We start from the raw sequence: 57,671 nt of genomic DNA on the forward strand, positions 1-57,671 counted from the left end.
GTTCGGGGGTGTGTCGTCGTCGCGCCATGTCGTGATCTCATCCTCCTGCACCCATTCTGGTGCATCAGAACCCTCACAACCGCTGGACCTGCTCAAAGGGCTCCAGTCACGCGGGCCCTGCTTCACGCAGAAGCCCTCATCGGGTCTCAGTTCTCCTGAGCCGCAACCTGTTCCCCGACACCTGCCAGGAACAGACAGCGGCCTGGCGAAGCGCACCCTGAACCGAGACCCCGGCCGGGTTTTCCGTTCCACTCACCGTTCGGTATGCTCGGACTGATGGGCCCCGCTATCGACGCTTTTCGAGCTCAGTCATGATCAGATGACGTGCTGGCTCACCGTAGGCGGCTTGGTCGGCTAGTTGGGCGAACAGCCTGCCGTAGAGCGCGATCTCGCGCGGCTGGTTGATCGTCAGCTCCGCGCTCACGGTTTCTACCAGCACCAGCCGGTTGTCATACATCACGAAGCCGTTGATAGCCGGACCGTCGAAAGCGAACCGTTCTGGCACGATCCCAAGTACCAGGCGCGGCAGGGACATCGCGCCGAGGAGGTGTTCCAACTGTTCCACCATGACCGAGTCGTCTCCGACTGTGGTCTGTAGGGCCTGTTCGGCGATCACGAACGAGAACCTGCGGTTGCCTTGGTGCAATATCTGCTGACGTTCGATCCGGGCCGAGACTCCCTCGTCGAGGTCGTTGGGGATTGCATAGAACTTGATCATGCGGCGGAGAACCGCCTCGACATATCGGGGAGTCTGCAGCAGCCCTGGTATGAGTACTGGCTCATACCAGCGCAATTGGTTAGCCGCCTGGGCGATCCGATCCAACCTGCGCTGGTGCCGACGCATGCCGATGCCGAGTGCCCGCCGCCATTCCATGTACGCGGCTTCGATGTTCCGCAGCGTTGCGATCAAGTCGGGTAGTTGGTCGCCGCTGTCGGTGCGTTCACACCAGGTTCGGAGGTCCTCCTCCGTGGGTGTCTGCCTGCCGTACTCGATCTTGCTGATCTTCGACTCGGGCCAGTTCGCCAGTTTGGCGAGTGCCCTGCCTGTCATACCGGCATCACGACGAAGCTCTCGGAGCCGTAGCCCGAGAGCTTGTCGTTGTTCGTGTACAGCGGTGGTCACTGTGTCTGGAGAGCTACGTAGTCGGCGTACGGCACAGCCGCCGACCACACGTAGTCTCGAACCCCCTTGCAGTAGGCGATGATCCACGGGTCATGGGTGACCGCAGCGCCGGCGAATCGTCCATCTTCTTCGAACGTTGTGAAAACCACAGTCTCATCGTCCAACAACCACCAGTCGTCCGTGGTCAACCGGCTGGAATCGACCAAGTGCCGAGGCGCATACCGGATCTCTTCGCCCGCATCGGCGTTCTGAAGCGACACCTCCACCAGCCACCGCGTGTACGTGGTGTGTGGAACCGTGACCACCCGAGCACGGCGCACAGCGACGCCGCGCATGGTCATGTCGCGAACCAGGTCCAGCCAGCCCCGTAACCACTCGTAGTCGTCATCGGTCCGGCCCTGTTGCCAGTTGCGGAACGGCTCTATCCCGTCTTCGGTGTTGTAGTCGTCCTGCACTTCCAGGTGGAACGCCTCGCGCCGACTGCTTCGGATCAGGTTGTCGAACGCCTCACCCTGTAACAGCTTCACCGTAGAACGTCCTCTCCATCTTCGGCACTTCCACAGCCGTCTCGTTGGGCGCAATCTCCATCTGCGCCAACATGCCCGGATCTGTGACAGGCTCACCGCTCACCAGGAAGGTACCCCTTCCACTGTCAACGAGTGGCGCACCGATGTAAGTGCCAGGGTCGGCGTAACCCAGTAGCACGTGAGGGATTTCGACCGTGCCGGGTGTGTCGGTGCGCCACCCCTGCGTCACGAAGCCGTCCTCGGTCTCGTACAGCGACGGGCAGGTGTTGCCGGGTGAGCCGTTCTTGCCCAGAAGCCGTAACCGCTTGCTCATGATCAGTCCTCCCGCTTGGGGGCGTGGCGGATGTCGTCACGCCGCATCGATCGTCCCGCTCAGTACCGGATTCTGTGGCAGAACCCGGTTCATCTAGAAAACTCGAGAAAACTCCTGGAGTGGCTGCCGACCGCGCACCTAGCGTCAGATCAGGTGTTCGGGACCGGTGCAGTCGTCTCGGTCCCGGACCGCTTCGCCAGCGACCAGAGGGGCAGCCGTGACCAATGAACCAGACGAGGTAGAGGCCACGCCACGTACGCGGCTGTTCCAGTTTCCTGGTGGCGTGCTGGAACTCCAGAGCACCGGAGACGACTGCGAGGACTGCTCGGGGTTCTACCTCGAGATTCACGGACACATCGCACTCGACGGACACGAGGACAGAGTGACTGTAATGCGTTATAAGCCAACGTGTTTGGGCTATCTCCGGACCGATGTGTCCGGAGCCTCGCAGCTGTGGGACCAAAGCCAAATCCGCAAGCTCGCAACACGTCTCGGCTACGACTTCGCCGACATGGTGATCTATGACCCCAGTTTCGGGCGGCCTCCGTTGGCCCGCCTGAAGGCGCAAGCGACCCGGTTGGACGCGGAAGCGGTCATTGTCCCCGGCCCTGAGCACTTCGAGGGAGGGGAGATACCCGCGACGCTGGTGCAGCAACTCGACGTGATCACCGTAAACCCTGAAGAGACCTACGCCCGGCGCACGATGCCACCCCTTCGAGACCTGCCGCCGGCGCGTGCGGACCGGGCATGAGGGAGAAGGCTGGTCGATGCGCTGGACCGAGTTGCTCGCCGCGATCGTCGCCGCCGCTGTGACATCCATCGTGGTCATCGCTGGATCGGTGCTCACGGTCGCACGATTCGTCTTCAACTTCACGCCCACCGAACTCCGGGTATACCTCCGCAACGACACCAAGGACCATTCCGATGCTCGGGGACCACTGAAAGGGGGTGGTTGATCGGAACGGTAATCCACGACAACTCGATGACGTTGTTCCACAACGTATTTCGCGATGATCCCTCGGCCAACCGCAACCGCGCCGAGGGTTTCCGCAACCCAAGGGGAAGGGTCCCAATCCGCCGGGGACGGACTGGGGCCACTCCCGCATGCTCACGATGAGGAACCTTGTGGCCCGATTCGGGTGCCCGCCACTGCTGGCACCCTTCACGCCGTGGTGTGCCTGCCGGGGATACGTCGGGTGAGGTGCGGGGCTCCCGATACGACTCGCGAATTCTGGTGTGCCACAGTCTCGACACCCTCTGCAGCGGGAAGAAAAGAGCGGGAACCCCCGAAAAGGAAGAGAAAAGAAGAAGGCCCCGAAGAGAGCTTGCCGAATTTTCCTCGACAGAATCGAGAGGCCGAGGAGGGCAGATCCGGGTGTAGGCGACGAGATGAGCACCGTGAATAGCGCGATGGAGCCAGAGTGTCAGGGCAGTGAAGCCCGCGGTATCGACCTCGCTGTGGTTTGTCTGAGGCCGCGGGCGCAGGATCGAGGTCGGGTCATAGGCCGCCTGCGAGCCGCGTCAGATCCAGGGTGGCTGCCAACACGTCCAGAACTGTCTGTTCGTGTTCGGCCGTGCCACGTACTTTCCGTAGCCGCAGGACCTGCATCCCGCGCAAGGTGACGCCGTACCCAGGGGGCTCGGATTCGTCGGCGCGGTGGTGCACGATCTGGTAGTCGCGTGCGTCGATCAACGCGGAGTACCAGGGGTCGGCAGGCTTGCCCGCCCGCTGGGACTCTTCGGACTCCGAGCCGGGCGGGGTCCATTGCCGGCAATCGCATTGCGGGTCATCGCAGGGCGTGATGCGCGCGGCGACCGCGTTGGATCGGTAGGTCGGCATGCGGCCGGCCAGCATCGGGCAGGCGCAGGTGGAGTAGGTGGCGCAGTCGGGATGTAATCCGGCCTCGGGAGCGATTCCCCGAATCCAGTCTTGCGGCCGAATGAAGACCACGACCTGGTTGCCGGGTCCCTCGCCGGTGCCGAGGGGTTCCCCGCACACCTGACACAGCCGCAGTGCCAGCACCAGTGCGTAGCGTTCAGGGTCGATCGCACCCCACACCGGTGAGACTCGCCCGCGGTGGCACAGGGTCAGGAACGGGATGGTCAGCCCTTGTGCGGTCGGTGCGTCGTGCAGGCGCGCCGGGATCGGTGGGCGGGACGAATTCGATGACGTGGCTTCGGAGTTCACAGTTCTCCTCAGATGTGCATTACGGGGGAGCGGGATGTCGTCAGGGAGCGGTGTGGTTGTCGGTGAGCGGGTGAGCCGACAAGGTCACGCAGGCGGATCGCGGTGGCTGGTGTGCAGATTCGATGCGGATGTGCACGATGGCGGCGAGCGCACCGGGGCCGGGCGGCTCAGCGAGCCACGGGCCGAAGGCCGCGGGGTCGGCCTCGGGCAGGGCTGCTTCGATCCAGGCCACCAGGGCCGCGGCGCTGGTGATCACCACCTGTTCCGGCTGGTGCTCGGGTGGGTGTTGTGCACGGCGACGACGGTCGGTGCGGTGGGTGCGTTGGCGATCACCGATCGTGTGAGCACGGCCTGGTAGCCGCCGGCAGCCCACCATCCCTCGGCGATGACGAACCTGCTGTCGACCGTGGGGTCGACCGGGATGAGGCACCAGTGGACGCCGGAGACGCCGAAATTGCCTTCTTCCCAATGTATTTCACGGTCTCGAATGATCTGGGCGGCGCGTTCGATCGACACCAATGCCATCGGTGGTGCGGCGACGGTGGTGGTGGTCGACGCCGATGTGATTGCGGGGAAGGCCGCCACCGGCGTGCCTGGCTTCGGGGCGGTCGCGAAGCAGGCGCGATAGCCGACGACCAGTACGCTGCTCGCCGGTGGCGCGGAGACGACCTCGACGTAGCGGGGACTGACGCGCAGCCGGGCGCAATAGCTGTTCAACTCACCATTCACGAGTCACCACCGCATAGCCTGGTAGGCCGACAGCTGTCGACGGGGCGCGGGGTCGATGTAGCGAAACCGGTGAATCACGCTCAGAACTCCTTCTTCTCGGGCAGGCGGATGCCGGACACGGAAGGTGGCGGTGGGGCGGGCCGACCGGGTCAGGCGACGTCGGAGAAGCTCAGGTCGGCGTATCGTTCGGTGCCGGTGAGGAATTCGCATTCGCAGTGCGGGAATTCCTGCCAGCATTGATCGCAGAACCCGCAGCTGGTGCAGTGCGGTCCGGGGCGTTCGAGGTCGAACTGGCCGCAGTAGTCGCAGTAGTCGTAGAGGTAGCAGCCGGGCTCGTGTGGGGTTTCCAGTGCGCGCCACAGGTAGGAGTGGTTGGAGTACCAGATCCCGTCGCGGCTCCAATGTCCGCGGTGCTCGTTGAGCAGGTAGGCGGTGTGTTTGTAGCGGGGATCGACGGTCAGGATGATCATTTTGTCCCCGGCCAGCCAGTCCTCGAGCCCGGTGCGCCCGATCCAGGAATCCAGCGGCCCGAACGGTTCGTGGGGTAGGAAATCCTCGGCTGCCACCCGGGTGTCGGAGCGGGGATCCCCGAATCGGGGATGCACGATCTCGGGCAGAACCCCGTTGTGCGCCAGGACTGTTCGCTCGTCGCCGCCAACGGCGAAGGGGTGACAGTTCTGCTCGTCGATATAGCCGTGGGTAGCCAGCCGCGAGTGGAACAAGGCTGGTGTGTCGGGGAATTGCGCTCGCACGGCGGCGAACTCGTCGATCACCGTGTCGGCGTCGAGTCCGCGGCCGACGCGGATTCGCCCGTCAGCGATGAGGGCGTATCCGTGCCCATGGGGATTGGCGGCCGCGCCATCGCGCAGAGCGTCGAGATCCGGGGTGATACCGGGCTTGTAGAAGCTCAGGATGCACACGAGAGGGCCTCCATTTCCGCCAGCAAGGGCAGATAGATCGGGTGGCTTCGCAGCCAGTCGACGAATGCGGTCCATTCCCAGCCACGCCGACGCGCGACGTCACCGGAGGTGAGGACGCGGGTGTATTCCACGGAGGCGGCGACGAATGCGAGTGCGGCTTGGACCTGTTGGGGTTGGAGGGAGCTTGCGAAGATGCGGACTTCGAAGGTGTCTTGCGGGCAGACGTTGATGGCTTGGTAGCGGCCGTAGCCGAAGCGGTCGCCTTTGGCGAAGTTGACGATCTCGGCGCGGGCGTCGGGGTCGAAGCTGGCCCAGTCGTCGCTGCGCCGCCGGGCCAGGCGGGTGGCGTGGGTTTCGTTGCGGTACACGAATTTCATCCACCGGTACACGTGTGCGGGGGAGTCGAATCCGTCGCGGGAGACGTGGACGTGGATGCCGAGGTGGTTGTCGATGTAGGCGCCGCGAATGCGTAGCTCCCGCAGCACATTCCACGGGAACTCTTCGATGGCCCAGGCGTAACTCATGGGGTGGGTGACGATTTCGAATCCGCCGCCGTAGCCGATGGAGCCGTCCTCTTTGAGATAGGCGACCGTGTCGAGGTGGCTCGTGGCGATGTCGACGCAGTCCTCGAGCGCGGTTCCGGGGGTTTTGACTTCGAGTTCCAGTCCGAGAAACACCGGGCCCTGGCCGTGGAAGACCGGCTCGGGTTTGTAGGAGTAGTCATAGACGCGGTCAGTGCGCTGGCTGGATTCGCAGTGTGAGCAGTAGGTGCCGTTGCTGGTCAGGCGGTCGCAGTCACCGCATTCGCGGTATTGGTATTCACAGTCGCCGCAGACCTCGTCGCCGTTGTCGAGCGCACGTAGTGAGCGTGCGAGCAGCCCGCAGTCCGAGCATCGCCAATAGTGATCCTCGCGGCACGTGTCGCAGACGACGCCGTCGTTGATCGTGGACGCACCATCAGTGGTGTAGCGCTCACAGCATTCGCATTCGCGCCACCGACCAGCACAGCGCGTGCACAACGTGCCATCGTCGACCGTGCGGCGAATCTCGGTGGCACGCTCGCCACAGTCGTCACAGAACGGAAGATCCACGCAGGCAGGGCACAGCGGGCTGCGTTTGCCTGTCGGGGGATCGTGGGGGATCTGCGCGGCACACAGATCACACACAGCGTGTGCTGTCGGCACAAGGGGCATGGCTACGGGACCTCTCTGAACGACGAAGGATCGGCAGGACGCGGGAGCCGGAGTGGTGCGTCCGCCTCGTATGGCGAGCCCTTCTCGCGCACGAGATCGCAAGGCGGGCAGAGCGAAGAGGGCCGAATCAGTGCCTGAGGCAATGACGGATTCGGCCGGATGGGCGCGACAGCGCCGGACTGAAGGCGGTGTCAGGAGTCGTGATGAACGCCCTAGGCTCTTGGCCTAGGATCATGTCGCGGCGCATCGAACTAGCAGGTGTTGAGCGTCGGAGGCAGTCGCAGTGTGGAAAGGTGTTGGCGCAGTGGAAACACCAGCCGCACCGGCCGCAGTAGCGGCCCCGTCGACTGAAGTCGACATCGCCGCAGCTTTCGCACACATACAGCCACGCCCGCGACCGGCGGAGCCCAGACCCGGTATCAGGCCGATATCCGCGGTTCGAGTACCAGATCCCGCCGTCCCAGATCCCCGCCGATTCGTTGAGCACGTAGGCGTTCTCGTGGAAGGCGGGATCGACGGTCAGCACGACCAGCTTGCTCGCCCCGAGCCACGACTCCAGACCGCGGCGGCCGGCCGCGGTATCGAACGACCCGAAAGGCATTCGCGACAGATACGTCTCGGCGGCGATGCGCGTGTCCGATCGAGGGTCATACGGTGCCGGGCGCACCCGCCGGGGCAGCACTCCGTTGTGCGCCAACATGGTTCGCCGATCGCGGCCGAGACGAAAGGGATGGCAGTTGTCGATGCTCACCGCGCCGTGCGTGGCGTAGCGGCTGTGGAACAGCGCCGGCCGGTCCGGATACTGTCTTCGGGTAGCGGCGAAGTCGTCGATGACTTCCTCGGCGTCCATGCCGCGGCCGACCAGAATCCCGCCGTCGGTGACCACCGCGAAACCATGACCGTCTCGATTGACGCGCGCACCGTTTCGTAGTGCGCCGACATCGGGGTCTGTTCCCGCCGGGAGAAAAGTCAGCAGGCACACGCGAGTGCCTCCATCTCCGCCCGAAGCGGTGCGTATTCCTCCCGCTGGTTCACCCAGGCGCTGAACTGATCCCACCGCCAGCCGCCGCGCTGGATCACCTCGGTCGCGGTGAGGCCGCGGGTGTACTCGACGGTGGCTGCGGCGAATGCCAGGGCTGCCTGAACCTGCTGGCGGTCCAGAGATCCAGCGAACACCCGCAGCTCGAGGCTTTTGCGCGGATGCGGATTGATGGCCTGATACCGGTTCAACCCGAAACGGCGCACATCGTCCTTGGCGGTATGCTTCACACGTTCGCGCGCAGTACTCGAGAACTGTGCGAAATCCGATCGCCGCCGCGCCAAGGCTACGGTTTGAGGTTCGTTGCGGTAGATGAGCTTCGCCCACCGGTAAATATGCGCGGGTGAATCGAAGCCATCACGCGACACATGCACATGGATGCCGACACTGGCGTCCGAGCGGCACCCCAGTTCGTTCAGGCGCTCGAGCAACTGCCAGGGGAACTGCTCGATGGCGAACCGATAGTCCATCGGATGGGTGACCAGTTCGAAGCCCAGCGGCTGGATCGACGAGTCGTGCTTCAGATAGGCCAGATCACGCACATAGTCGCCCGCCGTCGACGCACACAACTGATAATTATCGTGAGGGACAACGACTTCCAGCTCCAGACCGAGGAACAGTGGGCCGCGGCCGAAGAACCTGGGGTCGGGCTTGTAGTTGTAACTCCAGATCCGCCCGCCGGACTCGCAGCCGTCGCAGTCGGTGTGCTCAGGCAGGAGCGTGCCGCATTCGTCGCAGACGCCATAGCTTTCCGCGCACCGCGAACACACGCGGATACCGCCGGAGACATACCGGCTCTCGGCGGTGTAGAGACTGCAGACACCGCAATGATCGAAGAACCGATCGACACAGTGCGGGCAGACTCGGTCGCCGGTATCAGTGCGCCAGGTAGTTGGTACGTGGTAGCGGCAGCGTGCACATTCGGCCCATCCGTCAGCGCATGTGCTGCATACCCTCCCGAGTTCGATCGTCGGTACCAGCCGTCGGCTGGGTGCGCGGCATCGGTTGCATCGCGGCAAGCCGGTCGTGCAATGTATGCAGGCCGCCTCGGAATTCGGAATTCGTAGCCGCCGCCCGGAAATGGCAGATTGACAGATCGCGCACGAAGGAGGATTTGGCATGGCTGATCGCCTTCCAACGGAGTTGAGAAACGAAAAACGCCGTGACGGAGAGTCCGTCACGGCGCGTGATTTGAAGTGCTCATCATCTGCGGTTTGGCATTTGTCTGCTGACCCGTCGTAGAGCTGGATAGTCGGAGTAGCGTCATGAGTGCGCTAACACGATTGGATGGAAGGGATCAGAGGCAACCGACTCGCTGTCGGCGGCCCAAGCGGTTACGTGCCACTCATTCAACTGAGCGGACTCTGACCTGTCAGCCTGGAGATCCCCGGCGAGGCGCCAGATTCCTAGATCTCACGGCGTCAGAAGTCTTGTGCCCTAATCGAATCGATCCATATTGCGTGTTGCGGCTGAGTTCGGCCGCGGACAGCCGAAGACCTGTCGTGTTCCGTTGGAAGAGGCGATAGCGCTGAATCCGAGAGCCACCGAGGATTGGCGGCTGGGATCTGGATGCGAGAACAGGCATCTTGTACGAGCGGAGCCGGGTGGGCTTCCTGAGTCGCTACAAGTTGGCGTAGCCCCCAGCGCTCCAGACGGCCAAGCGAAACTGGTTGGGGGACACCGCATACCGCACCGGCACTCCCGCGGCCGGTTGGTAGGGCCAATAGCAGAATCCGCAGCGGTGGCAGTAGTAGCCGGCCCGCCAGACGTGGCGAGCGATTGGAAGCCCGCGACTGATCCGGTTGTTGCGCCGGGTTCTCCTCAGCGCGGTCCAGAATAGGAGGATCGATGGGGTGGCCAGCGCTAGGATGAATGCGAAGGACGCGGCGACAATCCAAGGCCAGGATACTTCAGCATCAGGATCGTTCAGCGCAACGATGGTGAAGAGAAGGTAGAAGCACGCGGGAATCGCAAAGAACAGCCCGAGGAAAACCAGCTTGCCGGAGCGGCGGCGCATCGGTGCAAGGGTGAGTGCCTGAGCGAGATGAGTCGAGTGGACTCGGTCGACGGTGGCGTAGCCGACCACCGGGACCACACCGACGGAGCTGATCCCAAGCCCTGAGTGCGAGTCGACTCCGCGGACCACGGACGTTCCTGTCGCATGCACCGCAGGAACGTTCTGAACCTGATCGTCGTGTCCACAAGTCGGACACGTGATGTCGATTCCCACGGTGACGCCCTGTCCCGGTGCAGTCGCGCCGCGGTCGTGACGGTCGCCGCGCAACAGCGCCTGTGCTGGTTCCCGGTGAAGCAATGGTTTGCTCCATCGAACACCGCGCTGGGGAGCTTGTCGAGTTGGATTGGTGGCTGAGGTATCCGGAGTCATCCAAAGGTCCTCTCTGGTCGTAACGCGAGGTGCCAGGACGCGGGATCTGAGTTGAGAGCGTGTGAGGCCGCTCTATGCGACAACTGACCATCCGCCTGAGACAGGCGGATCCGTCGCTGGGATCACCGGATCGTACAGGGGAGAACCGATTGGTCCCGACGATCAATGAACAACCCGAGCGTAGCCTGCATGCACCATACGGTGCGCCGACCAGGTGGCCGTATTGACAACGCGTCGGTCATCGTTTGGGACTGCTGGATGGATTAGGTGACAACCGAGTTGGCCTGCCCGATGGCCGCGCTGGAAGGATGTCAGGATCCCAGACTAACGACGAAAGGAGACTGTCGGTTGCCGACATCACCCAACGAGGTCCTCGACCAGCTGGTTACCGACAGTGCCAAGACGGGATGGGCGACAATGACGATCCCGCTGGCACTCTTCAAAGCCTTTGCGCGCGAAAGCGGATGGGAAGCAGTCGCGACCAGGCGGGGTGATTCCTCCGTGTCGAAGCTTAAACCAACGGTATCTGCGGAAGCCCCGGTCCGGTCGGTCAGCGCAGCAACCGGATTGGAGGCTCAGTTGTTGCACGTCGACGGCGCGCATCTCCCTTTCGTGCCGGACATCGTTGTAATGCACTCCGACACAGTAAATTCCACGGCAACGCGAATCTGGAAGCCGAGCTTCGGGGTAGTCCATTCATCAGCCGTGCAGCATGGAGTGTTCATCGTAGGTACTGGACGTGACGCCTTCCTAGCGTGCGCAGCCGACGACACCGGGCTGCGGTTCGATCCGTACTGCATGTCGCCAGCCGACAGCCGATCAAGGGACGCGTCAAGCTTGCTTACGTCGTACGACGACGTCTATGAGCATGCATGGGACGAGCCGAACAAGCTTTTGCTGATTCGGAATCGCGTTGTTCTCCATGGTCGGGCACGGGCCGAGAAAGGCGAAGAGCGCGAGTTGACCAGGATTGCCTACAGGACGGGGCCTTTGAAGTGATGACTCCCTACGGCTACGAGCAGTTCTGGGTTAAAGCCAAGCTGTTTCTGAACCGAGCTATGGACCCGTCGACTGATAGAACCGAGGATGAGAAGCAGCTGTGGGCAGCGCTGGCGCTGGAGCTTCTTGCCAAGGCCGCGCTATGCAAGGTCTCGCCTATTCTCGTGGCCGAACCGACGGACGACGGATCTCACGCCCTGAAGGCGGCCGGGCTGATCGAAGGCGAGCCACACTTCACGACGGCCAGGGCATCGACGATCTTCAAGCGGTGCCAGAGAGTCTTCCGGCCCTTCAGCGAAGAGGAGGCCACCAAGATCGCCTCGGGGCGAAACGAGTACCTCCACGGTGCGGCGCTCGGCATCACGGGCATCCCTCCGCACGCCTGGTGGCCAAGGTTCTGGGCCCAAGCAAACATCCTATTGACCGCTCAGGGAGCAGATATCTCGCTCCTCGTGGGACCTGAACGCGTCGACCAAGTCGAGACCTATCTGGCGCAGAACAAGAAGAACATTGAACATCAGCTCACCTCGCGAATCGAGGCAGCGAAGCTGTCCTTGGCCCGGTTCAGGGAAGGCCGGATGAGCGGCAGTGAACTGGCGAAGTGGCAAGCTCCGCAACGCTGGACACCGGTCATGGACTACAGCGCCTCAGCAACATGTCCGGCATGCTCTGGCATCGGGATGTTGGAAGGCAGCGATATCGCTGACCGCCGAGTGACCGAATACGGCGGTAACGAGGGCGATCACTTCATCGGAATAATTGCTGAAATCGATGTCAGCCCTGAGTACTTCAGCTGCCCGACTTGCCGTCTCGTGCTCGACAGGTTCGAGCTGATCGCCGAGACGGAGCTTGGGGACGAGTGTTTCACCATTGAAGTCGATCCGGAGGATCTAGCGGACTGGCTTGAGCCCGAGTACGGCAACGACTGATAGGTCGATCGGCCGGTTCATGAAGTAACTGGTAGCTATCTGTGCGGTTCCGATTGTGGCCTCCACCGGGCGACAGGCTGTGGGCGCGCGCCGGCCTGGACAGTGTGTATCAGTCATGAGCAGACTCGATGGACCTTCAGATCGTGGCGAGGTAGCCTGCCGCAGGGGCTGTGTGTCGGGGCGGCTCGTCGTTATTGGCGTGAGTCGGCATAGTGAGGGGTTGTCGTGCATTTGCGGAAGGTCCGCGTGGAGGGGTTCCGGGCGGCTGCGATGTCGCCTGTGTCCGTGGAGTTCCCGGGTCGGTTCAGTCTGTTGGTGGGGTCGAACGGGGTCGGGAAGACCACGATCAACGACGCGATCTATTGGGCGCACGTCGAGCGGTTCCCGCAGCTTCAGCAGCCGGACGCGGCGGTGCTCGGCCCGGCGCCTCGACGGATCGACGTGGAGTATGCGATGGAGACCGACCCGGCCGAGGAAGGTGCGCTGGGTCAGGCGCGGCAGGCGTCCGGGCTGGGTGCGCCGATGTGGCGGCGGACGTTGGAGCGGTCGCTGGGCCGGGCGCGTGCGGTCGGTATCGACTCCACCGTCGATGGTTACGAGCCAATGCCATTAACTTACGGCGTTTGCGCTGGTGGGCGTGGTGACGGCAGCCCGTCGGACCGCGGCGCGAGAGTTGCTGTGTAGCAAATTGTTTCGGGGTAGGGTGCTGGTTCGTGGTGGAGGTGGCGGGCCGGTTGACCGACTGGATCGGGCTGGGTGTGCTGACCCGGGTAGTGCATCCGGATCTGGTCGACGAGGTGCTGGTTACGACCGGTCGGGTCGAGAAGCGGCGGCGGCTGTTGCCGGCGCGGGTGGTGGTCTACTTCGTGCTGGCGATGACGTTGTTCTTCGACGACGCCTACGAAGAGGTGCTGCGCAAACTCGTTGACGGGCTTCGGTTTCTGCGGTCGTGGGATGCTGACTGGCAGGTGCCGACGTCGCCGGCGTTGTGCAAGGCCCGGGCCCGCCTCGGTGAGGAACCGGTCCGGGAGTTGTATCGGCGGGTCGCGGTCCCGCTGGCCGGCGCGGGCACCGCGGGCGCATGGTTGGCGGGGCGGCGGGTGATGGCCGTCGACGGTGTTCAGATGGACATTCCCGACACACCGGACAACGAGGAGGTGTTCGGGCGCGGGAAGACCCATCAGAGCTTGGAGGATCCGTATCCGAAGGTGAAGGTCGTCGGGTTGGCCGAGTGCGCCACCCACGCGATCGTCGATGCCGAGATCGGTGCGGTCACCACCGACGAGCGGGAGATCACCCGTCCGCTGCTGGCCGCGTTCGAGCCGGGAATGCTGGTCCTCGCCGATCGCGGGTTCTTCAGTCACGAGTTCTGGCGTGAGGCCGCCGACACTGGCGCGGATCTGTTGTGGCGGGTGCAGTCCGGACTGAAATTGCATGTCGTGCAAGACCTTCCGGACGGATCGTATTTGTCGCGGTTGATGACCGATGTCGAGCGCCAGCGAATCCGCCGCCACCGCGCCCGCGGCCTGGACACCGTCCCCGAGGGCGTGCAGGTCCGGGTGGTCGAGTACGAGATCGCCAACCGCGACAGCGACGCCCCCGGCCCGATCCGGCTGATCACCACTCTGCTCGATCCCGACGAGGCGACCGCAGCCGAGCTGGCGGCCACCTACCACCGCCGGTGGGAGTTCGAGACCAGCCTCGCCGAGATCGAAACCCGCCAGCGGGGCAGCTACCGACTGCTGCGCTCGCAGAGCCCCGCCATGGTGCGCCAGGAGATCTGGGGTCTTCTGACGACCCACTACGCCGTCCGTGAACTCATGCATCACGCCGCCGATCTCGGTGAAAACGATCCCTTACGGCTGTCGTTCGTCCGCGCTCTCCGCGTTGTCCGGCGACACGTCACCGGGCAAGCGGGTTTTTCCCCCTGACCGGCTCGCCACCGGCATCGCAAGGGCTGTCGCCGAGATCCTCGAACGACCCAACCCGCCACGGCGCCAACGCAGCTATCCCCGGGTCCTCAAACGCGCCGGACGCCACAAGTTCAAACGAAAAACACTGGCGCACAAGAACATCAACCATCACCAGCCGCCCGAGATCCGGCTACACCAGCGCGTAAGTTAACGGCATTGGGTTACGAGCAGGTCCGGCTCGTATATCTGCCCGCGTTGAGGAACCCGGTCGATCAGTTGTCGCGGCGTGAGACCAGGGTGCTGCTGGAGCTGATGCGTGCCGAGCAGAAGCGCAACCCCGCGGGCGGATCCCTCGCTGAAGTCCGTGCGCAGGCGGAGCGTCTATTGGCGAGGCTGACGACGCAGCAGTTGCTGCTGGATGTGCAGGGGCGCATCGCGGAGAACTTGAAGGACGTGACCGGTGGCGTTCAGGAGCACTTTGCGTTTCTGGGCACTCAGCGTGTCGATGATGCGTATCTAGCTCGAGTTCTCGAGTTGCTGCTGGCGACGACGGCGAACGCGGGTGACGCTCGCCGTCTTGAGGCAGCGAGCCTGGGGTACGTGAACCTTCTTCACATCGCGGTCACGCTCGCAGGCATCCCGGATCCGTCGAAGGCGCCGGTCGGTCCGCCGCCACCTGCTCCGGGAGCTCCGACCGGCGGACGGGATTCCGAAGCCGGACAGGAACTTCCGATGCAGCGGGGAGCGCTGAAGCGGGAGCTGACCGAGGAGGAAGAAGTGGTCGCGGCGCGGGAACGCCTCGCGGAGACCGACCAGTTGGCCGAAGAGCAGCAGGACTCATTCTGGCCGGACATGTTTCATGCAACCGTGCTCATCGAGGAGCCCGAGGCACACCTGCATCCACAGCTTCAGCACGGACTCATCCGGTACCTTCGGGCAAGTACGGTCGCCCGTCCGGACCTTCAGGTCATCGTCTCGACGCATGCCGGTGAGATGGTTTCGGCATGCAAGCCGGATGATCTGGTCATCGTGCGCCGCGACACGAGCGGCCAGGTTGTCTCGCGGATGATCGCGAACATCCCCTGGGCTCCCACGATGCGTCGCAAGGTTTGTCGGATGACAGAGTTGCATCTGGACGCGAGCCGGTCGGGCGCGCTGTTCGCCGAGCGGGTGGTGCTGGTAGAGGGTGTTACCGAGGCAGCATTATTGCGCTCCTTCGGGCGGGCCTGGGCTGCGGGAAGCAACAGCAAGCGCGCGTTCATCGATGCGCTGGCGGTCGTGTACGTCGGTCACCGCGTCGGCGAGTGGCCGGTCCGTCTGCTGGCGGAGCCGGGTTACGAGCTGACCCAGCAGGTCGCCTTGTTGTGCGACACTGACGAGCGTGGCGACCCACTGCCGCCGCCGAGCCCGCCCCCGTGGCACGCTCATTTTTCAGGCTCCGCGCACGTGGGCGTGTTCTGGTCTGCGCCCACGCTGGAGCCGACGCTCGTCACCGGCAACGAGACCCTCGTCGAGAATGCGCTCAAGTTGTGCAACAAGGATCTTGGTCAGGTGCCAACTGCCGAGAATATCGACAGCTTCTTCCGAGAAAAAAAGAACAAGCCCATGAAGGGTGAGTTCGCGTTCGAGTTGGCTGGCCAGGTCGAGGACAATCTGGAGACCACGGTTGTGCCGATGCAACTGGTTGAGCTGTTCAACTGGCTGTGGAATGACCATGCCCCGACTGCCGCAGTATCTCCCGCGGCGGACACTGAGGCGGACTCGGCGCGAGGCACGGGCGCTTCTGCTGCGGGTGGCGGACTGCGTGAACTGGCAGCCGCGGAGGCCCAGCAGATCGACGAGAACGACCCGGTGTTCTGATGGGTATCGAGCTGACGAATCGGCAGGTGCTCGCGGCAGCCGCAGACGATCCGCTCGTCAACATCGTGTCCGCACCTGGGTCAGGTAAGACGACTGTGGCAGCGGAGCGGTTCGGCTATCTTCACCACAAGGATCCGGACGGTCGACGCGGTGTTATTGGGCTGAGCTTCAACAGGGCAGCGGTTGGGGAACTGCGTAGCCGGATCGCGGCCCGATGGGGACGTCGGGCACTCGCTTTCCCGAACTCGGTGACCACCATCGACGAATTCCACGTCCGGACGATGAATTACCTGCTGCGCCGCGGGTTCCTGAGGTGGCCGAACAGTCACAACGAGATCGACGTCATCGATGACTACTCCAGTAAGTCCGGATACCAGCTGATCGCAGTCAATGGCTGGCTTCGGATCGCGAGTTGCAAGAGCGACGGGACTGTTTTCAGCCACAGCGTCCGCACAAAGAAGCCGACCTACGGACTCGGCCGAGCGGGTGATCATCGGCCGGTTCTGGAAGCTGGCTGTGTCAGCCACGGCGATGTGAGGCATATTCTGAAGGCCGCGCTGGTCCTAAACGGAGTCCAGGATGTTGTCGACAACTGGATGGTGACCAACTACCGCCACCTCGTTGTCGATGAGGTCTACGACGCCGACGAGCTCGACCTCCACGTGGCCTCCCGGTCAGCCGAGCTGGGCATCGGGGTAACTGTCGTCGGTGACCCCTGGCAGGCGCTGTACGACTGGCGCGGCGCCACCCCAGAAAAGGTCAAAAGCAACCTCCTGGACAGGCACGAGTTCACGAATTTCCACCAACCAGAGTCGTTCCGCTTCAAGACCGAGCAGATGCGGGAGCTTACCGGCCGACTCCGAGACGGCAAGCCAGTCAAGCTGCCGTCGATCGCTAGTAGCGCCGTCGACATCGCGTTGGCGCGCCACTGGGCAGAGTTGTGGAATGTCGGCGACAACATCCTGCCGCTGGCGTTTCGATCAGGTTTCACCAGTGAAATCGACGCAATCCTTTGCCTCCTGCTCGATATCGCGACCGGATCAGGGCTTGGACTGCCTGCGTTCGGTCAGCAAAATGCCTTGATCCGCCTCGGTCTGACCGATGAAGCCCTGGAGGGTTTCCGCGCCACGGTTCTCCGCCCCGCCCTAGCGGAGCTTGTCGCAGACGTCCCTGCGGGCGCCGTTCTCGAAAGACTGCGGGCCCGGACCGTGGAATCCGGACGGACGCGGCCTCGCAGGGCAGGCGATGAGAGCATCCGGGAAGGCGAACTCGACCGCCTCCGTGCACGGCTACAGCGCCGCGACCTCATCCCCGGACTGACCGTCCACCAGGCGAAGGGGCGCGAATGGAACCATGTCGGGGTCGCACTGAACCTCGCACAGGAACGCATACTCGACCAGGGGCTCCGCGAACTTGAGCCAGAACACTGCGTGCTCTACGTGGCACTGACCAGAGCGAAGCACACCTGCGGAGTGTTACGTTGTCCGCAAGAACACGGGGTCTAACTGCGATCCATGGAACCAGTTTCCGCCGCCGCCATCACCTTTGCCGCACGAACCCGCCACCGCGGATGAACCAGTCGGCCCAGCCCTCACGCGTATTGGAACCACACTTCGGTTACGACGATCAGGTTGGCTGTCTTGCCCGAGTCCGACCTCGTAGACGCACTGACCGGGTGCTGCGTGTCCATGAGGCCGTAAGCTCAGCGGGTGCCACGGATCGCCGCGTGGCGAACGGATTCGGGAGGATAGGTGTCGGGGGAGACCCGTTTCGGCCATTACCAACTCGTGCGTCTACTCGGTCGAGGCGGAATGGGACAAGTGTGGCTGGCGCACGACACCCATACCGATCGCGATGTAGCACTCAAAGTGCTTCCGCCCGAGGCGGTTGCGGATGAGGGCTATCGCAAGCGCTTTGAACGGGAGGCGCGGCTGGCGGCCAAAGTGCGTGGGCCACATATAGTCCCGATCCACACGTTCGGTGAACTCGATGGGCGACTGTTCATCGACATGGAGTACATCGAGGGCACCGACCTGGCGGAGGTCGTAAAATGTGGACCGGTGCCACCCACGACTGCAGTGGATCTCGTCGCCCAGATCGCCGCAGCTCTCGATACCGCGCATGCGGCCGATCTCGTGCATCGAGATGTCAAGCCATCCAATGTCATTGTGCTGCCCAGTGGGTTCGCTTACCTGATCGATTTCGGGATCGCGCGCAGGCATGGGCAGACTGCCATCACGACCACAGGTGCGGCGATCGGTACATGGGCGTACATGGCCCCCGAACGATTCACCGGACAGGAGGACGCCCGCGCGGACGTCTACGCTCTCGCCTGCGTGCTCTTCGAATGTCTCACGGGTCGAAGGCCATTCGGCGAAACCGATCCCGCACAGCAAATGCGGGCGCACATGATGACACCGGTGCCGCGGGCGACTGCGTTGAACCCCGAAGTGCCGGACGGGCTGGACGAGGTCATCAGACGAGGGATGGCCAAGGACCCGGATCGTCGGTACCGCACGGCGGGCGAACTGGCCTCTGCGGCAGGTGAGGTTGTACACCCTACACGTGGGGTGGCACTGGCAACGGTCGCGGAATCGCCGGCGACCACGAAATGGGGTGCTGGCTGGACCTTCCCGCTTTCCGTTGCAGTGGCGGAGCCTACCCGGGTCGACGACGGGACCCTCGTGACAGGCATCGATCAGGATGACGTGGCGGAGGATCAGGCGCAAAATGCATCCGGGTTGTCCCGCGCGGTAGGTAGGTCACGCGGGCGCATTGCTCCGAAACCTTTGGTCCTGCTGGCAGCGGGTGTTTTGCTTGTCGTCACAGGAGCCGTCGGCACTGCCGTCTATCTAGGACGTGACGATTCCGGGCAGGGCGGTGTGGCTTCGTCGTCCACACCTGCGCAGCCGACGCGCACGGTCGCTCCGGGGGCGCCCCGGGCGGTGACGGCGGTTGTTCCGGTTGGTATCAGTCCGAGTGGGATAGCTGTGGATCCGATCGCCGAGACGGCGTATGTGGCCAACTGGGGTGACTACGCCAAGAAGGCCGGTGGGTCCATTTCGATCATCGATCTCCGTACGAACCAGGTCACGACCACCATCGAAATACCGCACTTCCCAACAGGTGTCGCGGTGGATTCTGAATCGCGCAAGGTATATGTCACCGGCAGCGCGCCATCGTCGACGGTGACCGAGCGCAGTGACGACATCGTGGACGTTTCCGGTTCGGTCACAGTGATCGACGCTCGTACGAACAAGATCAGTGCAACTCTCACCGTGGGGCTGGCGCCGGAAGGCATTGTCGTGGACTCCCGCTCGCATACCGCCTACGTCGCGAATCGAGGCAATCCGATGGGAGAGGGAAGCAAGGGTTCGATTTCCGTGATCGACACGCGTACCGATGCCGTCGTCTCGACACTCAAGCCGAAGGAGCTGCCCGCCGACGTCACCTTCGATTCGCAGACTCGGTCCCTGGTCATCACCCAGCCGCTGAGTAACTCGGTGGCTGTCGTCGACATCGCAACGAACACGACGACGTCGATCAACGTGGGGTGGCCCACCTACGGCATCGATATGGACTCGCGGTCGGGCATCGCGTATGCGGCGAGCGATACGTCCTTGACCGTCATCGACCTGCGGACGAAAACTGCAACTGGTACAACGTATCTCGGCGTTGCCCATGGCTTGGCCGTTGATGCGGCCGGTGGTGTGATTTTCGCCGTCGGTGGTAAGCGTGGCACCGAACCCTATTCCAACGCGGTGTCGACATTATATGTCGTGGACATCGCTACTAAGGATGTCGTCGCGAGCGTCGACGTCGGTCGGGGTGGGGGAAGCGTTGCCGTGAACCCGACTACTCATATCGCCTATGTGACCAATCGGGACGACAACACCGTCAGTGTCGTCGCTCCACTGTGAACCATACGGTCGATCACTGATCGATTGCTAGCGTGGCAAATTGCTTCGGCGTGTCGTATCGACACGCCGAAGTCGAGGAGATGGGCGCTGTATCAGTTCGGTTGGGCGGAAATCGCTTGCCTTTCACAGAGGTGTGCACGCGGCTCCTTCTTGAGAAGGTCGTTTTCATTGCCGATGATCCTGCTGACCGCGGAGCGGCTTGGGTTGATCTCGCGGGCAATCGGGGTGAGGGTGCGGCCGTCGGCGAAATTGCGGACGAGGACGTTGGCAATTCGTGTCGAATCCCGGCGGTGTCCGGCCTGCCGAATCCGAACTGATGAAATCGCCACCGGTGCACGGGGTTGGTCGGGTCGAGCCCCGCACGCCGAAGGCACTGGCCCCGTTCGTCGTTCATGGTTGGTTTTGACGTCGGGCAAGGGCTGGGCGTTGCGGCGGATACGCGAATGTCCGCCATTGGCATGGACCTTGCTCCGCCCTGTGCCCGAATGTCTACTTCGGCGGCCGTCGAACGCGTGGAACTGGCACGTATCTGGCATTGAAGCGCGACTGTGCGCAAAAGTGCAGGTCAAGGTGTGCCCTCGGCAGGATTCGAAGCTGCGACACGCGATTTGGGGTAGCGGAGTTCCAATCCCTGAAACTGGACCGCGCCCCTTTCTGCCCTTCTGGCTGTCACGTGGACGACAGAATCGCACTCCTATGTAGCTGGTATCCAGTAAGGCGCAACGTGACTTCAGCCAGCTGCGGTCGCCGCGCGCAACCGCATCCCGCTCCCACAACGACCTCGGTGCTCGCCGCGGTGCTGAAGTTGCTGCGTTGCCGGGACAAGGAGTGGGTACGGGCAAGCCGATGCTGTGCCGTCTCGACGTGCTCCATCGTGCCATCGTCCTGCACATCGAGCAGCATTCCCTGCGTGACATCGTGAAAATCCTGAACGCCGAGGGGCTTCCGACTGCTAAGTCTCGCGCTGTCTGCGAAGTCGATCGTGGTTGGCATGGGGGAGGTATCGGTTGAGCCGGGGAAGTTGGTTGCCGAGCGCTTGCTATGTCGGGAAATTTGATCTACGAGTCGGCGTGTCGACACGCCGACTCGTGGGGGTCTAACGCGGTGCGCGGTGGCGCCCGCCGGGTGCCCGCATTGGGGTGTCGCGTTCGCGGAGTGCGTCGCGGATGGTGCTGGCGGGGAAGCCGGTGAGGCGGCTACAGCTGACGAGTGAATGGCCGGCGAGGTAGAGCCGTTCGACGTGGTCGATGTCGTTGGTGGTCATCGATTGGAATCGGCGGGGAACTTTGCGGTTGGTGAGCAGGTTGAGGACGGCGGTCTTGGAGATTCCGTAGCGCGCCGCGAGTTGTGCGGTCGAGGTGCCGTCGCGGTACGCGTGAAGGAGTTCCTCGACCGTCGCAGGGCCGAGGCGCTGCTCGATTCTGCGGGGCTCGCGAGGACGGTCCGCCAGAGGCTTCTTGTGTCGGCGGGGGAGTGGAGACGAGGGCCCGGTGTCGATTTTGGCGCGGGTGGTTTCGAGTTTGTGCAGGTCAGCCCGTTTGGAATAACGCCCAGCCAGGTCCACCATAAAAGGAGCCGCAGGTAAGCGACCTGCGGCTTCTTTTGTTATGCGCCAGTAGTTCGGGTTGAGGGTGCTTGACCTGCAAGAATAGGGACCGGTCGGTGTTTGAACCCAGCTGGGGGTTGTTACTCATGGGGCTGGTGTGCCTGTTGAGGTATGTCGCAGCGTGCGATCCCGCTGAGGCACATGCGTCAGCCCTCGGGGGAGGTCTCCTGTGTTGGGTTGGAGTCGCTGTCGGCGGCTTGGGTTTTGGCCTGATCGATCATCTGCGTGATGATCGCGCGGCTGAGGGCTCTGAGGTCCGGTGAGTCACGCTGCTCGCTTGTCACGACGATGCGGCGCACAGATCTGGGCGAGCGGCGTATCTTCTTCGGCTGCTTGGTCATAGGCCCGTCAGCCTTTTCGTTCGGATGCTGTTGATGTCATGAAATCGAGGCGTATAGGGCCTGGCAGTGGACGGGAGTACCGTCATGAAGCGGGTGTGACTCCGACATCGAGATGCCCAACTTCTGCTGACGCAAACCCCCTTTCTTGTTGAGATGCGGCAGGTGTAGGCACGATTGGAAGATTAACCACCCGAACGGAATTGGCCGTTCGACCGTCGAACCACATGGCGGACTTGTCTTGCGCACCAGCAGCGCGCGATGTCGATGCCGCAGGTCGTATTGATTCGTCTGGTCACCGCGGGGCCGCACCCGGCCGTCTACGAGGGGCGACCGCGACCTGAGTACCACTGCAATGCGCCTAGGATCGACCGGGCTGTCTCACATCCAGGATTTGATCCACCCGAGTGCGCGTTCGGCGGCAGGTTTGTACTTGTCCGGAACGGTCGGTAGACGCTCGGAGATCTCGTTCGGAGCGACGAGTCCGGATTCCAGCAGCGCCGCCACGAAGTTCTGATCCTTCCCTCGGAAGGCGCTCAGCTTCGCTACGCACAGATCTTCTTTGTTGAGGCACCATCCGGTGAACTGCGGTTTGCCCGACGGTGCGACGGTATTGGCGTTCTGTACCTTGACTAGACGGCTTCGCCATCCGTCCGGGAGTGCGGAAGTCGTCGTATCGACGCCGTCGATGCTGAATCCGTGCAGTTCTTCGAACGAAGAGAACTCGCCGACTACGCCCTCGATAAGGTCCGCCAGTCGCGCGGTCTCGTCGTTGTCGGCGGCTATCGGGAGGACATCGGCCTCCAGCGAGATCGTAGCGTCAGCGGGAAGCTGGGCTTCGTCGAAGGTGCCGAGGATCGATTGCGAGCCGAGCACTATGACCTCGGGCCGATCGATGATCTGGCACGCTGCGCAAATTGCGTGCTCCAACTGGTCGCGCCGCATCAGCCGGCGAGACCCAGTGCATCGGCGCGCTCGTCTTGCGACAGCAGCCCGATGCCCGTTCTTGATGGCAGGTCCTTGGGTGCCGACGTCGCGGATGATTTTCACTCCAAGTCGGTGAGGAGGTCATCGAGTATCGACTCCTCATGCACTGCCAGCTCGAAGTGCAGCATCGCGGAATGGAGTCGAGCATCCCAGGGTGTGGCGATCGGGCGGCCAGTGAGAGGAAGGCGCTGCGTGCCGGACGCTACAGCTCGCAGGTAGTCCGTCGCGTGCATTTGCCAGGGCTGGGCTCCGGCCGCGAACAGCCGGGCCGCAATGGAGATACCGGGCCAGTCGAAATCGCCGTGGTACCGGATAGGGATCCGTTCGGCGAGCTGCATCCCGGCGGACGAGGGATTGCCGCTGAAACACACCAGCGGTTGCTGAACACCGATCTCGGCGGCCCGCTGGAGTACTTGGGGGTTCTCGCAGGCGGCGATCGTGATGCCCATGGCGGCCAAAGGTGCTGCTGTGCTGGCTAATTCGGCCAGCGTGAGATGTGTGACGAGGCCGAGTTCAGCCCGCGACCGCATCATCGTCGACCATGGGTCGTCACCGGGCGGGCGCAGATTCCAGGTCAGCACGGTGCCCGAGACGGTGTCTGCGGAGACCGCTACGCGTTCCCACGCTGCGATCCGCTCTCGCGGCGTGGCCGGTTCCGGGAAATCGAGTGCCAAGCTCAGGCCGCGTAGAGCGAGCCGACCGGCGAGCCGGTCGCTGTCGAGTGCGTGGGCGTCTCCTGTGAGGGCGGCCGCGAGTTCGGCGAGCATGCGAGGCCGCGGATCTGACGAAAGTACGGCGGACAGCGCTCGAACGGCCGTATCGAATTCATGATTCGCACGCTCACCGCCACGGATGAGGAGGCCGGAGGTGTGCAGCCACCGCACCAGAGGTCCGGCCCAGGCAGCGTCGGCTAAACCATTGCGTTCCAGGGAATGACCAACGCCCGACCACAGTTCGGAGACAGCCGACTGCTTGGCCAGCCGCTCGGAGGGCCGATCACGCAGGGGCGAGCCGGTGAGTTCCGCGACCACGCTCACGAGTCCACGCGCGGCGGCGCTGCGCAGCAGGGCGGCATCCATCTCCGAGAGCGGCACGGACCGGCGGCCCGGTGCTAGCCGACGGCCGAGCAGACCTGAGACACGTTGCGCCGCCTCATCACTCAACTCGATTCTGACCGTGCCCTCGATCGAGTGACCGTTGCGTTCGAGCCGGTCTCGTATCCGGCTCCATAGCTCGGTCAAGCTCGGATCACCGAAATAGGCTCGTAGGTCGCGGGATAGCGTCATGCCGGGTCAACCACGTGAATGTAGTTGCGGTTCTTGCCGTCCCAGTGGATCCGCGTTGGGATCACGGCGCTGCCGCCGACCCGCCGGATCTCGTAGATATCGAGTGCGGGCACCTCCGGTACCGTGCCCCAGAGGGCATGACCGGTCATGACGAAATCGATATCCAGGCGGACCAGCAGGCCCATCAATTCACCGATCGCGCGTTCGTCGACCTTGGCGAACGCGTCGTCAAGCAGCACCAGGCGCAGCGCCGTAACGGCTTCGGGAAGGCCGGAGAGGAAACTGTCGGCGGCGGCGAACAGGGTCACGTAGGAGACGAACCGCGTCTCGCCCTGGGATATCTTGGCCCGCCGGGAGATTCGCCGCCGCTGATTCGGCTCGGGTCCGAGGATGGTCACTTCGATGTCGTGCCAGGCGCGGTAGTCCAGTGCGGCGCGCAGATGTGTGGCATATCCGGCCGATGCGTCGGCGGCGTGTTGCCGCTCCACACGGTCGCGCACCAGGGCGACGAGTTCGTCGTTGTCCTGCTCCGACCGCACCGGGTCGGCAATGCGCACCAGGTCCAGCAGCCTGTGCAACTCCGGATCCTGCCGGTCCAGGGTCCAAGCGATGCTGACGCCGATGCCATAGCTTGTCCGAATTCCAGCAAGGCTGCCGTTCATGGCCTCTACCAGCTCTTCGGCCTGCCGGATGCGCCGGCGTAGCTCCTCGGTGACTGTGCCGAGAACGAAACCGGTGAATACCTCGTGCTCGCGCCGGGTGAGGGCCTGACGACCCTGCTCGACCCGGCGTTCCAGGTACGACAGTACTGAGGCGCAATCGTGGTGGTGGTCCGCGCCCTCGATGTGGACCAGGTGCACACCGTGCTCCACTCGTTGACTTACGTCGAGTTGTCCGGAGGTGTCTGCGCCGAAACGGGTGAGCGCGTTGAGCAATTGGTTGACGGTGAACGGTTTGCTGGCACCCAGCCGTGCCAATACGGCGCGCGCGATCTGCTGCGTATGTTCGGCGTCCGCATCGTGTTCGATGAGCGCGAGCCTGGCCTCGGTGGCCGCAGTCACCAAGCCGGGCAATCGTAGCCGGGCATTGAAGGCCGCGCTCGCGGCACGCAGATCTTCGACGCGCTGCCCGACTTCGACATGTGCGGAATCGCGTTTGCTTTCGGCTTTGGTGACTTCTTTGTCGAGAGTGCGCAGTGCGTCGCGCAGTGAGTCGAGCCGCTTCTTTTCGAGCTTGTGCTGAGCGGAGCTTTCCTCGATTTCCCGGTTGAGCTCCTCGACAGGAAGATCGAGCGAATCATGCAGGGCAGCAACGCCCGCCGCGTCCTCGTACCACGTGCGGCGGTGCTGTTCGGCCGCACTCTCGTGACGTCGGCGTCGAACGCGGCTGTTCTCCAGCGCATCGTGCAAAAGTTTCGCCTTCTCGACGGCGATGGACGTGGTTGCGCAGGATTCGGCCAAACGTCGGCATGCCGATTGTGCTGCTGTGCAAGCGTTCTCGATGCGCAGCAGCTCATCGGCTTCGACTGGCAAACCCATCCCGGAGCACAGCGTGCGGTGGTTCTCGAACTCGCCGCTCCACGCCGTACGCGCGAGCGCCGCCGTCTGCCGGGCGGCGCGCGCCTCGTTCTCCGTCCTAGAGGCGCGGTCAGCAGCCAGGCGCGCGGTATTGCGCGCGGTGAGCAGTGTTCGTGAGCGAGGGGCGGTACGCAGATGCGCATCGATCGCGGCGCCGCGGTCGCGGAGTTCGGTACGGAGCAGGTCACGGTTTCGCTCGGCATCGTCGAGTTCGTCTATCCGCGCGGCGATCTCGGCCAGCCTGGCAGTTCGTGCCGCTGCACGCGCGGTCGCGCCGATATGCCGGGCACTGGCCTGACGGTGACGCCCTGCCAACGGGCCATTGCGCCAGCATCCGTCCGAGTCGACATTGGTGAGGGCCTGCGGATCGTTCCAGCCGATTCGGGAGAGCAGACTCTCGATCAGGCCGTCGGCAATATCGGCGGCGTCAGGCTGCAATGCCGCCGACAGCGGTGATCGCACCGGGCCACCGACAGGTCGCACCAGGATCTCTCCATCCGCCGCCTGCAATGACCCGTCGGTCCGGATAGTCGCGGTGAGCAGTCCAGCAGCCAACAGCGCAGCTTCGAGGCCCGCGCGCTCGGCGGCGCCGAGTTCCGGCTGGAAGTCCACGGTCTGCCAGAAGGGGATGCCGCTCTGCGCTCGATGCCACGGGCTCCGCGGCGGCGACGGGTCGTGTGCGGCTTCGAGGTCTGTCCTCTCAGCGATTAGCTTCTCGCGCTCACCCGAATCGGTGGTGCTCTCCTGATCGAGCAGATTTGCCTGTACCGCCAACGCCTCCCGGATCGGGCGCGCTGTCAGTTCCGGAAGTTCGTCGAGCCTGGCGAGTAGATCATCATCCTCTGGTTCAGGGCCGCACAGGGCCTCGTTATCCGACGACAGTGCGGCGAGCGCAGCGCTCGACCAGTCTGAGCCAGGGAGCACCCGTGCGGTGCTCGGAGATGAAACCCATTCTCGCCAGGACTGATTCAGTGTTACGGCAAGTCCGTCACGTTCGGTCTCGGCGTTGTCGGCGTCCTGTCTGTCCCGTTCGGCGCTTCGGACGGCCTGCTCGGCGTCGGACTCCAGTCGTTGGACTCGACCGTGTTCGTCATTCAGGCGGTTTGCCTCCTGGCGGCGGCGTGTGGCCTGCTCGTGTCTGTGCTCGGCTGCTTCACCGCAGCGTAGCGCCGCATCGGATACGGGTCCGAGATCGCTGGGATAGACGGTCACCGGGTCAACGGCGGGCCGCTGGACGGGGACGGAGGCTTGGTCGAGTGAATCCATCACCGGTTCGACCACGACGGGAGCGGCGTGATCCGTGTAGCCAATGCCCGCGGGCAGGTCACCGTGCGGAAGGTTCACGGCCGCAAGGGCATCGAGCGCATCGGCGAGCATGCTGCCGCTGGTGCGTGCGGCAGTGCGCAGTTCGCTGAACTGCCCTGCCGCGCTGCGCGCGGCCTCGCGTTCCGCTTCCCGCGCCTCCCGTGCGCCGCGAAGCGACTCCATGGCGGTGGTGTGCAGGGCCGCCACTGCTTTGTCTCGCTGCGCCAGATCGTCGGCCTGCTTGAACAGCGGATTCAACTGCAGATTCGCGATCGCTGTTTCGAGTTCGCCGACGGTATCTCGCAACTCCTTCTCCTCACCTTCGGTCTCGGTTCGCTGTTCCTGCAGCCCACGCGCCAGATCCGCCAGATCTCGATGCGTGCTCCGAGCGGTCAGCAGCCCGGTGGCCGTATCGCCGAGCCCGGTGGCCGTCTCGGTGAGAACCGTTGTGGCATAGCCTCGATATGCCGAGTGGAAGCGGCGCACATGTTCGAATGCGGTGGTGAGACGCTCCTGTGCCAGCCGAGTCTCGGTGAGTCCGTCGAGCCGCTCTCCTGCCTGCTCGAGAGTCTGCTCGCTCAGTGGCGGCAGCGCGTCGGAGAGGATCTGCGGTAGCTTGCCCTCGTCGATGCGATTGCCGACATCGGGGGAGCGCAGCGTGTGCAAGAGCTGCACCAGGCCCGCGAAACGATCACGGCCCAGATCGCCGCGCAATCCGAACACCTTGGTGCGGACGGCTTCTCGATGTTGTTCCGCGTCACCGAGGCGGTGCGCGCCGATAAGTTCGCTCAGTGCGTCCCGGGACAGCGGTTCGCGGGTTTCGCCGATGAGGCGCAGCTCGTGGCCGACCCGCAGTGCCGTGGTGAAGAACCGGACCTCGCTGCGGCGGGCGGAGACGCTGTATTTGATGTGCGCGCCGATGGTCAGATACTCATCGGGGCAGGCCAGCTCGAGCCACAGGTAGCCGATCCGATTGGTCTGCCCCCGCGCGCCGGTGTGCATCAGCTCGTCGAGACTGACCTTTTGCGCGCCGGTCGCATCCATGCGCCGCCGGTCGGCGTCGAGCAAGAACGGCAACAGCATCTCCAAGGCGCGGGATTTGCCGGACCCGTTGGCGCCACGCAGGATCAGCCGCCCACCCGAGATCGCGAACTCGGTGTCCAAATAATGCCAGACATTCACCACCCCCGCCCGTGACAGCCGCCAGCGTTGGTCGAAATGTCTTCTCGGAGTGTCCGACACGCGCTTCCCCTATGACTCGAATCTCAACTGTGTACCGGCGACAGCACGTGGCCGGTATCTCGCGGCCGGCGCGAAGATCCTCAATCCCTCGGAATCAGATTCGGCGAGTCGCAGCGCCCGCAGCAGATCGACTACGTCCGCCCGCAATGTGGCGATCGAATCGGAGTATTCGGAACGCCAGGCTCGACCGTGGCGGGCCACCAGTTCAGTCAGTGCGGAATCGACTACGGGCCACTTGAATACGGTTTTAATGGCGTACGAATCGCTCACCTGATCCAGCAGCGCGCCGATCAGCAGCAAGCTCGCCTGCTTCAGGCTACCGTTGCCCGGAAACTCGATATCGGTGAGTGGCTCGGCGGGGTCGTACGCCAGCGCGCCCTCGGCTCGCACTTCCAGCGTCAGCCCGAAGTTCTCGCCGAGCAGCCGGGTCAGTTCGGACCGTTCACGCGACAGAACGTCGAGTTCCTCGGGACTCAGATCGCCGCGCATCACGACGGGGTCCTCGGTAAGCCGTCTACGCAGTCGTCGCCGGGGTGCACTGGTGTCGGCCTCCAGCACCTCCGCCGCAGCGGCGTTCGGTCCGATGGACCGCACCAGCAGATGCGGAAGCAGTGGCCGGCAGATGGTCAGCAGTGCCTCGTCGGCCGCACCGTCGCCCCACTGCACCACCGATCCGTCGGTCTCGACGAGCACACCCCAGTCGATCAACACGGTCAACGCGGCCACCAGATGCCGACGGTCCGAAATCGTGTCCGACACGGTGATTCCGTGCGTGGCGGCGTCGGATCGGATCTGTGTCACCAGATGCGACACCAGGATCTGTTCACCGATCCCGGGCGCCAGTAAGGCAGCACAGGCAAGTGCCGACAGGGTGTAGGTCTGCGCGCCGAACGGAGTTCCGTTGCGGCGAACCAGAGGGCGGTTGGGTGAAACATCCTCTGGTGGCAGTTTGGCCAGGCGGGCGAACGATGCCTCCACGGTCAGGTGATAGCCCAGCTGCGCACTGAACACAGTGCGTAATGCCGTCGCATGCCGCCGTATGAGCATGAGCGTCTCCGGTGCCCGCGAGGCAGTGACGATCGGAGTGCGCAGCAATGCTCGGGCCGCTTCACGGACCCCGGCGGCGTCCTGCCGTCGGGTGCCGAGGGATCGGTCGGGTGGCTCAACGAGGTTGCTCATCGTGCCTGCTCGATCTTCGGCGAGGCCAGCACTTGCGCGGCCCGGATGGTGAGGGCGTAACCATGCACGGTCAGGGTGCCATCCTGCGACTGGATGACGGTCTGCCCGCCGGGGACGGCGTACAGGGTGAGCCCCAAGTCGTGGTTGGTAGTCTCCGCGGGCACGGTGGGATCGGCTTGCGTGGCCAGCAGACGCGCCAGCTCATCCAGCAACACCGCACGAGCGTCGGGCGACAGCCGGGCACCGTCCAGCACTCCTGCCGCGGCGAGCTCTACGGCGGCATCCCGGTTTCGCCACGCGTCCTCTCGGGCCGCTGCTTCGACGATCGCCCGATCGGCGGCCGTGTCCGGAATTCGGGAGGTTCGCCCCCGTGCCACCCGATTTCCCCGCTCCCGCAACGACATCGGAACGTCAATCGGGTCCGCCGCAGACCATGGCGTCATCGGTCCCACACGCGGGTCCGGCTCCTCAGGACCCAGCGCCAGGTGGCGCGCAGACCACGCGCCGAAAGCAGCCGCGAACAATCGCTCCGCACTCGCATCGGAGGACTGCTCCAGCATAACGGCGAGACGCAGCAGGTCTGCACGCCGGGAGAAACCCGTCGACGAAGCGTCGAGCATGCGTTTGGCATTGGCGATCAGCTGCCCCAGCGCCTGCCCCGCCGCCGCGCGTAGCTGCCCTGGCCCCGACTCGTGTCCGGACCCTGAGTACCACTGGCGCAACTGCTCCCATTCGATCCGAGTTCGCCCGCCCGACCGCTCGATGTCTGCCAGGTCGCCGAGCGCCAGCCCCTGTACCGAGTCCAGCACCGTCAGAAGTTCGTCGATCCGGTCGAGCACCCGATCGAGCGCATGCGCGATCAGCGGGGAATGTCTGTTCACATCGGCCGTGATCAAATCGACGTAATCCAACAGCAATTGCTTGAATTGTGCGTATTCCTCGCCGTGCAGATCGAACCGACTCAGCACCCCGGACAGGTATGCATAAAAATCGGTCACACTCGCGGTGAACAGTCGCTGATTGTTGAAGATCGTGGTCACGATTCCCGCTACCTGATCCGCGCGCTCCGGCGTGACCGGCCCGTTCAACAGTCCAAGGGCCACCTCGAGTGCATCCGCGATTTGCCCGAGTAGCTCCCGCGCCACTTCACGCGCACCGTCTGTCGCCTCCATGATCTCGATGGCTCCGCGATGCACCCGGCCGCCCAGGCTGGAAACCTGGTAACGAGACCGCGCCCGCAGATAGTCGGCGACGGTGCTGACTCGTGCATCCCGAAGCGAGGGAACGAGATTCCCCCACCGCACCAGCTGTCGGCATCGTGCCTCGGCTACCTCAGGTTCGAGATTCAGCCCGTCCTGCGCGAGCTGTTCGGAGACGGTGGAGGCCGACATATCCGCCAGCAGAGAGGCGGTGAAGCGGGTCATGATGGCGATGTATTCGAGCCGCTCGTCGGCCGTAAGGTAACGGAACAGGTCCAGATGTGCCGATATATCTCTCGATTCCGACATCCCCCGGTCCTTTCGAACTCCGTGCTGATACAGCAGCCCTCATCACGATAGGCTCGGGGACCGACATCGACCATCCGATCGGAACTCGAATGGCAGTCAGCAAGGTTCGCGGTGCCTGCGATAAGCATGGGCGAGCTCTGCGACCGTCGTGAGGTCGAGGCGCCACCCGATTTTGCCGGTTTGGGGTCGGCCCTGTGGGGCCTCGTGCGTCGGCGGGGGCGTCATCAGCGTCGCGAGTGCATGGATCAGGTTGGCACGGCGTACGAACGCAGCAGGATGGTTCCTCCGTGTACGGCGGCGGGTAATGCGATCGGTGGCACGATCGCGACCACTGACAGCGACAGCGCATGGAGGAAAGTGTGGGTGCTGTTGCTGGCAACGCTGACAGCTGCGGCTGCGGTAGGTTCGCACCAAAAGAACACGTGCGCACGGCGACTCGCCTGCATGGTGGTGTCCGGACTAGTCGTCGCGGTGGCATCGAAGATGGACGACTACACGACCGGCCTTGCAGCCCAACGGAATCGTTAGGGTTCCAGTACAACGCCTGAACAATCGAGATGCCGGACGTAGGTGATCGTCGAGATCGTCTGCTTCGATACTCCGGCACTGTAGACCTCACTCGGATGCGCCGAGATCTCGCCGTGGGTCAGGCGCTTGGCTCGCAGCGACGGGCTAGGAGGAGCATGTGCAGCAACCTGCGCATCGACCGGCTACTCAGCTTGGCTATCTTCGTGGGTGGCGCAACGTCGATCCTTCGGCAGCACGACCTACAACTGACACCGGCCGATCCTCAACGAGTGGAGGCAGGCGCACAGCGGCAGAAATACCTGCAGGCATACCTGTATCGGCCGTCACGGCAAGGATCGTGTCAGCAGGTACAAGGAACCAACCATGTGCCGGAAGCGAGTGCGCACTCAACCAGGCAGCGGTGGAGCCCAGGATGCGGTCGCTGGGGTCGATGAATGCCGAAGGCGCTCTGTGTCAGGAGTGCGTCACCGTTGGCATTCCGATCGGTCTCACACGAGGAGAGCGGGAGGCTTACTTCACGGCACGCAAAGGGGACTGCTGCATGGATAGGTGACAGCTGTGACCTATCCATGCAGCAGTCCCCTCGTCGGGCAGCGCCGGGGCTACCGCGACCCTTCGAGCGTTGCGTGACGAACGAACTCTACGTCTCAGCGCTGTTGATACGTTGTGCGGTGAACTCAGGGCTCGCACGGTGGAGGTGATGGTGGTCTTGCCGCGGTTGAGGTGGGTTCGAAGGCTCCGTCCGATCCGATGATCTGCTCTGGTCCCTGAGTGATGGCCGATCACCGGGCCGACCGGCTGCGCCTCGGCCTACGCGTCTGGCGCTTCAACGGTCGGGAAACCGGTGCATGCCGCACACGGCGGGATCGCTCTCTGCTCGAACCGGTGCCGGTGTGCGGTGGTACGAGATCGCCAGGGGCAGCGGCGATGTCATCGGGCTGGCTGTTCTGTGGTCGTGCGGGCGCCGCCGGTTCCGGCCGGTTGGCGCTCCAGCGCAGCAGCCGGAATGCTCGTTCACTGATCACCGAACTGCCGAACAGCGCCGAGGTCAGCACGGACACCGTGATCGCGACTTCGACCAGGGCAAGCGCCTGCCCGAGTAAGGGGTGGAGCCACCCGACGGCCGCCGGTATCCCGACAACTCCGCAGCCTGCTGCCAGTGAACGCCATGGCATCAGCGATCGATGCTGCGGGGCCGCGAGTGTGGAGTGCGAACTGGCTGAGGCCCAGTGGTGTGGGGTCGGCGACATCGTCGGTGTTCCTCCGGGTCGTTCCGCGCCGATCGGCGTCGGGTTCCGGTGACAACACTACGAATTCGCTGACGGCGGGGGATACGCCCCGGTTTCCAGGGACGCTGCTTTTCGGGGGAGTGGAGACGACCGGTCAGGCGGTGCGGGTGCCTGTGGTGATGGTGGGGTATCCGGCACGATCGAAACTCACACGGCGGATCATGGTTTCGGTCCGTGCCACGACGGTGGCCAGTTCGTCGCGGTCGGGCGGGACGATGCGAACCGAGATATGACCGCTGTGTGCCAGGTCCAGCTCGGCGGCGACACCGCGGAGCAGCCGATCGCATACCGCGTCGTCGTCGACGTTGTCGATGCCGTGGCTGTCCCAGAGGTTCACTTCGACGCGGCGGCGGCGCGCGGCGTCCGCCGAGGGAGTGACCAGTGGGTGCACCAGGTTGCTGGCGTACAGCGTGGCCTGGAGTTGGCTCTCCAATGCTTTGCAGTACGACGCATCTTCGGGATTGAGCTGTTCGCCGTTGGCGATGCGCTCGAGCACCGGGCGCGCATGCTCGTTCAGGTCGGCGAGTTGGCTGCTCTTCTCCTCGAGGGCCGCCTCGGTGGCGGCCGCGGCGGCGTACTCGCGCGCGGACTTGTCGCGGAGCCTGTAGATTTCACGGGCCGCTGGGCGGATGGTGTAGGCGAACAAGGTCGACATCGCCAGCGGGCCGTAGTTGACGATCGTGAGACCGATGCCGTAGCCCACGCCATGGCCGATTCGGAGGGACCACGCGGCGGCCACCGCGATGGCCGATGTCATCCCCAGCCAGGCGAACGGCGTTCGCCCGCGAACACACATGAAGGTGCACACTGCGGTGTAGGCGCTGATAGGCCATACCTGGTGGCTGTAGGTGCTCAGAGGTGGGGTGAACATGACGATGGCGGAGGCTGCGGGGCCGGCGATGGTCAGGGCGAGTGTGGGCATCCACGGGAGTGGGTCGCCTTCGACTTTCAGTAGCGCCAGACTCGACCCACCGAGGAGGAGAACGGCCACGGCGGCCGGCAGGATCGCGATGGCTGGCGCGTGATGGTAGATCGCGATGGCCGCCAGTCCGACGAGTCCGAGAATGAACGCCCAGGCGACGATCCATGCCCATTTCGTGTTCATGCCCACCAGCACTCGCACGTCGGGTGAGTTGGGCGTCGCGGTGTGGGTGGCTCGCGCTGTGTCGGGCACGTCGACGGCGAGGCGGACGGTGGTGCCGTGCCCAGGGCTCGACTCGATCCCGATCGACCCGCCGGGCAGTTCGTGTATGAGGCTACGCATGGACCTGAGACCGAATCGGTCGCTGTCCGCCGCGGGATCGAAGCCCACGCCCGAGTCCTTCACGACGGCGTCGAGCCGGTCGGGAACGATGTCGATCTGAACCGAGCGGGCTGCCCGTGCACCTGCGTGGCGCAGACTGTTGCGGACGGCTTCGGCCAGGACCATGGCCAAGGTTCGCACGATATCGGAGTCGAACCGGCCGGCACGGTCATCGTCACCCGTGCGGATCTTCCGGGTGATCGTGTCATCGACCTCGACGACGGCGGCGTCGAGATACCTAGCGGCTGCGGCTATGTCGAAGTGTCCTGGGCTGCTCTCGGCGGCAACGGAATCGAGCTTCTCAAGTGCTCTGAGCGCCTCGTGGCGCATCTCCTCGGTGTTCGGATTCTTCGCAGCCGCGCCGACGGTCACCATGATCCATCCGTGGATGAGGTCATGGAACCGGTCGCGCTGGTTCTTGAGTGTCTTCATCACTGCGGCCGTCGCGGCAGCGGCTTCGCTCTCGGCGCGGGTCTCGTCGAGTTTGCGGCCGGTTTGAACGGCCATCGAGACGGCGGCGACGTAGATCAGGGAGAAGGTGAAGCCAAACAGGAAATCGAGCGCCAGTGGTGAGTTGGTCTCCGGGGTGCGCGTCTGGCTGATGAGCATGGCGATGGTGATGACGATGAAGAGATAGCCGATCGACCACACGGGGCGCCAGACCAGAGCGACCGCCAGGGCGGCCAGTCCGGGGAAGATCGTCATCCAGGGGGTGTCTGGAAGCAGTGGGCCGGTCCACGCGAGCGGCCAAGTGGCGATGGCCACGAGATATCCGCCGGCGGTCGCTTCGGCGGCATACCTGAGTATGCGGAGGTTGACGCGAATTGCTGCCGCCAACAAGCTGAGCGGCGGGACGAACACGATGATGATCGCGAAGGGCGTCCACCACGATTGCAGGCTCATTGCGTCGCTACGCATCCGGGGGATCAACAGAAAGAAATAGAAGATGTAGCCGATACTGACGAAGAGGGCGAACAACCGAAGTATGCGTGCGGTATCGGGCCCCGGGGTCGGTGCAGGGGTGTTCCGGGGGCTGAAATGTGTTGTGAGCATAGTGATCACGGCACCAATCCGGCTCGTCGAGCTAGGTGTACGAGTTGTGTCTTGGAAGGATTCGGGCCGCCCGGAGGTGCGAATTTCTTTCTGATTTCGGAAAGATAGTCATCGACGGTGGTCTGCTTGAGTTGCAGCAGGCCCGCGACGCTGCGGGCGGTCTCTCCCGAGACATAGAGCTTGAGGACTTGAAGCTCGCGGCGGCTCAGATGGGGAATGTTGTCGGTTCCCCTCGCGCACACATACTTTTCGGTGATGATCTTCAGTTGTGCCACGATCTCTTGCTCGGTGGTCCCCAACAGCGAGGCGACATCGCAGAGTATCTCGCCCGAGGCGAACTTGGCGATGATGTCGGCTTCGGGCTCGGCGAGTTGGGAGCGGAAGTCGGAATCGCCGTCGATCGCCGCCGCCAAAGCCACCGATCCCACCGGCATGCCATGGGCCACCGACCGGATGGCGGCGACCAGGACGTCTTCGGACGCATTCTTGAGGATCACCGCTAGTGCGCCAGCTTTGACCGCTTGCCGGATCAGGGCGTCAGCGGATCCGTGGGTGTACACCAGGATCTTGTCGATGCCCGCGCGTTGAAGGGTCTCGACGTTGTGTTTGGGACCCAGATCATCCTTGAGATCGCGCAGATCCAGCACGACCATGTCGAGGTTGGTCCACTGGGCGAGCAGGTCAGGCACGGTTTCGGCGCCGCCGACGACCTCGAGATCGGCATGCGGCTCGAGCATGTGTTCCAGTGATTGCACCACCAGCCTGACATGATCTTCCACCACGCCGATGCGCCACCTGGCAGGGACGATGTGGGGTGGATCTGCCTGTGTCATGGCTACTCCTCATTACCGCATCACGGCGGTTTTGACAGGGCTCGACGACAACGGTACGGCCGGGACAGGAGAGCTTCCGACGGAACTGGAGCCGAAAGTGGTTCGCCACCAGGACAATACGGTCGAATAACCTCGTCTGTGCGTACCGGCGAGTCCATTTCGGCTACTGATGGGCGAAGGACACCTGCCGCCGGCGACGATCTGCGCGGGCGGCCAACGCCGTACGTAAACCTCGCCGAGCACCGGTGGCGGGGTCGACAGGCTGCCACGGCGGTCCGTGTCTCCAAGGAGGGCGCGACACTCCGGAAAACTTGCGTTCCGAGCTGGTTTCGGGGGCATCGTCTGCCGAGCGTGCCAGCAGGAAGTCTGGGAGCGCGAGCTTGTGCACGGTACGAAACGCCAGCCAGAACTGCCTGGCCAGGGGGCCAGTGTTGTAGGGCAGATCGTACTTCTCGCACACCGCGCGGACGCGGACGGCGATCTCGGGGTAACGATTGCAGGGCAGATCCGGAAACAGGTGGTGCTCGATCTGGTAGCAGAGCCCGCCGCAGAGGAAGGCCGTGACCGGGCCGGCGTCGAAGTTCGCGGTACCCAGCAGCTGACGCAGATACCAGTGGGCCCGGTCCTCGTTGTCGAGGCTGGCCAGCGTGAATTTCTCTGCACCGTCGGGGAAGTGGCCGCAGAAAATGGTCACATAGAACCAGAGGTTGCGCAGCAGGCTCGCAGCGATGTTGGCAGCGAGGGTCTGTTTGAATGCCCGCCCGGTCAGCAGAGGGTGGACGAGGAAATCCTTGCCGACCTGTCGCGCGATCTTCTGCAGGAACTCCCTGTTGGCTTTCGAGTTCAGTTGCCAGCGCGGCGTGCCGGAGAGCTGTTTGTGCACTTGCCAGTGATGTATCGCGATCCCCCATTCGAACGTGGCGGCCAGAATCGCGTTGTTGATCGGCTGAAGCAGATGCAATGGGCGCCACGGGATATCACGGCTCATGCGCAGGATGCCCTGGCCCAGATCTTCGTCCATGCCGTAGACGTTGGTATAGACGTGGTGGGAGAAGTTGTGTGCGTGCCGCCACTGCGACGAGGGGCTGACCATATCCCATTGCCACGTGGTCGAATGGATCTCGCGGTCGTTCATCCAATCCCATTGCCCATGGCCGATGTTGTGCCCGAGCAAGGTGTTTTCGATGGTTTTCGCGACGGCGAGCAGCAGCGTGCCCGCCAGCCACGGCCCGCGATGCCGTCCGCCGATGAGCACCACGCGCCCGGCTGCCTCCAGGACGCGGTGCAGAACGATCGAACGACGAATGAAGACCGAGTCCCGCTCGCCGAGCGTCGCCTCGACATCGCGGCGTACCGCATCCAACTCCTCTCCGAATGCTTGGACATCCGAAGAGGACAGGTGCGCGAATGCCTTGATATCAACGATAGCCATCAAATTCCTCCGGACCGTGTCGACGTTTCGGGATGTCGCGAGCAGGAATCGCGCCACTACCGAAACTACGGCTCGGCGAGATCGACTACTATTCCCCTTTTTTCGGGGGTGTCGACCGGTCGAGCTCCGGTGTTGCTCGCTGGCTATCCAAAGATGTTGAGGTTCAACGAATTTCGCGCACACACCCTTGAGTGCTCAATGTAGTAAGGTGCGTCGCGCTGTGAACGCGATCGCGTCGATGGTGTGTCATGGGGGGCGAGCTGGCGGTGCCCGAGGCCGGGGTGGAGCCGAGCGCGATCCGTAGAGCGGGCAGACCGTGCAGAGCGAAGCCGGTTGTCACGCAGCCGGTTCCGAGAAAGATCGGCTGACCGGGCCCGTCCGGGCCGCGACCGCAGTGCGCATCGAGCAGCACGGACGTGTTGTTTCGGCCGGACGCAACTAGACGCCTGGTGTCGCAGGGCGCTGGTGCGGACACGCCACGGCCGCACCCGGGATTACCGAAAACCGCGAACCCCCTGGACAGGCCGCAGGCAGGATCGGTGCCCGACAGCATGACCGTCGGCGGAGCGTGACAATGACACTGGGTGCGGGGATGTGCTAGCGGGTTATCGGATCGTGCAGGTGCTCCGGTCGTGGTGGGTTGGGGACTGTCTACCTGGCCGACCACCCCAGTCTGCTCCCGCGAGATGCGATCAAGGTGCTCGACTCGTCGATCGCCGATGCCGAGTTCACCACCAGGTTCGGCCGCCAAGCCGACATCACCGCTCGATTGCGGCATCCGAACATCGTCACCATCTACCACCGGCGAGTGTGCCGGTGCGTTGTGGATCGCCATGCAGTACATCGACGGCAGCGACGTGGCCGCACTCATCGCACGGGGGCCTCGGTGTTGACCACGACGCGTGCGGTCGATCTGATCGGACAAGCGGCGCGTGGTTTGGACGCCGCTCATCGGCGACGTGCCCCTGCACCGTGACGTGAAGTCGGCGAACCTGCTGTGAGCCACGACGGCATAGGCGATAGAAGCCTGATCCGGTGGTGGTGAGACGAGTCGACCGCTCCAGTTGGAACCGCGGATGCAGTGCGGAATGGGCAGCCGCGGCCAACGCGACAGCGATGAGCCGGGTTCTTCGCCAACGCGACAGCGATCGCACACTCGATCGCGGGCACCACGTTCGACTTCACGGCCAAGATCGACGATCAAGATCGAAAGATCACCGTCATAGTCACCTCCGACAACGGAACCTACGAGGTTGGGCACCCGTCATGACGGTGACCTTGCTTCGAAGATGCTGGGAGAATCGGCTTTACGCGAGTGAAGCTCCCCGGGGTCTTCGATGATCGGAGGTGGAGCGAGCGTGGCGCGCCCACTCGCCGGAGTGTTCGCCCTACCCTGTCGAGGCGGAGTCCGCTACCGGTAGTCGCGAGTCTCGCGGACCGATTCGAAGTCATCCTCATACAACCGTGTCGCCCAGAAGGGCGCGACGGTGCTGCGCAGCCGGCGCGTGTACTGGCCGGAGATCGGGTTGGTGCAGAACCATTGGAATCCTTCGATCCTGGCGGCCTTGGTCTGCTGGACCATCTCGACCGCGGGCTCGAGGTCGCTGTCGTGGGTGGCCAGGATGACCAGATCGATCTCGGGATCGTTGGCGGCGGAGATCGTGGCGAGTGCGCACAGCACGTCGATGCCCTTCTCGCGCGCCTCGATTTCGCCGGTCAAGTCGGGGTTCGCTGGAACCGAGTACACCCGCCGATGCACGTTGTATCGCAGACTGCGTTGTATCACTTTGACGTTCGGGTCGCGATCCCAGTCGTTCTTCTGCGCGTTGTTGCGGGCGTTGCCATCCGGATCGTGCTCGGCGCTGGGCAGCCCCCGAAACACCTTGACCTGTGCCAGCTCCGCCTCGGGGTAACCGGGCCGCTGGGTAGCGTTGCGGCACTGCACAAGTCGACGAGCGAAGAAGTACGGCCGGATGAGCGAGGTATGGACCGGCTGATAAGGCTCGTAGAGGTCGTGAGCTGTAATGTGTACATTCTGGTAGTCGATGATCACCGACGTGCGAAGCGTACGAACCAGTTTCTCCAATTCCCCGCCCAAACAATAAGACCCGCCAGTCCAACTCTCGCGGAGGAAAATTGGACGGCGGGCAGCTAACAAGTCAAGTGTCTGTCGGCTCTTATCGTTCGTCAAGCCCCTGCCGAGTGTCGGGCGAGACCAGTGAAAGCTCACCCGCCACGTATGGACACCTCAGCCCGCATGCGTCAGCGCGACTTCGCTGGCACAACCCTCGCGATCGAACTGCAAGAGCCGGACTTTGGTACCCGAATAGGCCGTGACCGTGGCCAGCTGGGGCCTGCCCGGTGGCACGATACGCACCGCGAATTGCCCCTCGGGAAGGCGATCGAGTTCCTCGGCGATCAGGTACAGCACGCGACGTCGAGTCTCCTCCACGATGTCGTCCATCCCCTGTTCGTCGAACATCAGCACCGTGACACCACGTCGGCGGGCAGCCTCGACGACCCCGTCGAGGATCGGATGCACCAGTCCGAACGCGCGCAACGAATCTCGAAGCTGACGCGACAGGCGAGCGAATTCCAGCGTCTCTTCCTCGGAGTAGGGTGCGTCGTCAGCGATGCGCACCAGGGAGGGGCGCGCGAATCGACCGAGTTCGCGCAGTTCAGCGTTGCGGTCGTTGAGGGCTTCGGTCGCCACGGCAGTCTGCACGAACTCGTGCTGCGCGGTGTCCCACAGCTCGAAGATCGTCCGCGCGGCCGGGCGAATGGTGCCGGCAAAGAAGGTCGCCATGGCCAGCGGTGCGTAGTTCACCAGCGACGAGCCGATACCCGGCCACGGGTGACCACTGGCCATGCTCGACCAGATCCCGGCGACACCCACCATTGCTGTCATCGCCAGCCATGCCGAGGTGGTGCGCCCGCGAACGCACATGAAGGTGCACACAGCGGTGAAACCACTGGCGCTCCAGAGCAGATGGATATTGCCGTCGACGGGTGGAGCCAGCAGCACCACAGCCACCGCAGCCGGGCCGGCGAGACCGAGGAACAGCGTCGCCGCAGGTGGCAGTGGATCGCCGGGCACCAGCAGCAGGACCGCGGAGGACGTGACGAGCAGACCCATCGCGACCACCACCGGCCACACCGGCTCGGCGCGCACCAGCATCAGGGCACCGGTCGCCTGAGCGAGGATGCCGACGAGAAAGAACCCTGTGACCAGCCATGCCCAGCGATTGTTCATGCCCAGCAACTCGCGCACATCCGAGGGCTCCGCGCCGTTGGTGATGCGCGGATCGGTCCAGCTGAGCTCGACTCGCACCCCGTGTCCCGGTGTCGAGTGGACAACGCATTTCCCGCCCGGTATCAGGCGCATCCAGTCGCGAACCTGCTGGGACCCGAAGCCGGTGGTGGTGGCGACATCGAATCCACGCCCATCATCGACGGCAGTGAGGGACAGGCTCGCCGAATCGCCGCCGACACCGACGCGTCGTCGCGCGCCCGGGCCTGCGTGGCGCACGCTGTTGCGCAGTACTTCGGCCAGGCTCAGCCCCAATGCTTCGACCACCCGGGAGTCGTACTCGCTGCGGCCCTCGCCGGTGATCGAGGTGACCTCGAACGTGGCGGTGTCGTCCACGGCTGCGGTGAGCTGGCGCAAATAGTCCACAACCTCGGCGAAGGTCATTCGTCGCGAGGGCAAACCGGTGCCGATCTGTGCCATGTCGTGGTCGAGGCGGCGCAGCGTGATATGGGCGTACTCGCGGACCTTGGCCGGATCGCGCCTGTGCGCGGCTGCGTTGAGGCAGAAGATGACCCCGCCGTGCAGGAAGTCGTTGAGGACTGCGCGGTCGGATTCGTGTTTGCGCACGATCTCGGTCTTCGCCGCCGCGATATAGGCCCGTTCGCGCGAGTCATCGAGCAGTCGGGCGGTGTACATACACATCAGGGTTCCGGCGACGTACGGCAGGCAAAAGCCCCACGAAAACAGCCAATCCAGCACGAAGGGCGACCGGACCGAGTCCTGGCGCGCTTGGCACAACGCTTGGGCCAGGGTGACCGCCACGAACAGATACGCCAGTACGGCGCGGGGCTGCCACGCGATGGCAGCGGCGAGGGCCGCGAGACCGGGAATCGTTGCGATCCAGGGGGAATCGGGTAGCAGTTCGCCACCCCAGGCCACTGGCCAGGTGAGCAACAGGATCACATAGCTCACGGCCACCACCGCGCCCCAGCGCCTCAGGGCCACGGTGCCGGTGCGAAAGCTCAGGCCGATAAGCACCACAGGTGGGCCGTAGAGTACGACCAGCGCCATCGGCGTCCACCATGACGCCAGGTAGGCGGACTCGGGTGAATAGCATTTGAACAGAAGAACGAGATAGCCCAAGTAGCCGAATCCGATGAAACGGCTGATCAACCGCAGCACGCGAGCGGTGTCGTCGCCCTCGGTGAGTTTGGCGCGATCGGTGTGCAATTCCTCCTGCCCACCAGCACCGCTGACTGTCGATGAGTTCACGGACGCCACCGCCCCCACCTGATCGCAGCGGCAGGATCCTTGCGTGGTGGCGAGCCGACGATCTTGGTCTTGATGCGGGTGAGGTAGGTGCAGACAACGGCTTCCTCGAGATGCAGGGCCGCAGCGATCGTTGCGGTGCGCTCGCCGCGGGCATACCGTTCCAGAACGCGCCGTTCCGGCGAGGTCCAGTACCGGACGCCTGCGGCGGCGAGTGTCGCCGCGCGATGCGCCGGACATACGGGTTGTCCCATCGCGGCGGTGTGGATCATGTCGGCGATGGTTTCGGGTGCCTCGTCCTTGTCGACGAGTCCGCACACACCAGCCTGTGCGGTCTTGCGAATGAGGGGCCCGCGGCTGTCGGAGGTGAAGACCACGACATTCACGACACCGGCCTGATGGAGCTCAGCGATCAGCGCGAACGGATCCGAGCCTGCCGCCAGGCATGCTGGATCCAACACGACAAGATCGAGATCGGTTGTCGTGCGTAACAATTCGAGAACTGTACGTGCGCGGGCGACTACCGCCAGTGGCGGAACGGTGGACGCGCAATGGGACAGGGCCGCCGCCAGCGCTGCAGGATCGTCATCGATAACCCCGATGCGGCGAGGCCGGTCCGAGGGGTGTTCCATCAGTGCACCATCCTGGTCGAGCCGCCCGTGGAATGTGTTGGTGATGCGGCCTGTTCGTGACGAGGCCCTGGGAGCGCCCCGAATCAATTCCGGTTCGAACGGGGTCTCTCCGAGATTAGGAAATGGATGTGTGCGCGCCAATCCCCAGTTTCGGGGGAGTCGGCGGCGCGTTCGGCCCTCAGGCCGGCGCAGGAGCCGGTGACCACAAAGTGGGGATCTAGCCACCTGTTCGCCACGCGAATAGCTTTGGTAGGCAAGGCCACTCATCCCGCCTCGGGCTCATCCCGGCGGGAATCTCGCTGTGAAGGGACGCCGATGGCTGTTCGTGACATCAAGGAATTCGCTCACCTGAACGACGATGAACTGGCATGCTTCGGCGCGGAGATTGACCGGATACGTCGCGAGATCACCGACGATCTGGGCGAGCGCGATGTCACCTACATCCGGCGCGCCATCGCGATTCATCGTGGGCTTGAGGTCGTCGCGCGGGTGTGTTTGATCGGAAGCCGGAACCGGTTGTTCTGGGTGGCCGGCGCCGTGTTGCTGGGCACGGCGAAGAGCATCGAGAACACTTTGCTGGGCCACAACATCAGCCATGGCCAGTGGGACTGGATGAACGACCCGGAGATCCACTCGACGACCTGGGAGTGGGACATCGTCATCCCCTCATCGCAATGGCGCGTGGCCCATAACAATTCGCACCATGTGTACACCAACATTCGAGGGATCGACGCCGACTTGAGCCAGAAGGCGATCCGCATGAGTCGGGATACACCATGGCATCCCAGACATATGCTCCAGCCGATCACGAACATCGTCTACGCCTGCCTGTTCGAGTACGGGGCTGCGGCACACCATTTCGCGGTTTCTCGCCGCTTGCCCCGATCCACCCCTGACAGCCGGCGCGCCTCGTCGTGGATGCTCCTACGCAAGGCTGCACGCCAGCTCGTGAAGGACTACCTGCTGATACCTGCCCTGACGGGGCGCAGCTTCCGATACACCGTCACCGCGAATCTGGCGGCCAACACGATTCGAAACCTCTGGATGTATGTGACCATCATCTGCGGACACTTTCCCGACGGCGCCGAGAAGTTCGAACCCGATGTGCTCCAGAACGAAAGCCGCGCGCAATGGCATCTTCGGCAACTCCTCGGAGCCGCCAACTTCCACTCCGGACCGGTTCTCACTTTCCTCAGCGGCGGTCTGGGCTACCAGATCGAGCATCACCTGTTCCCGGACTTGCCGTGCAACAGGTACCCGGAAATTTCGGTCCGAGTGCGAGCGGTCTGCGCACGGTATGACCTTCCCTATACGACAGGTTCTCTCGTACAGCAGTTCTTCACGTCGTTTCGAACAATACTGAAATTGTCACTACCAGACATGTTTCTGCGGCGCACCGACGACGATGCGCCCGAGACCAGCTCGGAAAAGAAGTTCGTCGGCGTGTCCAAGCCGCCGTGGCGTCCTGGGTTCGAGTGGCGGGCAATCGACAGCGAGAGCGGCCGCAAGCGGGGTCTTTCCACGGCGATCGCACAGGTTCGCGCCGTGCAAGGATGACCGGAAATAGGGGATGACCCAAAAGTGGGGACACCCGGAAAATGAGGAACCGATTAACGGTTACCCACAAACTGACGAATAGCGTGGGAGGTAATTGCATTCGTAGGATCAGCGTGAGCGGAATGAATGCCACCGCAGTGGACAACCCACTCGGCCGACATCAGCCGCTCCTTCCCTGGGAAGGACTATCACCGATAGCTCGCTGATATGGAGAGATGCATGTCCACGGTCGACCCCCGCGACTCATCGCTCGACTACGGTCAGACCGCCGACGAGGTCACCGCGCGCCCGCCGTCGCTGTGGCAGACGATGTCGGTCCGCCCCCTGGCCGTCGTCGGCGGCGCAGTTGCCACACCTGCCGGAATTGCCTTCGCTGACGCCAGTGTGGGCGAGGCGCTCGCCGCGGGGGAGGGCGGCTTAGCCGCGCTCATCCTCCTCTCGGCACTGTTCGGCAGCGCGCGTGTGAGCGAGCGTGCATTCCGGCTGCTGCGCTGGATCGCCAATCGGCCCGAACCCGAGTCGCCGAAAAGCGACGGCGGACCGGCCGCCCACTGAATCGTACCGGACAGTCTGTTGAGCCGTATTCGTTTCAGCAGACTGTCCGGTTCATTATGTGGTGTGCCGAAAAATGGGGATCTTGGCACGCGCCGATCGAGTGAATATCGTGTACACCATCGCAATGTCTGAACAGTTGCGGCAGAGCACTCCGGCCGCCGGTCGTGCACGATCTCCGTCATTGATCAGAGACGACGTATGCCCAATTGCGCCTGAATGCGATGGCGTCCGCCATTGCCCTGACGGTAATTCGGAGAAGGTTATGGAAACCAGCGAATCGGCCGGGTCCTCGATCCGTCGAATCGGAGTCATCGAGGACCACCCTGTTCTCGTCGAGGGGCTACGGGCGATCTTGTCCGTGCGCCCGGAACTGCAGATCGTCGCCGCCGCCAAGACGGTGCCCGAGCTGCTGGAGATCACGACCGATCTCGAGCTGGCGGTACTCGATCTTCACGGACTGCCCGACGGGTCCATGCCGAAGGACAACGTCAATACACTGCGCGAGGCCGGCATCAACAACGTCGTGGTCTACACCATCGGTGAGAGCCGCGACCTCGTGCAAGCAGCAGCCCAAGCCGGCGTGCTGGGGGTGATCTGCAAGGACGAGCCGGCGGAGGTCGTGGTCGAGGCGATCGCCAAAGGTATCGACGGGGATCTGGTGGGCTCGATCGACTGGGCCGCCGCGATCGACGCCGATGAGAAGGCCTGGCCGAAGTTCTCCGAACGGGAGAAGGAAGTCCTCTCGCTCTACGCCGCCGGGCTTCGGATGCGAGACATCGCCGCCATGCTCGGCATCGCCCAAGAGACGGTGAACACCCATCTGAAGTCGATCCGCAGCAAGTACGCCGCGATGAACCTCGGGACCACCAAGTGGGACATCGCCGAGCATATGAAGGCACAGCAGGCATTGCCTACACCGCCGTGGCGACGAACGAAATAGCGGCACGGCCCGCGAGCGCAGAGCAACGGGTCGTGGTGCTCATCGCCCGATTCGTCGGCTTCGGGTATCTGGCGTATCTAACACTGCTGCTGCCCCGGTATCGCCCCGACGCGGTCTACACCGCCGGATGGTGGACGCCGCTGGCAATCGCGACGGCCTTCGGCCCCGGGATCGCGTTGGCGGCCACCAGCTTACGGATGACGGCACGGTCGGTGCGCGTCGTCGTGGCGGGCTGCACGCTCGGCTATGCCGTCACGGTCGGGTCCTGGTTCCTGGCCTGGTCGGGGCAGCCGGTGCCGAATATCCCCTGGTTCGTCTACTTTCCGGGCTTGGTCGCATTGGCCACCGTAGTCGCCTGGCCCCCATGGGCGACGGTCCTCTACCTCTTGGCCACTGTCACCGTCGTTCAGTGGATCGGTCGCTTCCGCGAGGTGAGCGCGCAAACGTCGTTCCCCTGCGAGTGGATTTACGCGACGAGCTTCTGCATGATCTACCTCGCCGGGGCGATGATGATCATCCGGACCGGACGGGTGCTCGACCACACGCGCGATGCGGTCTACCGGCAGGCCGCGGCCGCGGCCACGGCCGAGCTTCGTGCCGTGCACCGGGCACGCTTCGGCGATCTCTCGCACGGCTGGGTGATCGCCGGCCTCGCCATGGCGGCCCGCCGACCCCTCAACGAGGCCACCCGCAAGCACGCCCGCGCGACCCTGGATCGGATGTCGGCCGCCGCACACGAACCCGGGATCGAACCGCTGCCGCTGAACCAGCTGATGGCACAGCTTCGATCGGTCGCCGTCGAGCTCGACCGTGACATACAGATCAGCATCGAGGCCGCCGAGGGCGCGCGCCACAAGAGCTTTCCCGCGAGTGTCGCCGCCACCGTGGGCATGTGCACCGCCGAGGCGGTCAGAAACAGTATCCGCCATGCCGGCGCCTCGGCGAGACGCCACATCGCGGTGCACCTCTCGGCATCATCGCTGACCGTGAGATTCACCGACAACGGCGTCGGCTTCGATACGACACAATCCTCCGAACGTATTGGCGTGGAATGGATCCGGACACAGATGACACAGATCCCCGGTGGTGGGGCGCGGATAGTCTCCACCCCGGGACAAGGCACGCTCGTCGAATTGACCTGCGAGGCTGGGTAGTTCAGCGGTTCGGCGACGAGGCGACCCGTACCGAGGACGTGCGATCGCTGCTCGGTCTGCACCACCCCTTCGCGCTGCTCATCGCCGGGTTCTTCTCGGCCGGGATCGTTTCCGAGGCGCTGATGGCGCGGGCAGCGACTGGCTCGTCGCTGTGGCTGTTCATCCTGGCCGTCGTGGCGGCGGTAAGCTCATGCTTCGTCATCATCTTCGTCGGTGAGGACCCCATGCCGCTGTGGGCCACCGTCCTCATCGCCGCTGCCGCCTACCTGACCGTGAGCGCGGTCATGTTGTGGCCACCGATCATCGACTACTCGAACCAGGTATGGGTCATCTCGGTCTTCGTTCCGGCGGCGACCTTCCTGTGCGTCCGGGGAAGGACCTGGTGGGCGTGGGGGCTGATCACCTGCACGGTGGGTAGCGCCGCGATTTGGGGAATGCTCACCGCCTCCGACCCGCTCCACGGTGTCAATCCGGCTGTGGTGAACTACTGCCCGCTGGTGATGGCTACCTTCTTCGCACGGTGGTTCCGGCCCGCAGCGCGGCAGATCTACCGACTCCAGCAAGAAGGCCGGCGCCGTGCCGAACTCGCGGCCAAGGCCCAGTTCCAAATCGCCGACGCAGAGGTCCAACTCGCCGCACTCGAAGCTCTCGCGCGCCCACTGCTCGAGCGCGCCGCGTACGCCGAACAGCTGACCGAGACCGAGAAGATCGAGTGCCGAATCGCCGAGGAACAGCTCCGCGCACAATTCCGCGCGCCCGGACTCGACGATGTGCGCATCAATCCCGCCGTGGCTGCGGCGTTGCGCCGCGGTGTCACGTTACGGCTCTTCGACGACAACGGCATGGACCTGGTCGCCGAACCGCTGCGCACCGGGGTGTTGAGCGCGGTCGCCAGTGACCTCGACAGCACGCAATCGGGGCACGTAACGATCCGGATAGTCCCACCCGACCGAAATCGACTGGTAACCGTCGTCATTCAGGACGGAAACTCGGTGCGCAGTGTCGAATACGACTTGCAGGGCACTCGGCACGAGCGCTCAGCCCGGCACGGATGATCCTCCACGGCTGCACAGGCGGGCGAAGCGGCATAGGCTACGAGAGCCCGCACCCTGAGCGGTGCACGGGCATCGGCACCGAGACTCACGCCATCCACGCACCCGGTAGCTCCGCGGCACCGTGATCCGGCCGATTCTGGTTCGCCGAGTGTCGTTGTCCGGCGACATATTCGACGCGGATCCAGGACAGATCCGTGGCGGCCAGAGGAGACTCGTCGACCGGGAAATCGCATCGCCCCCGACCGAGGCAGGGGTAACGACGTGCGTGCAGACGGCGCGAATGTTAGAGGCGCCGTATCCGTTTATGGTTGGTTACCAGTCCTTCGCCGCGGCACAGCGCATAGGCCTTGCGCCAGCCCCACCACGGATGCTGACGCGAGATCGCGCGCAGTCGCGCACGCAGTGCCTGTTCGATCTCGACCGAGACTGCCCGGCCACCCGGCAGGCCCGACGTTGCGATACCCGGAATCGTTGCTGCAGAACCACAACGGCTCTGCGGCGCCGGTCCGGGTTCAGTAGTTTCCCCGGTTCAGTTCCTTGAGCGTGTCGATGTCGAGGGCCTGCTCGGCGACCATCTTCTTCAACCGCGCGTTCTCGCGTTCGAGCTCTTTGAGCCGTTTGGCGTCGTCCGGATTTCATGCCGCCGTACTGGGACTGCCAGCGATGCCAGGAGGCCTCGGAAATCTCGCGAGGTGTTTGCACTACACCTCATCTGTACGCGGCGTCCCGATTCATGTCATCGTCCTGGTCACCTTCAACGCCGGACTCGGGTCGGCGTGCGGCAACGTGCCAATCAGAACGAAGCGAGTAGTGCATGCATTCATGCACCGAAATCGACGGTAGGGACTGCTGCATGGCTAAAGGGATGTCCCGTAAGTCTGGGTCGGTGACGGCGACCGGTCCACCGGCCAGGAATCAGTAGGCGTGGGCGAGGTTGGCCAGAGTCGCCACCCCTGCCATCGCGACACCCACCCCGTTACCGCGTAAGCGGCAGTCGCGCAGGATCTTCCAGGTCTTCATCCGGGCGAAGGCGTGTTCGACACGGGCACGGACCTTGCGGTGGGATTTGTTGTGGGCCTGTTTCCATTCCGGCAGCTCGACACCGGGTACCCGGCGGTGCGGGATGATCAGACCGGTGCCCTGGTAGCCGCCGTCAGCGATCACCATCGCGTTGCGACAGGCGTGGGCGGCACCGGACTCGGTCCAGGCGCGGCAGTCGTTGCGGTTGCCCGGCAACGGTTTTCCGAGCGCGACGACGAGTTCGGTGTCGGCGTCGATCACGACCTGATGGTTGGTCGAGTACCGGTAGTTCTTACTCTGGGCGGCGACCTTGTGATCCTGGGTCGGGACCAGGGTTCCGTCCACGATCAACACCGCGCCACGCGGGAACCGGGCCCGAGGCCGCAGCGCCAACGCCGGTCCGAGGTCGTCGATCACCCGGGCCGCGGCCGACTTCGAGACCCCGAACACTGCCGCGAGTTGACGCATCGTCAGGTTGGTCCGCCAGTAGGTGGCCACCAACAACACCCGGCCTTCGAAACACAACCCCCAAGGTCGGCCCCGTAACGGCCGGTCGGCGCCCTCGCGCCGCAACCCGGTGATCAGGCGAGCGAACGTGCGTGGCCGCAGCCCAGAGAACAACTCCACCGTCACCGGATCTGTCGCCGAGATCACCACCGGTGGGACGATACCCGTTGCCGCTCAACGACTTACGGGACATCCCTTAGGTGACAGCTGTCGCCTGATCGTGCAGCAGTCCCTGGCGGCTGTGGGGCTGTGTGTCGCGCTGTCTGCGAAATCGATCGTGGTTGGCATGCATGGGGAAGGTATCGGTTGAGCCGGAGAAATTGGTTGCCGATCGCTTGCTGGATCGGGAAATTTGATCTACGAGTCGGCGTGTCGACACGCCGACTCGTGGGGGTCTAACGCGGTGCACGGTGGCGCCCGCCGGGTGCCCGCATTGGGGTGCCGCGTTCGCGGAGTGCGTCGCGGATGGTGCTGGCGGGGAAGCCGGTGAGGCGGCTACAGCTGACGAGTGAATGGCCGGCGAGGTAGAGCCGTTCGACGTGGTCGATGTCGGTGGTGGTCATCGATTGGAATCGGCGGGGCACGTTGCGGTTGGTGAGCAGTTTGAGGACGGCGGTCTTGGAGATTCCGTAGCGCGCCGCGAGTTGCATGGTCGATGTGCCATCGCGGTACGCGTGAAGGAGTTCCTCGACCGTCGCAGCGCCGAGGCGCCGCTCGATTCTGCGAGGCTCGCGAGGACGGTCCGCCAGAGGCTTCTTGTGTCGGCGGGGGAGTGGAGACGCGGGCCCGGTGCCGATTTTGGCGCGGGCAGTTTCGAGTTTCTGCAGGTCAGCCCGTTTGGAATAACGCCCAGCCAGGTCCACCATGAGGGGCTTATTCCGACCAGCGTTCGCTCGCGGGTAGGGATAAGCCCCTTTCGGCTTTTTCTGGGATGAGATGCCCAGGCACGCGCGGCCGGCGCGGTGGAGGTCTGCGAAGAGGGGTTGTTTCTCGTCCGCGATGTGGGGTGCGACCACGTCTGGGCGGTCGTCGATGAAGAAGCGTTGGTCGAAGGTCTCATTGAGGAGGCGGCGGACATCGGCGCTGTCATCGCTGTAGAGCTCACAGGGGTTCGAGACCAGTTCGAGTGCGTGCCGGAGGGCTCCTGTGCCGATCCACAACTGAACCAGGAAGTTCAAGAAAATGGACGAACAAGATGACATAAATGAACCATCTGGTTACGCTTGTGAGTATGCGGAATCTGGTTGTCGCGGGTGGGACCGACGGTATCGGCCGGGCTGTCGCGCTGGCGCGTGTGGCGGCGGGCGACGCCGTTCTGGTGATCGGCCGGGATGTGGTCGAGGGCAAGGGATTTCTCGAGGAGGCGGCCGCACTCGGCGCGGCCGAACGTGCGCATTTCGTGGCGGCGGATCTGAGTTCGGTCGCCGCGACCCGCGAGGCGATGGATGCCGTGCGCGCACGGTTCTCCACATTGGATGCGCTGGTGCTGACTGCACGCCACCATCGGCAGGACCGTCTGGTCACCGCGGAGGGCTTCGAATACACCTTCGCCCTGAGCTATCTGAGCCGATTCCTGCTGAGCTACGAGCTGACCGACCTGCTCGACGGTGCGGAGCGACCCCTCATCGTGAACGTCGCGGCTGCGGGCAGCGGCACCGACCGGATCCGGTGGGACGACCTGGGTTACGAGCGCGACTACGACGGCACGGCAGCGCTGAGCCAGACCGCCCGGCTCAACGACCTGCTCGGCGTCGAGTTCGCGCGCCGGCCGACATCGGGCCGGACCCGATACGTCCTGGTTCGTCACACGGAGAATCCGGTCGACGACACCGTCCGGCCGATTCTCGCGGCACTGGCCCAACCGCCCGCGGATCCGCTCACCGCGATCGTCGGGGGCAGCCGGATCGACATCCGGGGAACCGCGTTCGACGCCGAGGCCGCCGCGCGGTTGTACGACGAGACGATCCCTCTGCTCGGACGCTTGCAGTCCGCCGCCCTCGGCATCTCGCCGGCGCGGTTGCGCGAGGTGCTCGACGGGCGGGTGTTCGCCACCGTCGCAACGATTCAGCCCGACGGCAGCCCGCAGCAATCGGTGGTATGGGTGCTGCGAGACGGCGACGACGTGCTGTTCGCCATCGGCGCCGGCAGCCGCAAGGAGCGCAATCTGCGCCGTGATCCCCGAGTCGGCGTGCTGCTCAATCCGCCCGGCAAGCCGTACACCTATGCCGCGATCCACGGCAAGGCCGTCCTGTCTGCCGAGGGAGGTGTCGCACTGCGAGATCGACTGGCGCTCAAGTACACCGGCATGACCTACCTCGAACACAATCCGGACGCCGCGGTCATGTACGGCGACATCCCGATGATCGTCGTCCGGGTGAAACCCGAACGGATCGTCGGAAGACTCTGAGCGCGTCGGCCCGCGAACTATCGAAGCGCCGCGATGATCGGCGCGAACGCCTCCATCTCGGGCTCCAGCACGGTGTAGTAGGACAGCCCCAAGGTCTTTCGGCGCTCGCGCAGCACATCGGCGCATTCCTCGGCGGTGCCGATCAGCAGTGCCGGCAGCTCGGCGAGTTCGGACGCGCCGAGGTCGAGGATGTTCTGCCAGACGTCGGTGACCGCACCGGTCGTTCCCGACGGCAGGACGCGGTGAATGGGAATGCTGAGCTCCACGCTGTCGATCCGGTCCCCGAGCAGTTCGCGCACCACGGCGATACGGTTCGAAATCTCGGTCGGGTCACCGAGTTTCAACCCGTCGCCGTCGCGGACCCGGGTCGTGCCGGTGAAGGCGATGATATCGGCGTACCGCGCCGCCAGGCGCAGCACGCGATCCCCGCGCCCGGCGACGAGGATCGGCGGCCCCGACGGTTGTTCGAATCGCGCATATCGGTCGAGTTCGGTTCGCGGCCTGCGGAACTCGGCGATGGTGCGCTCCAGCTGTGATACCCGCTCGGCGGCGTCGATCCAGGGCAGTCCGGCCGCATCGAACTGCGCGCGATCGTAGCCCGCGCCGAGCCCGAGTTCGACCCGCCCACCGGAATAGCGGTCCACCGTGGCGATGTCGCGCGCCAGCACCGTAGGGTTGTAGAGCGAGGTGTTGAGCACCAGGGTGCCGATCCGGATGCGCCGGGTCGCCTCCGCGGCGAGCAGCAGCGTCGGTATCGGTGCGGGCATCCCGAGATGATCCGACACCGAGATGACGTCATACCCTAGCTCTTCGGCGCGGCGCGCCTTGGCCATCCACTCCGCGCGCGTGGTCGGCAGGAACACGCAGACCCCGAAACGAAACGGCCGGTCGTGGACGGAGGCCATGGTCTTCTCCTCGCGGGGCGGCTCATTCGACACCGAGATTCTCGGCGATCTTGGCGAGTACGGCGTTCGCGGTGCGGAATTCGTCCTCGGTGATGCCCCGCAACGAATGGTCCGCGTGCGCGTTCACCAGCGACTCCGCGCGTTCGTGCGCCGCGTGTCCCGCCGCGGTGAGCAGCACCGCGGTGCCGGAGACCGTGACCCAACCGCGGTCGGCGAACCCCTCGACGATCGAACGATACGACGGAATGCGATCGGCGACCAGGAACGGTGCGAAGGCCTCGTCGATCTCGCGGACGGACCCCACCCCGATCTGGAGCGCGTGCAGGACCTGCCATTCCCGGCGGCCGAGCAACTCCGAACGGAGGGCGTCGCCGGTGGCGGCGTCGAAACCCTGGTGCAGGAGCAGCAGCCAGTAGCCGATGCGCTTGGTGGTGTTCTGTTGCAACATGACGAGCCTTTCTCGGCGTGGAAAGCGGAATCAGCGCTGCCAGCCACGCGGGTAGGGAATGGCCCAGTACAGTTCGAGTTCGATGCGCGAGAACAGCCAGCGGTCGCCCTCGCGGACATAGCTGTCGACGAATTTGCCTGCGACCATGGTGCTTTCGGTGTCGAAGACGACCTTCTCCTCGAAGAACGACACCCCGGTCGCCCGATCGCCCTCGATCTGGACGTCGTGCGCGTGCACGAACTGCTTGACCAGCGCCCCCGACGCCGGACCGCTGTTCTCGATCAGCTCCGGAAGAGCCGCGAAGTACCGTTCGATCGCCGGTCGACCCTCGGCGCGGCCCAGCTCGCCATAGTCGAGAAAGGCTGTCTCGCTGAACAATTCGCCAACGCGATGCCATTGGCCGTCATTGATGCGGCGGGGTAGCCGGTGGCGCAGGGTGCGCAGTGAGTGCTGGTCCTCCAAGGTTCCGAGGCGCTCGGTGAGCCGTTTCACCTGCTCGATCAAATCCAGGTTGTCCGACATTTCGGCGATGCCTTTCGATCCGTTCGCGCCGCCGGTGTCGCTGCCCGGCTCTCGAAAACCTTTGCACGAGTAGATAACCGGTCACAACAGCCCGGAGCAGAACCTACGGTTCGCCCGTAGGTTTCAGTGCGGGACCGCTCCGGCGGCGGTGCGTCCGGAGACGGGCCGGACGTCGCGGTGCGAGATCAGCCATTCGCCGTCGAACTTCTCGAATCGATCCCGGATCAGGCCGATGACGGTCCAGTCCGCCGGCCGGTCGTAATCGGAGTACGCGGCGGGCGAAGACCAGTGCCACACTGTGGCATACGCGGTGAGCAGCGGCTGCCCGCCGGTCCAGTCGATGTGTGTCTGACCGATGACATGCGCGACCGGGCTGCGCTTGTCCTCGGGAACCTGGGTCATGTACGCGGTGAACGCGTCGCGCCCCTCGAAACGGGTGACCGGGCCCGGCATGATCCGGTACTCGATCACCGCGTCGGGTGTGAAACATTCGTTGAAGCGTTCGCATTCGCCCGAATCTGCGATCCGGAAGAAGCGAAAGAACGTCTGGAAGATCGCCCGCTCGGCGGCGATGGTCGCGAGCAGGTCGTCGGGTATTGCGGTCACGGTCGATCCTTTGTCGTGCCGAGGGATATCAAGGTGCCGAGCGGATCACCGATCTTCCCGGGGCTCGTACGCGCACAGGAAGGTATCGACCGCCACTGTCGCCACCGCCCGCATCTCGGCGGTGGGCACCTTACGGGTGCCCAGGCGGGAACGGCCCTCCATCGGGCCGGTGATCAACATGAGGAACTGCTCGGCGGCGATCGCCGGGTCGGCGGCCCGCAGGTGGCCCGACAGCGACAGCCGCGCGATCCGATCGGCGAGGGTGTCGGCCAGTTGCACCGAGGTGCGGTTCACGACAATGTCGATCAGATCGGGGAATTGGACGATCTGGGCGTAGGTCAGCCAGCGCAGCGCCCGCGAGCGATCCGTGCAGCACAGACGGATCAATCGGTAGGCGACATCTTCGAGGGTGGCACGCAGGTCCGGGCCCGGACTGCGCAAACGGTCGACCACGGACAGGCTTTCGGCCAGCACCTCGTCGGCGACCGCGGCCAGCGCTTGCCGGAACAGGGTCTCCTTGTCGTTGAGGTGGTTGTAGATGGTCGGCTTGGCGACACCGGCCTCCTCGGCGATCTCCTGCACGCACGCCTGCGCATAGCCCCGGCGGGCGAACACCACGAAGGCCGCCTCCAGGATCGCCCGGCGTTTGTCGATGCGTCCGCGCGCGGCTGTCCGACCGCCCGGTGTCGTTGTTGCTGTCACCTCCGCAGTGTATCCGACCAGTACTCGAAAATTTGATCCTCTGGTTCAGATTCATGTACCCGGTTGTACTAGTCCAGCCAGATCACTAAAATGAACCAGCGAGTATAGATTGTGCCGTTCGCGCCTGGAGTTGTCCACCGTCCGAACGGCATTCGCCACTTCCCAGGAGTTGCCGTGACCACTCTGACGCCTATGGATCCCCACATCACCTTCTTCGACCAGTTGGCCCTCGATGCCGGTCCGGTCGTCATCGTCAACAGGTTCGGTGTCGATCCCGGCGACATTCCCGCCTTCCTGGCCGCGTGGCGCGTGCACGCGGCGTACATGCAGGGCCGGCCGGGCTACATCTCCACGCAGCTGCACCGCGGTATCGGGCCGTCCGCGACATTCGTCAATATCGCCGTGTGGGAATCCACCGCGGATCTGCGGGCCGCGGTCTCCGACCCGGAGTTCAAGAAGACCACCGAGTCCTATCCCGACAGCGTGGAGTCCTCACCCCATGTGTTCGTCAAACAGGAAGTCCCCGGCATCTGCCCGGCCTGAGGTCGTCGTCCGGCGGTTCGCCGCGGTGCCCGAGCGGGCGCCGGGCGAATCACCTTGGACTGCGGTTTCTTTCGACGCCGTCAGGCGAACGCGGAGATATTGCGCCGCACCCAGTCGAGGAAGCGCCGCGGGGTGCGGCCCAGGATGCGCTCGACATCGGGGCTCGGGGCCAGTTCCTCCGAATTCGGTTCGCTCAGCAGGGCGAGCACCTCGTCGGTGACGTCGGCGGGTGTGATCTCCGGCCGCAACTCGGGCATCAGTCCCGACAGCCGGTCGCGCGCCTCGGCCTCACTGAGTTCGACGAATCGCACGTCCACCCCCAGCGCGTCGCCGATGGCGGCCGTCTGCTGCCTCGGGGTGATCAGTTCGGGCCCGTTGAGCACGTAGGTCGCGTGGCGATGGCCCGGCTCCACCAGGACGTGCGCGGCGACCTCGGCGATATCGACCGGGTCGATCTGGCGCACCGCGACATCACCGAACGGCGCTGTGACAGTGCGGGTTTCGCGCACCGACCGCGCCCAGGCCAGGGCATTGGAGGCGAATCCACCCGGCCGCAGTATCGTCCAGTCCAGTATCGAATCCCGCAGCGCGGCCTCGAAGTCCCGCATGCGCTGATGCCCGATCGAACTCGGCCGGGCGCTGACCGCCTGCGATGAGAGCATAACGACGCGGTTGATCCCGCTGTCCGCGATCGTGTCGAGCACGCGGTCGGGTGCGGGTCCGTGGAAGAGCTGCTCACCGTTGAGCATCAGGAACAAGGCCTCGGCATTGTCGAATGCGGTGCGCAGCGCTGCGAGGTCGGCCAGGTCGGCCGCGCAGTGCGTGACACCCGCCGGCAGGTCGACGGACGCGCAGCCTCGCGAGGTCGCGGTGACCCGGTGGCCGGCCGCCGCCAGGGCCGGGACGAGGGCGCGTCCGATGTTTCCGGTCGCTCCGGTGACCACGATCATGACCATCTCCAATCTTGGTGGTGAACAGGGCAATAGGGGCGAGATCGGGGTTGAAGTGAACCTTCTGTTTCAAGCTTTCGTATCTCTTGTTCTGTACGGAACAGGACGATAGATTGAACCGGCGGGTTCAATCAAGGGATTGTTCGACAGGAGATTCCAGTCATGACACAGACATTCGATGATCGGCTCGATCCGGCGCTCAGACGCCTGATCGCCGTGCTGCTGCTCGGCGGCGGTATGGGCATTCTGAGCGGCTCCATGGTGGCGGTGGCCACCGAGACGCTGTCACACGCGCTGAAGACCTCGCTCAGCACGGTCGGCTGGGTGTCCACCGGCTACCTGCTGGCCCTCACGGTGACCATCCCGGTGACCTCGTGGGCGGTGACCCGCATCGGCGGGCGCAAGCTCTGGCTGATCGGGTTGGGGCTGTTCCTGATCGGATCGCTCGGTTCGGGGCTCGCGCCGGAGGCCGGAACGCTGATCGCCTTCCGTATCGTGCAGGGGATCGGCGCGGGGATCGTCGACCCGCTCATGCTCATGCTGCTGGCCCTGGCGGCCGGACCCGGCCGGGCGGGCCGGGTCATGGGCATCATGGGCATCGTCGGGTCCAGCGGTCCGGTGTTCGGCCCCATCGTCGGCGGACTCATTCTCCGCCAATGGGATTGGCGGTGGATGTTCCTGGTGAGCGTACCGATCGTCCTGCTCGCGGTGGTGCTGTCGCTGCGCATCCTGCCCGCGGATCTGGCCGCGCCGCAGGGGATTCGGGCGCGGCTGGACCTGCTCGGCGTGGTGCTGATCGGGCCCGGCGCGGCCATCGCCGTGCTCGCGCTGACCCAGGCGGCCGAACGGCGCACCTTCGCGGCCTGGCAGGTACTGCTGCCACTCCTCGCGGGCGTGGTGCTGTTGATCGCCTACGGTGCGCACGCGCTCCGGCAGCGCGAGAACCCGCCGCTGATCGACCTGCGGCTGTTCACCCGGCGCAGCTTCAGCGCCAGCGTCATCGTCGGCGCCTTCGTCGGCGTGGCGACCTTCGCCAGCCTCTTCGCCATTCCGCTGTACCTGCAGGCCGTGCGCGGTCACGACGTGTTCCAGGCCGGGTTGCTGCTGGCGCCGCTGGGCGTCGGCGCGGCGGTGACCATGCCCT

50 protein-coding genes and 1 pseudogene (1 of these 51 running past the window's edge) are annotated in these 57,671 nt (G+C 64.3%); 17 read left to right on the forward strand and 34 right to left on the reverse strand.

Features of this window, described 5'->3' with window-relative positions; translation table 11 throughout:
* Window positions 1-286: 286 nt before the first annotated feature.
* The 3 genes from ABZV44_RS23150 to ABZV44_RS23160 are packed head-to-tail and all read right to left on the reverse strand — an operon-like array spanning window position 287 to window position 1,963.
* Entirely contained in the window at window positions 287-1,171 is an 885-nt protein-coding gene (locus ABZV44_RS23150) for a helix-turn-helix transcriptional regulator (protein ID WP_354839755.1), read from the reverse strand.
* Window positions 1,120-1,650, reverse strand: a complete 531-nt coding sequence (locus tag ABZV44_RS23155; RefSeq protein WP_354839758.1) for a DUF6879 family protein — start codon at window positions 1,648-1,650, stop codon at window positions 1,120-1,122. The genes ABZV44_RS23150 and ABZV44_RS23155 overlap by 52 nt, the downstream gene beginning before the upstream one ends.
* Window positions 1,631-1,963: a hypothetical protein gene (locus ABZV44_RS23160; protein WP_354839761.1), complete on the reverse strand. Its 333-nt coding sequence runs from the start codon at window positions 1,961-1,963 to the stop codon at window positions 1,631-1,633. Before ABZV44_RS23160 ends, ABZV44_RS23155 begins: the two co-directional genes overlap by 20 nt.
* Before the next feature lie 217 nt (window positions 1,964-2,180).
* On the opposite strand from ABZV44_RS23160, the gene ABZV44_RS23165 reads away from it, so the two are divergent.
* Both ABZV44_RS23165 and ABZV44_RS23170 read left to right on the forward strand, forming a co-directional pair.
* Window positions 2,181-2,714, forward strand: coding sequence for a hypothetical protein (locus ABZV44_RS23165; protein ID WP_354839764.1), 534 nt, complete (start codon window positions 2,181-2,183; stop codon window positions 2,712-2,714).
* A gap of 16 nt (window positions 2,715-2,730) precedes the next feature.
* The gene (locus ABZV44_RS23170) at window positions 2,731-2,919 is read left to right on the forward strand and encodes a hypothetical protein (RefSeq protein WP_354839767.1); all 189 of its coding nucleotides are present in this window, start codon (window positions 2,731-2,733) and stop codon (window positions 2,917-2,919) included.
* A 542-nt stretch (window positions 2,920-3,461) separates the two neighbouring features.
* On the opposite strand, the gene ABZV44_RS23175 is transcribed toward ABZV44_RS23170, so the two are convergent.
* From ABZV44_RS23175 to ABZV44_RS23210, 8 genes are all read right to left on the reverse strand, one after another.
* Window positions 3,462-4,151 (reverse strand): hypothetical protein, encoded by a 690-nt coding sequence (locus tag ABZV44_RS23175; protein ID WP_354839770.1) that lies wholly within the window; start codon window positions 4,149-4,151, stop codon window positions 3,462-3,464.
* Between the two features lie 40 nt (window positions 4,152-4,191).
* The gene (locus ABZV44_RS23180; RefSeq protein ID WP_354839772.1) at window positions 4,192-4,407 is read right to left on the reverse strand and encodes a hypothetical protein; all 216 of its coding nucleotides are present in this window, start codon (window positions 4,405-4,407) and stop codon (window positions 4,192-4,194) included.
* Complete coding sequence (locus ABZV44_RS23185; RefSeq protein ID WP_354839775.1) at window positions 4,404-4,880, reverse strand: hypothetical protein; 477 nt, start codon at window positions 4,878-4,880, stop codon at window positions 4,404-4,406. The genes ABZV44_RS23180 and ABZV44_RS23185 overlap by 4 nt, the downstream gene beginning before the upstream one ends.
* A gap of 149 nt (window positions 4,881-5,029) precedes the next feature.
* Entirely contained in the window at window positions 5,030-5,800 is a 771-nt protein-coding gene (locus ABZV44_RS23190) for a hypothetical protein (protein WP_354839778.1), read from the reverse strand.
* Entirely contained in the window at window positions 5,788-6,891 is a 1,104-nt protein-coding gene (locus tag ABZV44_RS23195; RefSeq protein ID WP_354839781.1) for a hypothetical protein, read from the reverse strand. Before ABZV44_RS23195 ends, ABZV44_RS23190 begins: the two co-directional genes overlap by 13 nt.
* 229 nt (window positions 6,892-7,120) lie before the next feature.
* Window positions 7,121-7,975, reverse strand: a complete 855-nt coding sequence (locus tag ABZV44_RS23200) for a class II glutamine amidotransferase (protein WP_354839784.1) — start codon at window positions 7,973-7,975, stop codon at window positions 7,121-7,123.
* Window positions 7,963-8,802 (reverse strand): hypothetical protein, encoded by an 840-nt coding sequence (locus ABZV44_RS23205; protein WP_354839787.1) that lies wholly within the window; start codon window positions 8,800-8,802, stop codon window positions 7,963-7,965. The genes ABZV44_RS23200 and ABZV44_RS23205 overlap by 13 nt, the downstream gene beginning before the upstream one ends.
* 851 nt (window positions 8,803-9,653) lie before the next feature.
* Window positions 9,654-10,418, reverse strand: coding sequence for a hypothetical protein (locus ABZV44_RS23210; protein ID WP_354839790.1), 765 nt, complete (start codon window positions 10,416-10,418; stop codon window positions 9,654-9,656).
* Between the two features lie 348 nt (window positions 10,419-10,766).
* Here ABZV44_RS23210 and ABZV44_RS23215 point away from each other — a divergent pair, with 348 nt between their 5' ends.
* The 7 genes from ABZV44_RS23215 (at window position 10,767) to ABZV44_RS23245 (ending at window position 20,039) form a co-directional block, all read left to right on the forward strand.
* Window positions 10,767-11,417, forward strand: a complete 651-nt coding sequence (locus tag ABZV44_RS23215; RefSeq protein WP_354839793.1) for a hypothetical protein — start codon at window positions 10,767-10,769, stop codon at window positions 11,415-11,417.
* Window positions 11,414-12,346 (forward strand): hypothetical protein, encoded by a 933-nt coding sequence (locus ABZV44_RS23220; protein WP_354839796.1) that lies wholly within the window; start codon window positions 11,414-11,416, stop codon window positions 12,344-12,346. The genes ABZV44_RS23215 and ABZV44_RS23220 overlap by 4 nt, the downstream gene beginning before the upstream one ends.
* Before the next feature lie 246 nt (window positions 12,347-12,592).
* A complete protein-coding gene (locus ABZV44_RS23225) occupies window positions 12,593-13,030 on the forward strand; it encodes an AAA family ATPase (RefSeq protein WP_354839798.1) in 438 nt (145 codons plus the stop codon).
* Window positions 13,031-13,059: 29 nt separating this feature from the next.
* Window positions 13,060-14,277 (forward strand): IS4 family transposase, encoded by a 1,218-nt coding sequence (locus tag ABZV44_RS23230; protein ID WP_354839801.1) that lies wholly within the window; start codon window positions 13,060-13,062, stop codon window positions 14,275-14,277.
* A gap of 198 nt (window positions 14,278-14,475) precedes the next feature.
* Entirely contained in the window at window positions 14,476-16,119 is a 1,644-nt protein-coding gene (locus tag ABZV44_RS23235) for an AAA family ATPase (RefSeq protein WP_354839804.1), read from the forward strand.
* Entirely contained in the window at window positions 16,119-17,624 is a 1,506-nt protein-coding gene (locus tag ABZV44_RS23240) for a UvrD-helicase domain-containing protein (RefSeq protein WP_354839807.1), read from the forward strand. The genes ABZV44_RS23235 and ABZV44_RS23240 overlap by 1 nt, the downstream gene beginning before the upstream one ends.
* Window positions 17,625-17,870: 246 nt before the next feature.
* The gene (locus ABZV44_RS23245) at window positions 17,871-20,039 is read left to right on the forward strand and encodes a serine/threonine-protein kinase (RefSeq protein ID WP_354839810.1); all 2,169 of its coding nucleotides are present in this window, start codon (window positions 17,871-17,873) and stop codon (window positions 20,037-20,039) included.
* Window positions 20,040-20,131: 92 nt separating this feature from the next.
* Here ABZV44_RS23245 and ABZV44_RS23250 read toward each other — a convergent pair whose 3' ends face one another.
* The 14 genes from ABZV44_RS23250 to ABZV44_RS23315 all read right to left on the reverse strand — a co-directional run bounded on the left by ABZV44_RS23250 (window position 20,132) and on the right by ABZV44_RS23315 (window position 42,797).
* Window positions 20,132-20,368 (reverse strand): hypothetical protein, encoded by a 237-nt coding sequence (locus ABZV44_RS23250; protein ID WP_354839812.1) that lies wholly within the window; start codon window positions 20,366-20,368, stop codon window positions 20,132-20,134.
* A gap of 767 nt (window positions 20,369-21,135) precedes the next feature.
* Complete coding sequence (locus ABZV44_RS23255; protein ID WP_354839815.1) at window positions 21,136-21,606, reverse strand: hypothetical protein; 471 nt, start codon at window positions 21,604-21,606, stop codon at window positions 21,136-21,138.
* 185 nt (window positions 21,607-21,791) lie between these two features.
* Window positions 21,792-21,986, reverse strand: a complete 195-nt coding sequence (locus tag ABZV44_RS23260) for a hypothetical protein (RefSeq protein WP_354839818.1) — start codon at window positions 21,984-21,986, stop codon at window positions 21,792-21,794.
* 378 nt (window positions 21,987-22,364) lie between these two features.
* Window positions 22,365-23,033, reverse strand: a complete 669-nt coding sequence (locus ABZV44_RS23265; protein ID WP_354839820.1) for a DUF6036 family nucleotidyltransferase — start codon at window positions 23,031-23,033, stop codon at window positions 22,365-22,367.
* Window positions 23,030-24,256, reverse strand: a complete 1,227-nt coding sequence (locus tag ABZV44_RS23270; protein WP_354839823.1) for a TIGR02679 family protein — start codon at window positions 24,254-24,256, stop codon at window positions 23,030-23,032. Before ABZV44_RS23270 ends, ABZV44_RS23265 begins: the two co-directional genes overlap by 4 nt.
* On the reverse strand, window positions 24,253-28,380 hold the full coding sequence (locus ABZV44_RS23275) for a TIGR02680 family protein (protein WP_354839826.1): 4,128 nt from the start codon (window positions 28,378-28,380) through the stop codon (window positions 24,253-24,255). The genes ABZV44_RS23270 and ABZV44_RS23275 overlap by 4 nt, the downstream gene beginning before the upstream one ends.
* Window positions 28,381-28,389: 9 nt before the next feature.
* Window positions 28,390-29,559 carry a TIGR02678 family protein gene (locus ABZV44_RS23280; RefSeq protein WP_354839829.1) on the reverse strand — a complete coding sequence of 390 codons (1,170 nt, stop codon included), beginning with the start codon at window positions 29,557-29,559 and terminating at the stop codon, window positions 28,390-28,392.
* Window positions 29,556-31,067, reverse strand: a complete 1,512-nt coding sequence (locus ABZV44_RS23285) for a DUF2397 domain-containing protein (protein ID WP_354839832.1) — start codon at window positions 31,065-31,067, stop codon at window positions 29,556-29,558. The genes ABZV44_RS23280 and ABZV44_RS23285 overlap by 4 nt, the downstream gene beginning before the upstream one ends.
* A gap of 1,911 nt (window positions 31,068-32,978) precedes the next feature.
* On the reverse strand, window positions 32,979-35,105 hold the full coding sequence (locus ABZV44_RS23290; RefSeq protein WP_354839835.1) for an ATP-binding protein: 2,127 nt from the start codon (window positions 35,103-35,105) through the stop codon (window positions 32,979-32,981).
* 140 nt (window positions 35,106-35,245) lie between these two features.
* Window positions 35,246-36,073, reverse strand: a complete 828-nt coding sequence (locus ABZV44_RS23295) for a LuxR C-terminal-related transcriptional regulator (protein ID WP_354839838.1) — start codon at window positions 36,071-36,073, stop codon at window positions 35,246-35,248.
* A 163-nt stretch (window positions 36,074-36,236) separates the two neighbouring features.
* Entirely contained in the window at window positions 36,237-37,505 is a 1,269-nt protein-coding gene (locus ABZV44_RS23300; protein ID WP_354839841.1) for an acyl-CoA desaturase, read from the reverse strand.
* 1,411 nt (window positions 37,506-38,916) lie between these two features.
* Window positions 38,917-39,558, reverse strand: a complete 642-nt coding sequence (locus ABZV44_RS23305; RefSeq protein WP_354839843.1) for an NYN domain-containing protein — start codon at window positions 39,556-39,558, stop codon at window positions 38,917-38,919.
* A 195-nt stretch (window positions 39,559-39,753) separates the two neighbouring features.
* Window positions 39,754-42,027 (reverse strand): hypothetical protein, encoded by a 2,274-nt coding sequence (locus tag ABZV44_RS23310; protein WP_354839846.1) that lies wholly within the window; start codon window positions 42,025-42,027, stop codon window positions 39,754-39,756.
* Complete coding sequence (locus ABZV44_RS23315) at window positions 42,024-42,797, reverse strand: hypothetical protein (RefSeq protein ID WP_354839849.1); 774 nt, start codon at window positions 42,795-42,797, stop codon at window positions 42,024-42,026. The genes ABZV44_RS23310 and ABZV44_RS23315 overlap by 4 nt, the downstream gene beginning before the upstream one ends.
* A gap of 174 nt (window positions 42,798-42,971) precedes the next feature.
* On the opposite strand from ABZV44_RS23315, the gene ABZV44_RS23320 reads away from it, so the two are divergent.
* The 5 genes from ABZV44_RS23320 (at window position 42,972) to ABZV44_RS23340 (ending at window position 47,917) form a co-directional block, all read left to right on the forward strand.
* Window positions 42,972-44,213 carry an acyl-CoA desaturase gene (locus tag ABZV44_RS23320; RefSeq protein ID WP_354839852.1) on the forward strand — a complete coding sequence of 414 codons (1,242 nt, stop codon included), beginning with the start codon at window positions 42,972-42,974 and terminating at the stop codon, window positions 44,211-44,213.
* A 219-nt stretch (window positions 44,214-44,432) separates the two neighbouring features.
* Window positions 44,433-44,768, forward strand: a complete 336-nt coding sequence (locus tag ABZV44_RS23325) for a hypothetical protein (protein ID WP_354839855.1) — start codon at window positions 44,433-44,435, stop codon at window positions 44,766-44,768.
* A gap of 262 nt (window positions 44,769-45,030) precedes the next feature.
* The gene (locus tag ABZV44_RS23330) at window positions 45,031-45,708 is read left to right on the forward strand and encodes a response regulator transcription factor (protein WP_354839857.1); all 678 of its coding nucleotides are present in this window, start codon (window positions 45,031-45,033) and stop codon (window positions 45,706-45,708) included.
* Window positions 45,690-46,862, forward strand: coding sequence for an ATP-binding protein (locus tag ABZV44_RS23335; protein WP_354839860.1), 1,173 nt, complete (start codon window positions 45,690-45,692; stop codon window positions 46,860-46,862). Before ABZV44_RS23330 ends, ABZV44_RS23335 begins: the two co-directional genes overlap by 19 nt.
* Before the next feature lie 38 nt (window positions 46,863-46,900).
* Window positions 46,901-47,917 (forward strand): hypothetical protein, encoded by a 1,017-nt coding sequence (locus ABZV44_RS23340; protein ID WP_354839863.1) that lies wholly within the window; start codon window positions 46,901-46,903, stop codon window positions 47,915-47,917.
* Between the two features lie 286 nt (window positions 47,918-48,203).
* Here ABZV44_RS23340 and ABZV44_RS23345 read toward each other — a convergent pair.
* The 3 genes and pseudogenes from ABZV44_RS23345 to ABZV44_RS23355 all read right to left on the reverse strand — a co-directional run.
* Window positions 48,204-48,618: pseudogene (locus ABZV44_RS23345) on the reverse strand (transposase); the annotation flags it as partial.
* A 214-nt stretch (window positions 48,619-48,832) separates the two neighbouring features.
* Window positions 48,833-49,594, reverse strand: a complete 762-nt coding sequence (locus ABZV44_RS23350) for a transposase (RefSeq protein WP_354839866.1) — start codon at window positions 49,592-49,594, stop codon at window positions 48,833-48,835.
* 245 nt (window positions 49,595-49,839) lie between these two features.
* On the reverse strand, window positions 49,840-50,622 hold the full coding sequence (locus ABZV44_RS23355) for a hypothetical protein (RefSeq protein ID WP_354839869.1): 783 nt from the start codon (window positions 50,620-50,622) through the stop codon (window positions 49,840-49,842).
* 53 nt (window positions 50,623-50,675) lie between these two features.
* Between ABZV44_RS23355 and ABZV44_RS23360 the strand changes: the two genes are divergently transcribed.
* Window positions 50,676-51,851, forward strand: coding sequence for a TIGR03618 family F420-dependent PPOX class oxidoreductase (locus tag ABZV44_RS23360; RefSeq protein WP_354839872.1), 1,176 nt, complete (start codon window positions 50,676-50,678; stop codon window positions 51,849-51,851).
* Between the two features lie 17 nt (window positions 51,852-51,868).
* On the opposite strand, the gene ABZV44_RS23365 is transcribed toward ABZV44_RS23360, so the two are convergent.
* The 5 genes from ABZV44_RS23365 to ABZV44_RS23385 all read right to left on the reverse strand — a co-directional run bounded on the left by ABZV44_RS23365 (window position 51,869) and on the right by ABZV44_RS23385 (window position 55,034).
* Window positions 51,869-52,756 (reverse strand): TIGR03621 family F420-dependent LLM class oxidoreductase, encoded by an 888-nt coding sequence (locus ABZV44_RS23365; RefSeq protein ID WP_354839875.1) that lies wholly within the window; start codon window positions 52,754-52,756, stop codon window positions 51,869-51,871.
* A 22-nt stretch (window positions 52,757-52,778) separates the two neighbouring features.
* Window positions 52,779-53,204 carry a hypothetical protein gene (locus tag ABZV44_RS23370; protein ID WP_354839878.1) on the reverse strand — a complete coding sequence of 142 codons (426 nt, stop codon included), beginning with the start codon at window positions 53,202-53,204 and terminating at the stop codon, window positions 52,779-52,781.
* A gap of 30 nt (window positions 53,205-53,234) precedes the next feature.
* A complete protein-coding gene (locus tag ABZV44_RS23375) occupies window positions 53,235-53,726 on the reverse strand; it encodes a nuclear transport factor 2 family protein (RefSeq protein ID WP_354839880.1) in 492 nt (163 codons plus the stop codon).
* A gap of 123 nt (window positions 53,727-53,849) precedes the next feature.
* Window positions 53,850-54,332 (reverse strand): nuclear transport factor 2 family protein, encoded by a 483-nt coding sequence (locus ABZV44_RS23380; RefSeq protein ID WP_354839883.1) that lies wholly within the window; start codon window positions 54,330-54,332, stop codon window positions 53,850-53,852.
* 45 nt (window positions 54,333-54,377) lie between these two features.
* Window positions 54,378-55,034, reverse strand: a complete 657-nt coding sequence (locus tag ABZV44_RS23385) for a TetR/AcrR family transcriptional regulator (protein ID WP_354839886.1) — start codon at window positions 55,032-55,034, stop codon at window positions 54,378-54,380.
* A 174-nt stretch (window positions 55,035-55,208) separates the two neighbouring features.
* Between ABZV44_RS23385 and ABZV44_RS23390 the strand changes: the two genes are divergently transcribed.
* Window positions 55,209-55,577 carry an antibiotic biosynthesis monooxygenase family protein gene (locus tag ABZV44_RS23390; protein ID WP_354839889.1) on the forward strand — a complete coding sequence of 123 codons (369 nt, stop codon included), beginning with the start codon at window positions 55,209-55,211 and terminating at the stop codon, window positions 55,575-55,577.
* 80 nt (window positions 55,578-55,657) lie between these two features.
* Here ABZV44_RS23390 and ABZV44_RS23395 read toward each other — a convergent pair whose 3' ends face one another.
* Window positions 55,658-56,527, reverse strand: a complete 870-nt coding sequence (locus ABZV44_RS23395; protein ID WP_354839892.1) for an NAD(P)H-binding protein — start codon at window positions 56,525-56,527, stop codon at window positions 55,658-55,660.
* Window positions 56,528-56,689: 162 nt separating this feature from the next.
* On the opposite strand from ABZV44_RS23395, the gene ABZV44_RS23400 reads away from it, so the two are divergent.
* Window positions 56,690-57,671, forward strand: the 5' portion of a protein-coding gene (locus tag ABZV44_RS23400) for a DHA2 family efflux MFS transporter permease subunit (RefSeq protein ID WP_354839895.1). 461 nt of this gene lie beyond the right edge of the window; 982 of the gene's 1,443 nt are visible here — the first part of the coding sequence; the start codon lies at window positions 56,690-56,692; its stop codon lies beyond the right edge, outside the window.

The organism is Nocardia sp. NPDC004860 (assembly GCF_040609015.1).
GTDB lineage: Bacteria > Actinomycetota > Actinomycetes > Mycobacteriales > Mycobacteriaceae > Nocardia.

Excerpts from the sequence above, each read along its gene's own strand:
- ABZV44_RS23325 (WP_354839855.1), top strand. The coding sequence starts at position 44,433 with ATGTCCACGGTCGACCCCCGCGACTCATCGCTCGACTACGGTCAGACC.
- ABZV44_RS23375 (WP_354839880.1), bottom strand. The coding sequence starts at position 53,726 with ATGTCGGACAACCTGGATTTGATCGAGCAGGTGAAACGGCTCACCGAG.
- ABZV44_RS23240 (WP_354839807.1), top strand. The coding sequence starts at position 16,119 with ATGGGTATCGAGCTGACGAATCGGCAGGTGCTCGCGGCAGCCGCAGAC.
- ABZV44_RS23330 (WP_354839857.1), top strand. The coding sequence starts at position 45,031 with ATGGAAACCAGCGAATCGGCCGGGTCCTCGATCCGTCGAATCGGAGTC.
- ABZV44_RS23170 (WP_354839767.1), top strand. The coding sequence starts at position 2,731 with ATGCGCTGGACCGAGTTGCTCGCCGCGATCGTCGCCGCCGCTGTGACA.
- ABZV44_RS23260 (WP_354839818.1), bottom strand. The coding sequence starts at position 21,986 with ATGACCAAGCAGCCGAAGAAGATACGCCGCTCGCCCAGATCTGTGCGC.
- ABZV44_RS23395 (WP_354839892.1), bottom strand. The coding sequence starts at position 56,527 with ATGATCGTGGTCACCGGAGCGACCGGAAACATCGGACGCGCCCTCGTC.
- ABZV44_RS23270 (WP_354839823.1), bottom strand. The coding sequence starts at position 24,256 with ATGACGCTATCCCGCGACCTACGAGCCTATTTCGGTGATCCGAGCTTG.
- ABZV44_RS23360 (WP_354839872.1), top strand. The coding sequence starts at position 50,676 with ATGCGGAATCTGGTTGTCGCGGGTGGGACCGACGGTATCGGCCGGGCT.
- ABZV44_RS23320 (WP_354839852.1), top strand. The coding sequence starts at position 42,972 with ATGGCTGTTCGTGACATCAAGGAATTCGCTCACCTGAACGACGATGAA.
- ABZV44_RS23300 (WP_354839841.1), bottom strand. The coding sequence starts at position 37,505 with ATGGCTATCGTTGATATCAAGGCATTCGCGCACCTGTCCTCTTCGGAT.
- ABZV44_RS23285 (WP_354839832.1), bottom strand. The coding sequence starts at position 31,067 with ATGTCGGAATCGAGAGATATATCGGCACATCTGGACCTGTTCCGTTAC.
- ABZV44_RS23295 (WP_354839838.1), bottom strand. The coding sequence starts at position 36,073 with ATGACACAGGCAGATCCACCCCACATCGTCCCTGCCAGGTGGCGCATC.
- ABZV44_RS23280 (WP_354839829.1), bottom strand. The coding sequence starts at position 29,559 with ATGAGCAACCTCGTTGAGCCACCCGACCGATCCCTCGGCACCCGACGG.
- ABZV44_RS23365 (WP_354839875.1), bottom strand. The coding sequence starts at position 52,756 with ATGGCCTCCGTCCACGACCGGCCGTTTCGTTTCGGGGTCTGCGTGTTC.
- ABZV44_RS23255 (WP_354839815.1), bottom strand. The coding sequence starts at position 21,606 with ATGGTGGACCTGGCTGGGCGTTATTCCAAACGGGCTGACCTGCACAAA.
- ABZV44_RS23290 (WP_354839835.1), bottom strand. The coding sequence starts at position 35,105 with ATGCGTAGCGACGCAATGAGCCTGCAATCGTGGTGGACGCCCTTCGCG.
- ABZV44_RS23210 (WP_354839790.1), bottom strand. The coding sequence starts at position 10,418 with ATGACTCCGGATACCTCAGCCACCAATCCAACTCGACAAGCTCCCCAG.
- ABZV44_RS23370 (WP_354839878.1), bottom strand. The coding sequence starts at position 53,204 with ATGTTGCAACAGAACACCACCAAGCGCATCGGCTACTGGCTGCTGCTC.
- ABZV44_RS23160 (WP_354839761.1), bottom strand. The coding sequence starts at position 1,963 with ATGAGCAAGCGGTTACGGCTTCTGGGCAAGAACGGCTCACCCGGCAAC.